The sequence below is a fragment of the Enterococcus sp. 22-H-5-01 genome, from assembly GCF_050310005.1.
Taxonomy (GTDB): Bacteria; Bacillota; Bacilli; order Lactobacillales; family Enterococcaceae; genus Enterococcus_A; species Enterococcus_A hailinensis.
In genome coordinates this window covers 1,705,001-1,762,671 of sequence record NZ_CP189993.1, presented here as the reverse complement: position 1 = coordinate 1,762,671, position 57,671 = coordinate 1,705,001, and the positions used below count along the sequence as shown (strand labels likewise).

At 38.2% G+C, this 57,671-nt stretch carries 53 protein-coding genes and 1 pseudogene (2 of these 54 running past the window's edge); 16 read left to right on the top strand and 38 right to left on the bottom strand.

Annotated elements, in window-relative coordinates; all coding sequences use genetic code 11:
* The 3 genes in view from ACQKTA_RS08910 to ACQKTA_RS08900 are tightly spaced (at most 36 nt apart) and all read right to left on the bottom strand, a layout consistent with a single transcriptional unit that may run on beyond the window.
* A protein-coding gene (locus tag ACQKTA_RS08910; RefSeq protein WP_427813485.1) for a hypothetical protein crosses the window boundary here: on the bottom strand, positions 1–511 show its 5' portion. Its footprint begins 230 nt before the window's first position; the window shows 511 of its 741 coding nt (coding positions 1–511); it begins with the start codon at positions 509–511; the stop codon falls past the left edge of the window.
* 34 nt (positions 512–545) lie between these two features.
* On the bottom strand, positions 546–1,055 hold the full coding sequence (gene lepB / locus ACQKTA_RS08905) for a signal peptidase I (RefSeq protein WP_427813484.1): 510 nt from the start codon (positions 1,053–1,055) through the stop codon (positions 546–548).
* A 36-nt stretch (positions 1,056–1,091) separates the two neighbouring features.
* A complete protein-coding gene (locus ACQKTA_RS08900) occupies positions 1,092–3,203 on the bottom strand; it encodes a glucosaminidase domain-containing protein (protein ID WP_427813483.1) in 2,112 nt (703 codons plus the stop codon).
* A 510-nt stretch (positions 3,204–3,713) separates the two neighbouring features.
* On the opposite strand from ACQKTA_RS08900, the gene ACQKTA_RS08895 reads away from it, so the two are divergent.
* Genes ACQKTA_RS08895 through ACQKTA_RS08885 form a run of 3 tightly spaced genes read left to right on the top strand, consistent with a single transcriptional unit; the run spans position 3,714 to position 7,643 of the window.
* A complete protein-coding gene (locus ACQKTA_RS08895) occupies positions 3,714–4,142 on the top strand; it encodes a MarR family winged helix-turn-helix transcriptional regulator (RefSeq protein WP_427813482.1) in 429 nt (142 codons plus the stop codon).
* 38 nt (positions 4,143–4,180) lie between these two features.
* Positions 4,181–5,905 (top strand): ABC transporter ATP-binding protein, encoded by a 1,725-nt coding sequence (locus ACQKTA_RS08890; RefSeq protein ID WP_427813481.1) that lies wholly within the window; start codon positions 4,181–4,183, stop codon positions 5,903–5,905.
* Positions 5,886–7,643, top strand: coding sequence for an ABC transporter ATP-binding protein (locus ACQKTA_RS08885; RefSeq protein WP_427813480.1), 1,758 nt, complete (start codon positions 5,886–5,888; stop codon positions 7,641–7,643). Before ACQKTA_RS08890 ends, ACQKTA_RS08885 begins: the two co-directional genes overlap by 20 nt.
* A gap of 50 nt (positions 7,644–7,693) precedes the next feature.
* Here the strand turns inward: ACQKTA_RS08885 and alsE are convergent, their stop codons facing one another.
* The 9 genes from alsE to ACQKTA_RS08840 form a co-directional block, all read right to left on the bottom strand.
* Positions 7,694–8,398, bottom strand: coding sequence for a D-allulose 6-phosphate 3-epimerase (alsE, locus tag ACQKTA_RS08880; protein WP_427813479.1), 705 nt, complete (start codon positions 8,396–8,398; stop codon positions 7,694–7,696).
* A gap of 16 nt (positions 8,399–8,414) precedes the next feature.
* Positions 8,415–9,515 (bottom strand): PTS fructose transporter subunit IIC, encoded by a 1,101-nt coding sequence (locus tag ACQKTA_RS08875; RefSeq protein ID WP_407855831.1) that lies wholly within the window; start codon positions 9,513–9,515, stop codon positions 8,415–8,417.
* Positions 9,516–9,533: 18 nt separating this feature from the next.
* Positions 9,534–9,983 (bottom strand): fructose PTS transporter subunit IIA, encoded by a 450-nt coding sequence (locus ACQKTA_RS08870; protein WP_332581262.1) that lies wholly within the window; start codon positions 9,981–9,983, stop codon positions 9,534–9,536.
* A 47-nt stretch (positions 9,984–10,030) separates the two neighbouring features.
* Positions 10,031–10,348 carry a PTS fructose transporter subunit IIB gene (locus tag ACQKTA_RS08865; protein ID WP_071857973.1) on the bottom strand — a complete coding sequence of 106 codons (318 nt, stop codon included), beginning with the start codon at positions 10,346–10,348 and terminating at the stop codon, positions 10,031–10,033.
* Positions 10,349–10,435: 87 nt separating this feature from the next.
* Positions 10,436–10,849: a PTS sugar transporter subunit IIA gene (locus ACQKTA_RS08860; protein ID WP_407855830.1), complete on the bottom strand. Its 414-nt coding sequence runs from the start codon at positions 10,847–10,849 to the stop codon at positions 10,436–10,438.
* Entirely contained in the window at positions 10,839–12,326 is a 1,488-nt protein-coding gene (locus ACQKTA_RS08855) for a BglG family transcription antiterminator (RefSeq protein WP_427813478.1), read from the bottom strand. The genes ACQKTA_RS08860 and ACQKTA_RS08855 overlap by 11 nt, the downstream gene beginning before the upstream one ends.
* 218 nt (positions 12,327–12,544) lie before the next feature.
* A complete protein-coding gene (locus tag ACQKTA_RS08850; protein WP_427813477.1) occupies positions 12,545–13,855 on the bottom strand; it encodes a TPM domain-containing protein in 1,311 nt (436 codons plus the stop codon).
* Between the two features lie 15 nt (positions 13,856–13,870).
* Positions 13,871–14,443 (bottom strand): LemA family protein, encoded by a 573-nt coding sequence (locus ACQKTA_RS08845; RefSeq protein ID WP_427813476.1) that lies wholly within the window; start codon positions 14,441–14,443, stop codon positions 13,871–13,873.
* Between the two features lie 140 nt (positions 14,444–14,583).
* Positions 14,584–15,417: a LysR substrate-binding domain-containing protein gene (locus ACQKTA_RS08840; protein WP_427813475.1), complete on the bottom strand. Its 834-nt coding sequence runs from the start codon at positions 15,415–15,417 to the stop codon at positions 14,584–14,586.
* A gap of 110 nt (positions 15,418–15,527) precedes the next feature.
* Between ACQKTA_RS08840 and ACQKTA_RS08835 the strand changes: the two genes are divergently transcribed.
* Complete coding sequence (locus tag ACQKTA_RS08835; RefSeq protein WP_427813474.1) at positions 15,528–16,535, top strand: YeiH family protein; 1,008 nt, start codon at positions 15,528–15,530, stop codon at positions 16,533–16,535.
* A gap of 37 nt (positions 16,536–16,572) precedes the next feature.
* On the opposite strand, the gene ACQKTA_RS08830 is transcribed toward ACQKTA_RS08835, so the two are convergent.
* Positions 16,573–16,986, bottom strand: coding sequence for a Rid family detoxifying hydrolase (locus ACQKTA_RS08830; RefSeq protein ID WP_427813473.1), 414 nt, complete (start codon positions 16,984–16,986; stop codon positions 16,573–16,575).
* 396 nt (positions 16,987–17,382) lie between these two features.
* Between ACQKTA_RS08830 and ACQKTA_RS08825 the strand changes: the two genes are divergently transcribed.
* Both ACQKTA_RS08825 and ACQKTA_RS08820 read left to right on the top strand, forming a co-directional pair.
* Entirely contained in the window at positions 17,383–18,180 is a 798-nt protein-coding gene (locus tag ACQKTA_RS08825; RefSeq protein WP_427813472.1) for a TraX family protein, read from the top strand.
* Positions 18,181–18,383: 203 nt separating this feature from the next.
* Entirely contained in the window at positions 18,384–19,754 is a 1,371-nt protein-coding gene (locus ACQKTA_RS08820) for an MFS transporter (RefSeq protein WP_427813471.1), read from the top strand.
* 18 nt (positions 19,755–19,772) lie between these two features.
* On the opposite strand, the gene ACQKTA_RS08815 is transcribed toward ACQKTA_RS08820, so the two are convergent.
* Positions 19,773–20,972: an MFS transporter gene (locus tag ACQKTA_RS08815; protein ID WP_427813470.1), complete on the bottom strand. Its 1,200-nt coding sequence runs from the start codon at positions 20,970–20,972 to the stop codon at positions 19,773–19,775.
* A 144-nt stretch (positions 20,973–21,116) separates the two neighbouring features.
* Here ACQKTA_RS08815 and ACQKTA_RS08810 point away from each other — a divergent pair, with 144 nt between their 5' ends.
* Positions 21,117–21,470, top strand: a complete 354-nt coding sequence (locus ACQKTA_RS08810; RefSeq protein WP_071857963.1) for a winged helix-turn-helix transcriptional regulator — start codon at positions 21,117–21,119, stop codon at positions 21,468–21,470.
* A gap of 74 nt (positions 21,471–21,544) precedes the next feature.
* A complete protein-coding gene (gloA2, locus tag ACQKTA_RS08805; protein ID WP_427813469.1) occupies positions 21,545–21,934 on the top strand; it encodes an SMU1112c/YaeR family gloxylase I-like metalloprotein in 390 nt (129 codons plus the stop codon).
* Between the two features lie 32 nt (positions 21,935–21,966).
* Here gloA2 and ACQKTA_RS08800 read toward each other — a convergent pair whose 3' ends face one another.
* From ACQKTA_RS08800 to rplM, 15 genes are all read right to left on the bottom strand, one after another.
* Positions 21,967–22,260: a nucleotide pyrophosphohydrolase gene (locus tag ACQKTA_RS08800; protein WP_427813468.1), complete on the bottom strand. Its 294-nt coding sequence runs from the start codon at positions 22,258–22,260 to the stop codon at positions 21,967–21,969.
* Between the two features lie 42 nt (positions 22,261–22,302).
* A complete protein-coding gene (locus tag ACQKTA_RS08795; protein ID WP_427813467.1) occupies positions 22,303–23,892 on the bottom strand; it encodes a SpaH/EbpB family LPXTG-anchored major pilin in 1,590 nt (529 codons plus the stop codon).
* Positions 23,795–24,544 (bottom strand): LPXTG cell wall anchor domain-containing protein, encoded by a 750-nt coding sequence (locus ACQKTA_RS08790; RefSeq protein ID WP_427813466.1) that lies wholly within the window; start codon positions 24,542–24,544, stop codon positions 23,795–23,797. Before ACQKTA_RS08790 ends, ACQKTA_RS08795 begins: the two co-directional genes overlap by 98 nt.
* A gap of 572 nt (positions 24,545–25,116) precedes the next feature.
* On the bottom strand, positions 25,117–25,605 hold the full coding sequence (locus ACQKTA_RS08785; protein ID WP_427813465.1) for a macro domain-containing protein: 489 nt from the start codon (positions 25,603–25,605) through the stop codon (positions 25,117–25,119).
* Positions 25,606–25,686: 81 nt separating this feature from the next.
* Positions 25,687–26,094 (bottom strand): ASCH domain-containing protein, encoded by a 408-nt coding sequence (locus tag ACQKTA_RS08780; RefSeq protein ID WP_427813464.1) that lies wholly within the window; start codon positions 26,092–26,094, stop codon positions 25,687–25,689.
* A 38-nt stretch (positions 26,095–26,132) separates the two neighbouring features.
* Entirely contained in the window at positions 26,133–27,110 is a 978-nt protein-coding gene (locus ACQKTA_RS08775; RefSeq protein WP_427813463.1) for a tRNA dihydrouridine synthase, read from the bottom strand.
* Between the two features lie 122 nt (positions 27,111–27,232).
* On the bottom strand, positions 27,233–27,442 hold the full coding sequence (locus tag ACQKTA_RS08770; RefSeq protein ID WP_427813462.1) for a hypothetical protein: 210 nt from the start codon (positions 27,440–27,442) through the stop codon (positions 27,233–27,235).
* A gap of 26 nt (positions 27,443–27,468) precedes the next feature.
* Positions 27,469–28,035 (bottom strand): hypothetical protein, encoded by a 567-nt coding sequence (locus tag ACQKTA_RS08765; protein WP_427813461.1) that lies wholly within the window; start codon positions 28,033–28,035, stop codon positions 27,469–27,471.
* Positions 28,036–28,048: 13 nt separating this feature from the next.
* On the bottom strand, positions 28,049–28,465 hold the full coding sequence (locus ACQKTA_RS08760) for a MarR family winged helix-turn-helix transcriptional regulator (RefSeq protein WP_427813460.1): 417 nt from the start codon (positions 28,463–28,465) through the stop codon (positions 28,049–28,051).
* 148 nt (positions 28,466–28,613) lie between these two features.
* A complete protein-coding gene (locus ACQKTA_RS08755) occupies positions 28,614–29,507 on the bottom strand; it encodes a hypothetical protein (protein WP_427813459.1) in 894 nt (297 codons plus the stop codon).
* A gap of 415 nt (positions 29,508–29,922) precedes the next feature.
* Complete coding sequence (locus ACQKTA_RS08750; protein ID WP_427813458.1) at positions 29,923–30,426, bottom strand: DUF4411 family protein; 504 nt, start codon at positions 30,424–30,426, stop codon at positions 29,923–29,925.
* Between the two features lie 3 nt (positions 30,427–30,429).
* Positions 30,430–31,539 (bottom strand): ImmA/IrrE family metallo-endopeptidase, encoded by a 1,110-nt coding sequence (locus ACQKTA_RS08745; protein ID WP_427813457.1) that lies wholly within the window; start codon positions 31,537–31,539, stop codon positions 30,430–30,432.
* 503 nt (positions 31,540–32,042) lie between these two features.
* Positions 32,043–32,375 (bottom strand): hypothetical protein, encoded by a 333-nt coding sequence (locus ACQKTA_RS08740; RefSeq protein WP_427813456.1) that lies wholly within the window; start codon positions 32,373–32,375, stop codon positions 32,043–32,045.
* 120 nt (positions 32,376–32,495) lie between these two features.
* Positions 32,496–32,888, bottom strand: coding sequence for a 30S ribosomal protein S9 (gene rpsI / locus ACQKTA_RS08735; protein ID WP_332581235.1), 393 nt, complete (start codon positions 32,886–32,888; stop codon positions 32,496–32,498).
* Positions 32,889–32,903: 15 nt separating this feature from the next.
* Entirely contained in the window at positions 32,904–33,332 is a 429-nt protein-coding gene (gene rplM, locus ACQKTA_RS08730) for a 50S ribosomal protein L13 (RefSeq protein ID WP_342741676.1), read from the bottom strand.
* Between the two features lie 351 nt (positions 33,333–33,683).
* Here rplM and ACQKTA_RS08725 point away from each other — a divergent pair, with 351 nt between their 5' ends.
* Together ACQKTA_RS08725 and argH are read left to right on the top strand one after the other, a co-directional pair.
* Positions 33,684–34,892 (top strand): argininosuccinate synthase, encoded by a 1,209-nt coding sequence (locus ACQKTA_RS08725; RefSeq protein ID WP_427813455.1) that lies wholly within the window; start codon positions 33,684–33,686, stop codon positions 34,890–34,892.
* A gap of 314 nt (positions 34,893–35,206) precedes the next feature.
* Positions 35,207–36,580: an argininosuccinate lyase gene (argH, locus tag ACQKTA_RS08720; RefSeq protein ID WP_427813454.1), complete on the top strand. Its 1,374-nt coding sequence runs from the start codon at positions 35,207–35,209 to the stop codon at positions 36,578–36,580.
* A 41-nt stretch (positions 36,581–36,621) separates the two neighbouring features.
* Here the strand turns inward: argH and ACQKTA_RS08715 are convergent, their stop codons facing one another.
* On the bottom strand, positions 36,622–37,089 hold the full coding sequence (locus ACQKTA_RS08715; RefSeq protein WP_427813453.1) for a Dps family protein: 468 nt from the start codon (positions 37,087–37,089) through the stop codon (positions 36,622–36,624).
* 116 nt (positions 37,090–37,205) lie between these two features.
* Between ACQKTA_RS08715 and ACQKTA_RS08710 the strand changes: the two are divergent.
* Positions 37,206–37,403 (top strand): annotated as a pseudogene (locus ACQKTA_RS08710) (prepilin peptidase); the annotation flags it as partial.
* A gap of 57 nt (positions 37,404–37,460) precedes the next feature.
* Entirely contained in the window at positions 37,461–37,892 is a 432-nt protein-coding gene (locus ACQKTA_RS08705) for a hypothetical protein (protein ID WP_427813452.1), read from the top strand.
* On the opposite strand, the gene msrA is transcribed toward ACQKTA_RS08705, so the two are convergent.
* The 4 genes from msrA to rpoB form a co-directional block, all read right to left on the bottom strand.
* The gene (msrA, locus tag ACQKTA_RS08700) at positions 37,889–38,413 is read right to left on the bottom strand and encodes a peptide-methionine (S)-S-oxide reductase MsrA (RefSeq protein WP_427813451.1); all 525 of its coding nucleotides are present in this window, start codon (positions 38,411–38,413) and stop codon (positions 37,889–37,891) included. The genes ACQKTA_RS08705 and msrA overlap by 4 nt on opposite strands.
* 109 nt (positions 38,414–38,522) lie before the next feature.
* Complete coding sequence (locus ACQKTA_RS08695) at positions 38,523–39,620, bottom strand: LCP family protein (protein ID WP_427813450.1); 1,098 nt, start codon at positions 39,618–39,620, stop codon at positions 38,523–38,525.
* A 252-nt stretch (positions 39,621–39,872) separates the two neighbouring features.
* Positions 39,873–43,526 carry a DNA-directed RNA polymerase subunit beta' gene (gene rpoC / locus ACQKTA_RS08690; RefSeq protein WP_407855810.1) on the bottom strand — a complete coding sequence of 1,218 codons (3,654 nt, stop codon included), beginning with the start codon at positions 43,524–43,526 and terminating at the stop codon, positions 39,873–39,875.
* A 74-nt stretch (positions 43,527–43,600) separates the two neighbouring features.
* Positions 43,601–47,218: a DNA-directed RNA polymerase subunit beta gene (gene rpoB, locus ACQKTA_RS08685; RefSeq protein WP_427813449.1), complete on the bottom strand. Its 3,618-nt coding sequence runs from the start codon at positions 47,216–47,218 to the stop codon at positions 43,601–43,603.
* A 705-nt stretch (positions 47,219–47,923) separates the two neighbouring features.
* On the opposite strand from rpoB, the gene ACQKTA_RS08680 reads away from it, so the two are divergent.
* The 4 genes from ACQKTA_RS08680 to ACQKTA_RS08665 all read left to right on the top strand — a co-directional run bounded on the left by ACQKTA_RS08680 (position 47,924) and on the right by ACQKTA_RS08665 (position 51,672).
* Positions 47,924–48,889: an ABC transporter substrate binding protein gene (locus ACQKTA_RS08680; protein ID WP_427813448.1), complete on the top strand. Its 966-nt coding sequence runs from the start codon at positions 47,924–47,926 to the stop codon at positions 48,887–48,889.
* A 26-nt stretch (positions 48,890–48,915) separates the two neighbouring features.
* The gene (locus ACQKTA_RS08675) at positions 48,916–49,830 is read left to right on the top strand and encodes an ABC transporter permease (protein ID WP_427813447.1); all 915 of its coding nucleotides are present in this window, start codon (positions 48,916–48,918) and stop codon (positions 49,828–49,830) included.
* Complete coding sequence (locus ACQKTA_RS08670) at positions 49,808–50,611, top strand: ABC transporter ATP-binding protein (RefSeq protein WP_427813446.1); 804 nt, start codon at positions 49,808–49,810, stop codon at positions 50,609–50,611. Before ACQKTA_RS08675 ends, ACQKTA_RS08670 begins: the two co-directional genes overlap by 23 nt.
* Positions 50,612–50,718: 107 nt before the next feature.
* Positions 50,719–51,672 carry a biotin--[acetyl-CoA-carboxylase] ligase gene (locus tag ACQKTA_RS08665; protein ID WP_427813445.1) on the top strand — a complete coding sequence of 318 codons (954 nt, stop codon included), beginning with the start codon at positions 50,719–50,721 and terminating at the stop codon, positions 51,670–51,672.
* A gap of 34 nt (positions 51,673–51,706) precedes the next feature.
* Here ACQKTA_RS08665 and gor read toward each other — a convergent pair whose 3' ends face one another.
* The 4 genes from gor to ACQKTA_RS08645 form a co-directional block, all read right to left on the bottom strand.
* Positions 51,707–53,056, bottom strand: coding sequence for a glutathione-disulfide reductase (gene gor, locus ACQKTA_RS08660; RefSeq protein WP_427813444.1), 1,350 nt, complete (start codon positions 53,054–53,056; stop codon positions 51,707–51,709).
* A 239-nt stretch (positions 53,057–53,295) separates the two neighbouring features.
* On the bottom strand, positions 53,296–54,537 hold the full coding sequence (locus ACQKTA_RS08655; RefSeq protein ID WP_332581568.1) for a peptidase U32 family protein: 1,242 nt from the start codon (positions 54,535–54,537) through the stop codon (positions 53,296–53,298).
* 26 nt (positions 54,538–54,563) lie between these two features.
* On the bottom strand, positions 54,564–55,478 hold the full coding sequence (locus ACQKTA_RS08650; protein WP_427813443.1) for a peptidase U32 family protein: 915 nt from the start codon (positions 55,476–55,478) through the stop codon (positions 54,564–54,566).
* A 247-nt stretch (positions 55,479–55,725) separates the two neighbouring features.
* Positions 55,726–57,671, bottom strand: partial view of an ATP-dependent Clp protease ATP-binding subunit gene (locus tag ACQKTA_RS08645; protein WP_427813442.1) — the 3' portion only. 547 nt of this gene lie beyond the right edge of the window; only the last 1,946 of its 2,493 coding nucleotides appear in the window; the start codon falls outside the window, past its right edge; it ends in the stop codon at positions 55,726–55,728.

Here is a 57,671-nt window from a genome sequence, read left to right as displayed (position 1 = left end):
TTGGAATATCTAGTACGATCAACGTAGTTGGTAAGCCAAAATACGCACTCAATGAATTAGAAATTTCGTGTTCTGTAGTGTACTGCTGCTGCCGATTATCGGCAGAAAATAAGCCGTTCCAATCATATTTAGCCAATCCGACACCTGATTCTGGATAGTTTTTGATTGGAAACTTATAGCTGATTTTTTGTTGCTCTTTTTTTACCAATGATAAATTTTTTTGTGTGCTTTTTATCTGCTTTGTTAGATCATTCAATTGAACTTGCAGCTGAAATAAATTATACGTAGCAACTATCATTCCTAGAGCTAAACAAATACTAATCAGTAATAATGCTGAAACATGTCTTTTTTGTTGTCTGTGTTTGACATAATCTAATTTTCGCTGAAAAGTAGGCGAAGATACTGCAGCTGCTGAAATTTTTTTCAATTTGATCAAGACTAGGATTCGAGAGGCTCCGATAAAAAGAACGAAACAAATCAAGGCTACACTGATAACGTTTGTAAGTGTCAACTATTTTTCGCTCCTTTACTATGAATGGAAGATTTTAAAATTTAGCGAAATGTGCCTGAACTTTCCCTTTGATAGCTTTCTTCTGGACGAACCCAAACGCTCTACTATCTTTAGAGACAGCTAAATGATCTCCGACTACAAAATAAACATCTTCAGGAATTTGATTCAGTGGTTGAAATTCTGCAGCAATCGTTGGCGTTAATTGAAATTCGCTGACCGTTTCAAAATCAGCCGGTTCTCCCAAGTTCAATATCAAACGATTATTTTGGATAATCATCGCATCGCCAGGCAATCCGATCACCCGTTTAACAAAAAGTCCTTTTTCCTTAGCCAACGAAAAAGCGATCATATCGTAACGTTTAACTGACACACATTTTTTAATCAAAACTTTTTCGCCATCCATTAAGGTAGGAATCATCGATTCACCTGAAATCGAATGGATGCTATACTGCTTATTCATTTGCCTACTTATAAACAACGTGATTATGAATACGACTAACATGAATAGGATCACGAGTAAGTAACTAGCTTTTTTTTGATTCATCTTTTTGCTCGTGACAGCCATTTCTAAGAAACTCCTTTATTTCGCTTTGATATACGTAACTAAATGCGAGCGAGCTAAATCAGAAGCGATTACTCGATAAGAAATTATCGTACCGCCATATACATTGCCTTCTGAGATTAAGATTCCTTCTGGCCGAACGGCTTCAACAAAGGCTACATGCCCATAACGCGGGTCAGAACCAGCCGTACCAGGATTAAATGAAATCAACCAACCGGCTTGCGGTTCTTGGCTCGTTTGATAACCTAAAAGTTTTCCTTTAACTCCCCACTCGCCACCATTTCCCATATAGTCATCCACACTTTTGCCTAATTGTTTGACTCGATTGTAGGCATGCCATGTGCATTGTCCGATAGGATACGACCCTGAGGAATTGTAATTGATACCGTTATAATCTGGGTAGCGCATCAATGTCCGATATTCTGATGGAATCTCTGCTTTCCCTTTAATAAAAACACCTGACGATTGTGTTTCTTTTGGTCGATCATATTGAGTCAAATGATACAATGCAATGATTGAACTCAATTTTTTCCCGTAAGAACTGTCAGTTGCATAACTTCCTGTTAATGCTTGCGTAACTTTCAAATAATTTTTAGCTACTGAACGCCAAGTATTTTCATAATAATTAGCGTTGCCGCTGATTCCGCCCCGTAGAAGTTCAACATAGTCCCCTAATGAAGCCGTATAATTAGGATAACGACGGAAAGCTGACTGGATTGAATAAAGTTCGCCATTTCCGCGATCTTCTTGAGTAGACATCGAGACCGATTGCCCTTGATAAGTGCCTTTTATCCCAAACAAATTATAATTTGGTGCTAAAGATAAGCTACTTGTTCCAGAACCACTTTCTAATAAGGCTTGAGCAATCATTACCGAAGCAAACACATCATATTCTTGCCCTAATTTTTGAGCATCCATTGCGATCGTAGCAATAAATTTTTTAGCTGCCTCATTTTCTGTAAAGTTGATCGATGCTGGATATTCCGCTAATAGTTGTTTGCCATAATCTGTCAATTCACTGGTCGGAATAGGCTGAGCTAGATAATCGCTACCTGATTCAAGCGATTCAACTGATAATTGCTGTTGGCTGCTCGAAGCTCCCGTATCATCTTCGACCTCACTTTCTATCAGTGTTAGATAATAATTTTGACCTAGATAAATCCCTTGCAAAAGCACGTCACTTTTTTCTTGTTTGTACAATAAACTACCGCTCGGTATTTCTTCAGCTTTTTCAGCCTGCTCAATGATTTCAATAGCAAACAGATCACGATACAACTGTGTAATTAACTGCTCGATCGTCATGTCTTTTGATTGTTCAACCCCTAATTGCTGGATAGCCGCATAAATAAGTGCCGCTTGATTTTTATTGCTGAAACTTGAAAGTAGTGGTAACTCATATCCCTTTAAATCAGATGGTGCTACTTCGCTGATTTTTAATTCCTCGGATAGTTTCAATGTGCTCGTAGTATCAAAAGCCGCAGGAACTTCTTGTCGTAGGACTTCGGTTGCTTGTACTGTTGGCGCTGGATAAGCTGGAACGTTTGAGTTCGCTCCTGTTGGTGGATTTATACTGGGTGGTTCTGACTCTTTTTCTCGGGATGATTCCTGATTCATACTAGGTGCAGTACTCGGTGTAGTGATCACTGAACTATTTGTTGTACTGGTATTTGGTCTATTTTCACTACTAGAACTGGGGCTACTTTCAGTTACTCCAGGATTCATAGAAGTAGTGGTCGTTTCAGATGAATTGCTGCTTTGGCTACTAGAACTCGTTGGTAACTCATTAGACGAAGATGGAACTGTAGATTCTTGGCTTATATCTGACGTACTGCCTTCTGGTAATAGGTCAGATTCACTCGTCATGCCAGAATCTTCGATTTCAGCAGACTCCGTTGGATTGCTAGGTTCTGCTAAAGATTCATTTGGGTTATCATTTTCTTCCATCCAAACAATCGTTTCGGATGGAACGACTGTGGAGGAATCAGTCAAGCTACTTTCTGATGAAACTGTTACTTCTCCAACTGGATCGTTGGTTTGCTCCCCAGCTTTTAAGACCGCTTCGTTAGACAAACTCGCGATAAGCCAGCAACAACTTGCAAATCCGCATATCCCTATAAAAATTTTTTTCATCGCTACCCCTCTCACTATTCTTATACACTAGATAAAAACGATTGCCTAAAAGATCATCTCTATCATCCAACTATAATTTTTACGTTATTTTATAATTGTGTCTTTTTTCAATAATTATTCATAAAAATAAACCAAGTATAAAAATCACTTTCTCCATCAGATAAACTGCGCCCATTAATATATTTATCATTCTACCTACATTTAAAGCCAAAGTCCCAGCCATTTTTGAAAGATTAAATTTACTTTTTGGATATACATAACTATTAGAAATAAAAAAATTACTCAATTAATTGTTCTGACTACAAATAGCTATCATTCAGTTCAACCGTCATTTGAATTACCAAATTTATTCTTTTTTTGTTTTTTTTATTTGCCTTTTGAAATAAAAAATACATATCTCGTCAGCAGTCTCACGACTAATAGTTGCACCCGCAACTTTTTTCTTCTATACTATACTGTGCTTGTTTTTATAAACCGGACAAAATTGTTTATTTAGAAAGGAATGATCCTATGGATTCTTTAACTAAAATGGTCAATCGGATCGCTAGACTCTCTGCATTGTATCGTGAACAAGAATTTAAAAAGCTCGGCTTAGGTGAAATGCATCACGCCTACATCTTAGGTGTATGTAATCAACCTGGAATTTCACAAGAAGAATTAGCTTGTAAGATTTTCATCAACAAAAGCAATGTTGCTCGTCAACTTGCACAACTTGAGCAAAAAGGCTTTGTTACTCGAAAAAACGATGAGAAAGATGCTCGAAAATTGCAAGTGTTTCCTACAGAAAAATCACGAGCGATCGAAGCTGATATTCGTAAGATATTAACTAATTGGAATGCTCAATTATTAGCTGATATCCCATTGGAAAGACAAGAACAGCTTTCGATTGAGTTGCATCAAATCATGGAACGAGCAGAAGCTATTATGTGTCCTAAATAATCAGTATTTTAAAAAATATATTTCATTAAGGAGCTACTATGAAACTAATCATTCATTATCTGAAGCCTTATCGCTCACGCGTTTCAATTGGCGTTTTGATAAAATTTCTTGGAACAATGATGGAATTGGTCTTGCCTTGGACATTGGCCTTTATCTTGGATCATGTCATTCCTGAAAAAGATCCTCATAAGATTCTTTTGTGGGGAGGCGTCATGTTAGCTGCATCAGCTTTTGCTTTGTGGGCAAATGTGATCGCCAATCGAATGGTCTCGCGAATCGCTAAAGATACCACGAAAAATATTCGCGATGACCTTTTCCATAAAATTTCTTATTTAGATACCACCCAAATCGAAGAAGTCAGCGTATCTTCACTCGTCTCACGAGTAACTACTGATAGCTATAATATCCACCTAACTTTAGGTGTAATGATGCGAATGGGGATTCGTGCACCGATTTTACTTGTCGGTGGTATCTTGATCACTACTACTTTAGATCCTGTTTTGACTTTGGTATTGGTAGCTGTGATGCCAATTATTTTTGTGATGGTCACACACATTTCTAAAAAAGGCGTTCCACTTTTTGGGAAATTACAAAAGCAAGTCGATCAACTCGTCTTGACTGTACGAGAAAATGTGACCGGCGCACGAGTGATCAAAGCCCTCTCAAAAGAATCTTTTGAGCGCAAACGTTTCGAAACCGTCAATCAATCACTCGTGAATGCAGAAACCACTGCGAATGTGACACTCGCGGCTTCACCTGCTTTACTGGATCTATTTTTAAATCTTGGATTGACACTAGTCATCTTAGTCAGTGCCTATCGAGTGAATGCTGGACTGACGCAACCTGGAGTGATCGTTGCATTTTTAACTTATTTCACGATCATCTTGAATGCGATGCTGTCGATCACACGAATCTTTGTTTTGTATTCTCGCGGAATTGCTTCTGCAAATCGGATTGATGAAGTCTTACGAAAAAAACCTGCTGTCGTTCCTGGTACATTGACGCAACGAACAAATAACGCAACAAAACTAGTCTTTGAAGATGTGACTTTTGCCTATCCAGACGGCGGACCGGCGATCGAAAACATTAGTTTTAGTATTGCCAGTGGCGAAACGTTGGGGATCATGGGGGCAACCGGAAGCGGAAAAACAACGATTGCTAGTTTGATTCTGCGTTTATATGATCGAAGTTCTGGTCAAATCTTGTTTGATGGCCAAGAAATCAAACATTACACATTGGATGCCTTGCATCAGAATATCGGTGCTGTCTTACAAAAAGATGTCCTCTTCGCAGATACGATTCGCGAAAATATTTTGTTTGGACGTTCTTTTTCAGAAGAACAACTGCAACAAGCGATCGATAATGCTCAAGCACGTGAATTTATCGATAAATTACCTGATGGGCTAGATCATCATTTAGAAGCTAAAGGACAAAATCTGAGTGGTGGTCAAAAACAACGTGTCCTTTTAGCTCGCGCTTTGATTGGGCAACCGGATGTCTTGATTCTAGATGATTCTTCCAGTGCACTGGATTACCATACAGATGCTAATTTACGCAAAGCACTTCGAACGCACTTCACTTCAACTACTAACATACTGATTGCCCAAAGAATCAGCTCGATTCAACATGCCGATAAAATTTTATTGTTGAAAAAAGGAAAGATGATTGGTTATGGTACTCACGAGGAATTACTCGCGACAAATACCACTTACCAAGAAATCTATCAAGGTCAGACAGGAGGAAATGTACTTGAAGAAGAATAATATAAAAAAAGGAACACTCCTTCGTTTGTGGGGCTATTTATATCAATTCAAGTGGCTATTATTTTTAGCAGTGATTTTAACGATCGCCAGTAATTTATTTGCCTTAGTCGGTCCACTACTTTCTGGTTATGCGATCGATGCGATCCAAATCGGTAAAGGTCATGTCCACTTTCAAAAAGTTTTTTACTATTGTTTACTGATGGTTTTCTTTTATGTCGCTTCAGCGATATTAAGTTATGGAATCAGTCGCTTGATGATCTATCTAAGTCAAAAAACAGCGTATCGGTTAAGAAAGGATTTATTTGATAAAATCGTCTCACTTCCAGTCGGTTATTTTGACCAACATCAAACAGGCGATATCGTTAGTCGAATGAGTTATGATATTGATACGATCAATACTTCTTTAGCTAGTGATTCGGTTCAAGTATTAAGTAGTTTAGTGACCATTATTGGATCATTTGTGATGATGCTGATCATCTCTCCATTGATGGTAACTATTTTCTTAATTACTGTCCCCGCCTCGATCTTACTTACCCGTTTTTTAACAAATAAATTCCAACCTCTGTTTCGCAAACGTTCCGCTGAACTGGGTGAGTTAAACGGGATGGCTGAAGAACTTTTATCTGGTGAACAAACAACTAAAGTGTATCACCAAGAAGAAACGATGATTGCTCGTTTTGGTAAAAAGAATGATGAGGCAATGTCTGCCTATTACAATGCGGAGTATTACGGCAGTATGACCGGTCCTTCTGTCAATTTTATCAACAATGTATCCTTGTCATTGATCAGTATTTTAGGAGCTTTCTTATTTCTATTTGGCCATCTGACTTTAGGAAAACTTTCTTCGTTTGTCCTTTACTCTCGTAAATTTTCTGGACCAATCAATGAATTAGCAAATATTTTCAGTGATCTTCAATCATCAATTGCAGCTGCTGAACGAATTTTTAAATTATTAGACGAAGAACCCGAAGTTCAAGATGTTGAACAAGCTTATGTATTTGAAACAGCTCAAGGAAATGTTCGTTTTGATCATGTCAATTTTGGTTATCAAGCAAATCAACCGGTGATCAAAGACTTATCATTTGAGATTTCTGCTGGCAATGTCGTTGCTATCGTCGGCCCGACTGGTGCTGGAAAAACAACGATCGTAAATTTATTGATGCGCTTTTATGATCCTGATAATGGAGCGATTTATTTAGATGGTCACAATATCAAAGAAGCCACTAGAAATAGTTTGCGTAAGCAATATGCGATGGTTTTACAAGATACTTGGTTGTTTACCGGAACGATTTTTGAAAACTTGACTTACGGCAATGAACAAGCGACTTTAGAAGATGTGATCCGTGCAACCAAAGCAGCTCATATCCATGAATTTATTACGCAGTTGCCAAAAGGGTACGATACCATGATGAGTGAAGATGGTTTGGCGATTTCCCAAGGACAGAAACAATTATTGACGATTGCTCGCGCAATGATCTTGAATGCAGAATTATTGATTCTGGATGAAGCGACATCGAACGTAGATACACAAACTGAATTGCAGATCCAAGAAGCGATGGGACAATTGATGCTCAATAAAACGTCATTCATCATTGCTCACCGCTTATCAACGATTCGTGAAGCAGATTTGATTTTAGTCGTAGATGACGGCAACATCGTCGAACAAGGAACTCACGACGAACTACTAGCTTTAGAAGGTCGTTATTATCAATTGCATGAAGCTCAATTCGAGAATTAAAGAAAAAGAAGCTTGGAGAAAGTAGCGTCTACTTTTTCCAAGCTTCTTTTTTAGTTCACTTTTTCATAAGAAATTTTCTTGCCTGTCATTTCTTCATAATCTGTTTCCATGATATCCCACGCTTTTGCGATATCTTCATCTAATCCGAATAGTCCACTGCGACCAATGATATAAATATCTGGGCCCGCTGCATCGATGCGTTTGAAAGATTTTCGATTAGAAGAACCGTCCATCTCGATTACATAGTCATAGCCCTTTTCATCACGCAGTTCTCTTAAAGCAACGATTTTATCCAATGTGCTTTCAATAAAACGTTGACCAGCAAAACCGGGATCGATCGTCATAATCGTAATTTTATCGACTAACTCGATATATGGGAAAATCACTTCGATCGGTGTTTCAGGGTTGATCACAATACCTGCTTTTAATCCTGCATCGTGGATTTGATCAATCAATCGAAAGGCTAAGCCATCTAGTACTTCCGCATGCATACAGATCCATTCGCAATTTAAATCGATCAATTGTTGAACCCAAAAACTTGGATCTGTCACCATCAAATGAGCAGACATCGGTAGTACTGTCACTTTTCGCAATTCTTCGATAAACCAAGGGGATAATGTAATATTCGGTACATAATGTCCATCCATAATATCAATATGATATGAGTCTACTTTGTCATTCAAGAAAGTGATTTGCTCCTTGAATTTATCTAAATCCATCGTCATCAACGAAGGTGAAAATTCTACTTTTCTCATTTATCGTCACACTTTCCTAAAAAATTTGAATATCTTCTAAATCAATATCTGCTTCTTCTTTTTCTACTTGAGACAACTCATCTTCAGCTGTAACATTTTTCTTGATCACTGCAAGGACAACTGCAGTTACTACAACGTTGACTAAGATGGCGATCACTCCAGCCCAAGGACGCGACATGGTCGGAATCATCAGGACCCCGCCAAATGGAACCGTAGCATCCGCTCCAAGGATCATCGTTGTTGCTCCACCGGCAAAACCACCGATAGCTGTAGCGACTACACCGCGAACGATGTCGTTCATTACTAATGGGATGACACCTTCAACGATATTGATCACACCCATCGGAACAGCTGACTTCAATGTTTCTACTTCTAATTTTGTATAAATATTTTTGCCGAATAATTTTGCGACAAAATACGCTAAACCAAAACCAATTGGAGTTGCCGTGTTAACTAATTGCAATGCAGTGATCGGTCCATTCACGCCTTCAGCTTGCATCGTCAATACAAAAGCGAATACCGTTTTGTTGATTGGACCGCCATAATCGACTCCACTCAATAGACCGATCACACCACCAAAGATCAATAATGATGAGTTACCTAAACCATCTAAAAAGTTAGTCAATAATGATGTTAATGCTGCGATTGGTGCTCCGATGATATAAACCATGATCAGACCACCAGCAAGTGATGCTAGAAACGGAATAACTAAAGTCGGCATCAAACCTTTTGCCCAATTTGGCAATTTGACATATTTTAAAATTGCTAAAACTAAATAACCTGCGATATAACCGCCTAAAATCCCGCCGATAAATCCTGCTCCGATAGCATTTGCTGTCAATCCAATAATAAAGCCAGGTGCGATCCCAGGTTTTCCACCAATTGAGAAAGAAATCCCTGTAGCAATAACGACTGGCAATAAACCTAAACCTTTTCCACCCATCGTGGCTAATGCATCCCAGATAGAAAATTGCCCTTGAATCAAGGCGTCTTGACTTGTTCCGCCAAAGGCCATCCCGATCGCAATCAGGAATCCTGCCCCACAAACAATCGGAATCAAGTATGAGATAGCTGTCAATAAATGTTCTTTAAGCTTTAATTGTTTAATTGTTTTCATTTTTCTTCCTCCATTAACTTAAGCAAATGCTTCGACAACATCTTCTGGCTTTTTCGCCTGCAACAGATTACCAACTACTTCATCATTCCCAAGTTTTCTAGCAAACAGTGATAATAACTTCAAATGCTTTGTAGCACCTTCATTATCATTACCGACTGCAAATAAAATGATCCCCTTTACTCCTTTCCCATCCAGACTTTCCCACGGAATTTCTTCTTGATTGATTCCGATTGCGACACCTACTTTTTTGACATATGCACTCTTGCCATGAGGAATCGCGATATAATTACCGATTCCAGTCTGACCTTCTGCTTCCCGTTCATAGATATCTTTGATAAACCCATCTACTTCTGTGATATAACCACTTTCCAAGAGTTGATTAGCTAAATCATTTAATGCATCCGCTTTCGTTTTAGCATTCATATTCGTTTTGACGATGTCTACATCGACAATATCTTTTACTTCCATTTTAAGATCCTCCTTCTAGCGCAACCAGCTAACTGCTGCTTGACTGTTTATACCTTTTGAGCGACAACCTCTTGCGCTTTTTCGATTAATTTATTTGGTGATTTGACCGCTACTTCCGTTGGAACTTGAATGACTCTCTTACCTTCAAAACGTTCTCGACCAGAAATTTTTACATCGATGGCTAAGATCACGATATCCGCTTGATCGATTTCAGCTTGTGTCAATTCATTTTCGATACCGATCGTTCCTTGTGTTTCAACTTTCATTTCGTGTCCAGCTTTTTTAGCTGCATTTTCTAATTTTTCTTGTGCAATGTATGTATGAGCGATCCCTACTGTACATGCTGCTACTCCAACGATTTTCATAATAAATTCCTCCTAATTAGTTGATTGCTTTTTAGTAAAGCGTTCACATTTTTATTGTTGTTAAAATCAGGAATACTTCCTGATTTCTTATAATAATTGATAAATATTTTTTTCTGATGGATTCGTAAGTAATTCTGCTAAAAAATCATCATCTGCTAAGCGGCGAGTGAATTGAGCAATTTTTTGTTTTGTTGCTTGTTCTTCCTCACTTTTTAATAAGATAGTGATGATCAATTGAATTTCTGGTGTTTCGTCATCAAGATCGATGGGTTCAACTAAACGAATGACTAAAACTTGGCTTTGTTTCACTTTAGTACTTTCTAGATGAGGTAAAATCACATGTTCAGCGATCATCGTATTGCCGACTGTTTCTCGCTGCTGCAATAAACCAACGATTTCTTCTACTGCATCAGAATTGGCGAATTCCGCGATAAAACGATGGATCTGTTCTTTCGTTGTCAGCTTTTGATCTAAGAAAATTGTGAAAAATTCATCGTTCATCATAAATCGCCTCGATTTTCTTTTGTAATCTGTTCTGATCATCTCTGGTGAACATTGCACTGACTAATAATGAGGGTACCGGGATCCTATCACTAACATTGATCGTGGTTAAGATCAAATCGATTCCTGGATATTTCTCTGTAAATCGTTGTGCATCTCTTGTTGCGATCACATCAACGATTTCTAGTTCTGGAAATTTTTTCTCGATTTTGACTCTTAGAAGTTCTGATGTCCCTACACCTGTCGTACACATGATCACCGTGCGAATCGGCAATTGATTGGTTTCAATGATCCGAGCAAAATACAATGTAATAAATCCATTTTCATCTTCATTGATTTCTGGGAGTAAAAATTCTTGGCTGATTTCTGCGGAAACTTCGGTAACGTAAGAAAAAATCATTTCGTACGTCATTTTGATTTGCTCCAACAAACTATTTTTTACATGGATACCATGCTCTAACCGATTGATCATTGGTTTGATATGATTACCTAAATCTAAGAAGATCGAATCCCCTTTGATTGGGATATGTAGCCGCTCACTCATTCCGTCTAAATACTTGTTCGTCAATTCAACTACGCGAGTAGAGAACTTCGTCACTTTACTCAAGGAGCCTTGCATTCTTGAAGAAGTCAGGTATTGGTAAAGATAATATACCTCTGCTTCTGGCAGACTATTGTGTAAATAATTCTCAACATTGGCAATTGCTGCCTTTGCCACTTGATATAATGCTTGATCTTGCTCTAAGCGTTCTTGCTCTTTGTCTGAGAGCGGGCTCAGTTCATTGTTAGATAGATGATGAACTTTACGTAAACGGCTGATCAAAATATATAAGTGAGAAAAAATGTTGATGTTGTAAGGATAGGGTATCGTCATCTCTAATTCTTTTTCGATCAATTTTATTTGATCTAAAATAAACAAAACATCGTAATGATTAAAATTAAGTTCTGCATTATGTTTTAGTTCATCGATTTCAATGATATTGTGCATTTGGATCAAATCAGCAATGGCACGTCGGATATTGGCTTCTTTTCCTAGAACAGCTAATGTCCGTTGTTTGCGCTCTAATTTCAAATCATAATGTTGCAAGTGCTCAACGATCAGTTGTTCATCGCTGAAAATCACTGATTCCCCAACATAATATTCTTCGAATAAACTGTAGACATTTTTAGCGTGCGGTGAAGATAGTAACAGTTCTTCCATCACGCGGTTTCTCCGCTCTTGCGGTGAATATTGACTTCGTTGACTCGGCTGAATAGTGGTCTGGCCGATATATTTTTCGTAGTTTAATTTGTAGCCTCGCCCCTTTTCTGACTGAACCAGTCCTTCACCATAGGTCTCATTGATTTTTTTGATTAAGCGGTAAATCGTTTTTTGTGATGTTTCTAAATGTTCCGCTAATTCTTCGGACGTTATATAGTCATGTCGTTTAGTTAGAAGTAGTAAGAGCCTTTGTTCACGATCTTTCTTTGCTCCCATGGCTATTGACCTCCCCTTCTTGTCTTTATCATAACCGCTAAAAAAGAAAACGCTTCACTCGTTTTTGTCCGTTGCAACGGACATTTTATCAAAGTCAGATATGTTTTCCCTATATTATAGCCAAATTAACTAAAAAAGAAGTCTAATTTAGCTGGACCGATTCATTTTTTTCAAAAAATAAAAAGAGTACATAATTTATGCACTCTTTTTATTCTATCTTACCAACCACCCGAAGCACCGCCGCCGCCCGAAGAGCCACCGCCAAAAGATCCCCATGAAGAGCCACCGCCAGAGCCGCCATTATTGTTAGACCAATTACTGGTATTATAATTTGAAGCTAAATAAGCAGTCGTCAAAATGTCGCCATTCCCTGCATATAAGGTGTCCCCAATCAAGATTCGTCCCAGCATTTGTTTCTTAGCTGCGGGGTTTCGTAATAGATTCCCTTGTGCTACTGCATATTCAACGGAGCGTTTTGATTTTGCCAATAGAATCCCGCTCAATAAAATAAAATACAATTCGGTATTTTTGATTTTTTGACTCCAACGTTCATTGCTTTGACTATAAGCTGTTTCCGTTTGATAAAGTAAATATTTTTCTTTTAATAGGATACGTCCTCTAATTAAATTGATGATCATGGCAATACTAGCTGCGATTATGAAACCAACGATGACGATACCGCCCCAATAAGTAGCCGTGAGCTCTGTTTGTTCACTCTTCACTTTTTTGATTTGAGAATCGACTAACGCTGTTTTGGTATTCATGATATTAAAGACATTGTTTACGACTGTTCCCACTGCTTGATCATAATTTCCATCTTTAAAATCATCGACCACATTATCATCATTGATCAAATCATCAGCTTTACCATCGGGTATCAAGCCTTCCAAGCCATAACCAACTTCTAAGCGAAATTCTTTGTCCGCTAGAGAAATCAAATACAAGACACCATTATTTTCATTCCTATCCCCAATCCCTAATTGATTAAAAATTGTATTCGCATAGGATTCAATATCTTCACCTCGAGGCAATTCAGACACAGTGACCACCTCTAATTGAGCACCATTTGTGCTAGCCGCCAATTGTTTGTTTAACTGGTAAATTTTTTGCTTAGTTTCAGAACTAAGCATTTTGGCATTATCAGAGACAAAGATATTATTTTTGTTCAAGGTTAATTGTCCTTCAGTCCCTTTGATCGCAACCTTATAATTGTCAGCTTGTTGCGGGTATTCTTTTAATTTTGCTAGATTCTCATTCAAAGTAGTCGTGAATGATTGACTGACAGTGGCTTTTTTGCCTGACAAAATCGCTTCTCGTTCTTGATCCAATTTTGCTAATTGTTTAGTATATGCCGCTTTTTGCTGAGGATACTCCTCATCAGCGATCAATTGAACCCACGAATAACTACTGATCAGTAAGACGATCAATAAAACAAAGCTAATCAAGCTGTTTCGCTTTTTGATTTTTTGATAATTACCAACAACCTCTTGCTCCAATGCTTCTCCTGAAGTATTTTGACCCTTCCTCATTTTATTCACCCATTCTTATTCAAAGCTAACGTCTGGTACGACCTTGGCACTATCGTCTGCTTTGAAATTTGCTTTTTTATCAAATCCTAATGCCTTTGCGACTAAATTTTTGGGGAAACGCACTAAACTTTGATTGTACGTATTGACCTCTTCAATGTAATTTTTTCTTTCAACAGAAATACGATTTTCTGTTCCCTCTAACTGTACCATCAATGTTTTTACATTTTCATTTGAAGCTAATGTAGGATAATCTTCTTGAATCACGTTGACCATCGTTCCTAAACTCTGTTCGATTTGATTATTCGCTTCATTCTTTTCTGAAGGAGTTGAAGCACTATTATAGGCTTTACGTGCATCCGTGATTTCTTTGATAATTTTTTCTTCATGATTCATGCTGCCTTGGACGCTGTTGACTAGATTTGGAATCAAATCTGCCCGTCTTTGCATAACATTCTCTACTTGAGACCACTTTGCTTCAACATTGTTTTCTTCAGCAGCCAATGAATTATATGTAGTAACACCATATACCCCAATCGCTAAAAGAACGACAATGATCCCGACAATAACACCCGATCCTGCTTTTTTCATTTTCCCCACTCCTTATTATATGTGTACCTTAAGTATAGCACTTGCTAAAAACCTCACCTCAGACTTTCGGCTGATTTTTAAGAAACTGCATTGACAAAATAAAAAACCTTCATCCGGTTAGATGAAGGGTGCTTCAAGAACTATTCTAGAGGTTCATCCCACTTAGTGACAAATTCAGCACAACGTTCAATTTCTTCGACTGATTTTGTTTTTCGTCTGATTAGATAAAATTTTCGTTTAAAGCTATCGTCTAATTTTTGATACGCGATTCCGGCAGCCGCACGTTCTGAAATCACGGAACAGCCAAATCCTTGTTTCAGCAACCCAACGATGACTTCATTATTCTGGATTTCGATTGTGGGTTGCTTGATATCTTTTTCATCCAAAAAACGTTTCGTATAATAATACACACCGGAGCTATTTTCGCGAACCAACCATGGACCAGCTAGTACATCGCCAGCCAATACGAGTTGATCTTCCATCAACGGGTAGCGGATGATTTGATTACTAGAAAGAGGTTTTTCGATAAATCCTAAATCAATCGTATGTTGTTCTAGAGCTTGCAAGACTTCCATCGAGTTCATCATTTTGATTTTAAAATGCATCCGGGGAAATGCTTGATATAACTCGATCATTAATTTAGGCAGAACATAATTAGCAAATGTATGAGAGGCTCCGATCACACAATGTGTCACTTGATTTTGATCCGTTTGAACCGCTTGCTGTATTTTCTCCCAATCATCTATCAAATCACTGACTTTCTCATACAAGAGTTCAGCTTGCGCAGTAACGATGATTTCCTTACGACCATTACGGATAAACAATTGAGTACGCAACTCATTTTCCAGTTGTTTAATTTGCGCTGAAACGGTTGGTTGTGAGATAAATAAAATCTCCGAAGCTTTAGAAAAGTTCTTGGTTTCGTAAACGACTTTGAATGTTTCTAACCATTTAAATATTGCAATCACTTCCATCGGTTTTTTCTATTTAAACTATTATATCAATAAATTATACCAATGGTAATTCTCAGTTATAATAAATTTATCAAATAAACAATCATAGTTTTTTTAGAGAGGATTTTTTTATGTCAAAAAATGGAACAGCTAAAACAAATCAGATACTTCCTGGTTTAGGATTATCGATCGGGGTTGCAATAATAGCTAAACTACTGGCTCTTTTACTACCAAAACTTGGCGGTGCAACAATTGCTATTTTATTAGGAATTATTCTGGGAAATACTATCTTTAAACAACCTATTTTAGCTCAAGGAACTAAATTTTCAGAGAGTCGCTTACTAGAATATTCCGTTGTCCTGCTAGGATTCACTGTGACTTTCCAAACTATTAGTCAAATGGGGCTCAAAGGATTGTGCTTTATTATTTTGATCATGGTAACTGTGATCCTAGGCACTTATTTTATTGGTCGCAAATTGGGCTTTAACGAAAAAATGGCGCTAATGATGGCCGGTGGAAATGCCGTTTGCGGTTCCTCTGCCATCGGAGCGATCGCCCCGTCCATTGAAGCAAATGATGAAGAAAAAGGTCAGATCATTACGCTAGTAAATCTACTGGGTACTATAATGATGCTTACATTGCCTTTTTTAGGCATTGCTTTGTACGGCAATGACTTATTAGGCAAAAGTGCTTTATTAGGCGGAACACTACAATCGGTAGGTCAAGTGGTCGCAGGTGCTAGTTTGATTAGTCCCGAAACTGTTCAATTCTCCATGCTATTCAAAATCACTCGGATCATTTTTTTAGTCGTTGTCGTTTTTTCATTTGAACAAAAGGTTCGACGCAGCGGCACTGTATCTGCTCAAGTAACGAAAAAGAAATTTCCGATTCCTTGGTATGTGATGGGGTTTCTAGTAATTTGTATCGTAAATAGCTTTTTCCCGCTACCCAACATCCTTAATCAAACTGCCCATATCATCAGTACATGGTTTGAGACGATTGCTTTAGCCGCGATCGGTCTGCGTTTAGATTTTCGGAAATTCCTTAAAGAAGGTCCACGCTTTTTGATTTATGGATTATCCGTAGGTGTGGTTCAAACCCTTGCCGCTATCCTATTTATTTTCTTATTGAAGCTTTAAAATAGATTCGTAAAAGCCAAGGCTTTTACGAATTTTTTTATTCGATCATCGCCACAACTTCGACTTCAACTAGGGCATCTTTAGGTAATGCAGCAACTTCGACACAAGAACGACTAGGTTTTTCATTCATAAAAAATTGCTCATAAACTTGATTGAAAGTCGAAAAATCACTCATATTTTTTAAGAAGCATGTAGTCTTGATTACTTGATCATAATCAGCCCCCACCGCTTTTAACAATCCTCCTACATTTGATAATACTTGTTGGGTCTGCTCTTCAATCGTCTTTCCGATCAATTCACCGCTCATAGGATTTAACGCGATTTGGCCAGAAGCATATAAAAGACCATTGACGACTTTTGCTTGTACATAGGGGCCAATGGCTTGCGGAGCCTCCGTCGTTTTGACATTGTAAACAGCTGATGCGTTAATTTTTACTTTGGTTACATTCACTTTGAACAACTCCTTCGTTAGATTAATAGGTCTTTCAGCTAATAAAAAAACGTCTCACTTCTAAGAAGTGAGACGTTTGGAGCATCCCACTCAACAAATGTCAAACAGGACCTCAAACTGTTTTTTTCAAAACAAGTTTCAAGCCCTCTGTCTAATAATAATAATTTGTTTGGTTTTCATTGAATTCATAAAGATACTCCTTATTTTAAGTTAAATTTAAATGACAAAAAAATTAATTTATGCTTGCAATACTAAATCAATGGCTATCTGTTGTCAATCTCTTTTCGATCATTTAATTTAGTTATCTCACATTTTTGTAAGTTCGATGTTCGACAAAAAGATGGCTAACTACTAAAAAATTTGCTATTTTATTAAAAAGAAGGAGCGAATTTATTTATGAAAAAAGGTATGACGGGTTTCCAGTTGAAAGTTTTAGGGATTATTACGATGGTTTTCGACCATTTATCGGAATTTTTCTCATTCGCGGGAATACCGGGTTGGTTTAATTGGATCGGCCGTATCACGGCACCAATCTTTTTATTTGAAAGTTCAGAAGGGTTTATTCATACACGCAATCGAAAAAGATACATGTTCCGCCTCTTAGCCGGCTATTGGATCATGGGGATCATCACAACGATCTTAAGTAAATATTTTGCAATCGGTAATTCAGTGATCATCAACAATATTTTTGGAACGATTTTCTTAGGGACTGTTTTTATGCAAGCTTGCGAATACTTGAAACAAAGAAAAACGGTACTTAAAGGATTGGCTTGGTTGATTGTTCCTCTTATTTTGAGTATCATCCCGATGCTGCTATTAACAAATCCTGCGGTACTGGGATCTACTTCAGGCATGTGGTTCTTTAGAATATATACTTTCTTAATCCCAACATTGCTACTGACTGAGGGCGGCTTTTTATTTGTTCTGCTTGCTGTTTTATTCTATCTTTTCCATGGAAAAAAATATCTGCAAGTTGCTGCTTTAGTAGTGATCGCTTTGATTTCTCTAGTTGTTGGCAGTGGCGGAGTTGCTAGTGCTTTTACAACAAATTACCAATGGATGATGCTGTTCGCAGCGATTCCGATCATTCTTTACAATGGTGAAAAAGGTCGCGGGATGCGCAATTTCTTCTATATTTTCTACCCTGCTCACATTACCGTATTTGCAATCATCAGTTTCTTAATGCAACGATAGACTTGACCTAGATTGCAAAACACCTTACAATGCTTAATGTGAATAAATCGTACAGATAACACGTTGTTGCGTGTCGAGAGAGAGGCGGTTTCTATTAATTTAGAAACCATCTCTCTTTTTTTGTTAATTTTGAACATTTAACAATTGAACAAAACGATTCCATTCATCGTTAATAGTTATAGAAATAAAGCGAGGGATATAAAATGAAAGAAAAGAACATCCATTTATTATTAGCCGTTTTGGCTACTGGGATCATGTCATTTGCGGGCGTATTGATCGAGACTGCTATGAACGTGACATTCCCTACATTGATTGAGCAATTTGAGATCTCTACTGGAATGGTCCAATGGGTCACGACAATTTACTTATTAGTGATCTCCATCATGGTTCCTTTTTCCAATTATCTACTAAAAAACTACTCGATTCGGAAATTATTTATTATTGCTAATTTATTCTTTATTGCCGGCTTGATCACCGATTTGTGGTCGCCAAGCTATGCTGTTCTATTAGCTGGCCGATTATTACAAGGAGTCAGTACCGGGATCGCTTTGCCATTGATGTTCCACATCATTTTAAACTTTACCCCAATGCACAAACGGGGCACGATGATGGGCGTCGGAACATTGACGACTTCGATCGCACCAGCTATTGGGCCGACTTACGGCGGGATCATGACTGCTAGTCTATCTTGGCATGCAATTTTTCTCTTTTTATTGCCGATCTTGATTATTTCTTTAGTTATCGGACTTTATGCGATCCCAGAAATGCCGATTCAAAAAACAGGTTCACTCGATTGGATCAGTTTGATCGGCGTAGCACTTTTGTTTAGTGGTTTACTAATGTTCTTAAATCAATTAGGCAGCTGGTTCTGTTTGATTTCATTAGCTGTTGGGATTGTCGGGCTCGTCATCTTCTATCGCCAAGCAACTCGCGGAGCCAATCCACTAGTTCGGATCACCGTATTGAAAAATAAAGTTTTTGTTTTATTCTTATGTGGTTTTCTCGTCTGTCAATTTTTACTATTGGGTATTTCTTTTGTCCTCCCTAATTTTATCCAAATCGTCTTAGGTAAAGATGCCTTTATTGCCGGTTTAGTTATGATGCCGGGAGCTGCCGTGGGAGCGATTCTCGCACCAGTATCTGGCCGTGTTTTGGACACATTCGGTTCTAAAAAACCGATTTTATTTGGTTTAAGTTTAGCAACGATTGGTTGGATCGGATTGACTGTTTTATTACAGATGCCAATTTTACTGGGCTTCGTAGCTGGTCATGTCGTTTATATGATCGGTATCGGATTTGCTTATAGCAACTTGATGACAACTGGTATGAACTTATTACCAGAAGAAGATTACGGTGATGGCAATACATTGTTCAACACGCTGCAACAATTTTCTGGCGCAGTTGCTACTGCGATCGTCGCAACGATCATCAATCTGTCGCAACAAGCCAATGATGATTTTATCGCTGGAACAGTTACTGGTTCGCAAGGCTCATTGTTTTTCCTATTGGCTTTGTTAGTGATCGTCTTGATCGCCTGTCTCATCCATTTCAAAAAAGAACCAACCCTGAATTAATTCAGGGTTGGTTCTTTTTTAGTCTTCATATTCAGTTAAAACTGTTTTTGATTCACTTTTTCGGACTTGAAAGGTCAAAAGAATTGCTAATAGAACGATGATTGCTCCAAAAATTGGCGTATAAGCAATTCCCATTTTACCTGTTACTTGTGCTCCAACTGTTGAGCCTAAAGTGATCCCGATATTAAAGGCCGCAATATTTAAAGCAGAGGCTAGCGTAATATCTTGTGGAACATATTTTTCTGCTAATTGAACAACATACAATTGTAATCCTGGTACATTCATAAAGGCAAACAAGCCTAAAAGTAATGCTGCCATCAAGCCTAAAATATTATTTCCAATCATGATCGTCACGAATAAGAAGAGTAACGCAACCATCAACAAACCAAACATTTTGATCAATGAAGCTAAAGGATTTTCATTGGCAAAATGACCGCCAACAGTGTTACCCACCGCAACCATCAAACCATAAACAATCAAGATGATCACGATCGCGCTAGCTGAAAAACCAAAATCTTCCAGAATAGGTGATAGATAAGTGTAAGCTGCAAAAGTTCCACCGTAACCAAACGCTGTGATCAAGAAAGACATCACTAATGGTTTATTGGAAAAAATTCGTTTGAATCCTTTTAAATCAACTTTACCCGGAATCGGCAAGTGACGTGGTACTAAGAAACTACTAGCGACTAAACCGATGAAACCAACAACGGCAATAAATATAAAGGACATATTCCATGTTGTTTGTTGACCGATAAAAGTTCCTAGCGGTACACCTGTAACGGTTGCGACAGTCAAACCAGTAAACATGATCGCAATCGCACTAGCCCGTCTAGAGGGTTCTACGACATCGGCCGCAATAACTGTTGAGACCGACATAAAAATACCATGTGCTAAGGCCGCTAAGATACGACCGACTAATAAGATCGAAAATGTTGGTGCAAAGGCCGCTAATAAATTACCGCTGATAAATAGGATCATAATTCCCAGCATTAAATTACGACGATTCCATTTACCTGTTAAAACTGTCAATAATGGCGCTCCGATCGTGACCCCTAACGCATAAAGTGAGACTGTCAATCCTGCTTGAGCTAATGTGACATTGAAACTTTTGACGATCATTGGTAATAATCCGACACTAATAAATTCAGTTGAACCAATCGCAAATGCATTGATCGCTAATGCCAATAAAGTTAGATTTGGTGATATTTTCTTTTCCATAATTTCCTCCAAAAAAAGTATTTGTATCCTACGAGAAGATACTATATACTGTTGATGAACTTTTGATAAGTACCCACTTTTTTGTATCATAGGTACCTTTTAGTAACTTTTGTTTCTTATCAATGTTTTAGGAGGTAATTTTTTTTGGAAAATCGTGAATATATGATTGGAGTCGAAGCAACGATGGATGTTATCGGCGGAAAATGGAAACCGATCATCTTATGCAACTTGCGTCATGGACCGATGCGCCCAAGTGATTTGAAACGCGGGATCACTGGTATTAGTCAAAAAATGCTGACCCAACAATTACGTGAATTAGAAGATGATAAAATCATTGATCGTAAGGTCTATCAGCAGGTTCCGCCGAAAGTTGAATATTCCTTAAGTGAATATGGACTTAGCCTATCCAATATTTTAGATAGTTTATGTAATTGGGGTGAACAACACGTCAATCATTTGCAACAACAAGGCCAAGCGATTTCGTTAAAAAGTAAATAAAAGCAGACGATCCTTCCTCTGCTTTTATTTTTCTACTATCCGTTATACTAAAGAAAAAGCGAAAGGAATTTTTTATGCCAAAACCAACTTTTTCTGCCATCCACCATGTGGCGATCATCGTCTCTGATTATCAAAAAGCAAAACACTTTTATGTCGATATTTTAGGACTACCGATCATTCGTGAAAGCTATCGACCAGAACGCCAAGATTATAAATTAGATTTACAATTACAAGGTGCCGAGCTAGAAATTTTTGCCGTTCAAGATCCGCCAAAGCGACCAAGTTTTCCAGAAGCGGCGGGCTTACGCCATCTCGCTTTCAAGACAGATAATATTGAAGAAATGGTTACTTATTTAGCCGAACAAGGGGTCGAATGCGAACCTTTACGTACTGACGATTATACTGGTGAAAAAATGACCTTCTTCTTTGATCCAGATGGCTTGCCGTTAGAATTACATGAATAAAAAAGACGTACGACAAAATGTCGTACGTCTTTTTAAGCTTTCTCTACTGGATATTTGATTGCGTTTTTCTTTAATTTCTCACTGATGATCTCATCGATGTCAAAATCCAGATTGTCTGCCATCATATACGAGTAGATCAAAACATCCGCGAGTTCTTCTTTCAAACGTTCCGTCTGTGTCCGTGCCTCGGCCGAATCTTTCCATTGGAAAAGTTCCAGTAATTCCGCTGCCTCTAAACAAATCGACAAAGCTAAATCTTTTTCATTGTGAAATGGTCGCCAGTTTCGTTCATCACGAAATTGGTTGATTTTTTCCATACTTGTCATCGCTCAACCTTCTTTCGCTCCCATTTTACCACAGAAAGGCCTTTAGTTTGCTGCTTGCTGGATGCGACGGTATCTAATAAAAGCGCCCAACATCATTGCCAACCCGATCGCTAAGAAGGCGATGATCCCAGTACCACCAGTTGATGGTAAGAAGCCACCTTTCGAAACGTTGGCGATTGATAACGGATCCGCACCATTGAACGAACCTTCTTTTATCTCAAACTCTTGGTCTTTCTCCAATAATTGGAAGCCATTTGGCGCTTTCGTTTCTTGTAAATAATACGCACCAAAAGATAGACCCGTTACTTGCAATCGACCGGTATTATCTGACGTATAGATCGTTGCTTCTTCTTGATTTTCTGTCCACGAAATCGTATTTGCACCTTGCTTCAAGTAAAGCTTTTTGTCCTCGACTACTTTGTAAACTTGGAACTCCGCGCCTTTTAAGGCTTGTGTCTCTTTACCTGCTTCATGTTTGAAGAATTTTTTCCCTCCGGTAATGATCGCAGGAGCATCGTCCGTCTCTTTTTTGTCTGTTTGATCATCATGCCCTAACTCAACCGTAAATTTATTGTCTACCGATGTATCGACGGGCGTTTTATCTGTAAATGACACTGCGTAATAAATATAGATTGTCTTCCCTGCATATTGCTTCAAATAATCAGCTGTTTCCTTTGCTTCATCAAGATTTTGAGGATCTAGATTCATCTTGATCTCAAATCCAGCATAGCCTGAAAAATCAGCTGCTTCATTCGTATATTTAGGTGTACTATGACTAAGGAAATCCGTTTTGATATCTGTTGTATCATCAGCTCCAACTACGATTTTATCGATTCCTTCAAACTTCAAACCAGTCTGTGTGACAGCATCTTTTAAGTTTAGGGCAGTATAACGTGGTGTTTCTTTCCCATCTTTCGTTACCAGTTCTCCGATTTGATTTGGGATCGTAAATCCAACACGGTACGTAATTTTTTTGCCGATTTCGTAATCAACAGCGGTGTCATTCGCTATAGGGTTACCCGCATCATCTAATAATTCTTTGCTGATCTCTGTTTTGATTTTATTTTTTGGATATAAATGGATATCCGTATTTTCCTTACCTTCACTATTCATTACCGGCAATATCAAAATAAGCGGTGCTGAAATTGTTTCTCTACCTTCTGCAGCTTCTTCTACAAATAGATAGATTTTATAGGTCCCATCGGCGTTGCGTTTTTCGAGTCCTTCGAATTTAGCTTCACCATTTTCATCTGTTTCTACCGTTTCTACAAAGGTACCGGCATCTTCTGATAATTTATACGTACTCATCAAGTCTTTTACTGCCTTTTGATACTCCGCATCGCTAGCGTCTTGTTTGATAATTTTATTCAACTGCTGATAAAAATCAGCACTGACTTCCCAAACATCAAATTTTACTCCCGGCAATCCTTCATAACGATCAAACTCAGACATCAAATCCCCTGTATTTTGGATCGTAGTAGTTGGAAATTGGTCCATTTTTTTCTTGTGTAAAGTCACATCGACTGTTTCACTTTCAGCAGCATACGTAGTATTTCCAAAGCCGAATGCTCCCATAATCAATGGCAATAGACAAGTCAGTGCGACCAACAAACGTGTGGTTCTTTTTTTCATTCTTTTTTCTCCCCTTATTTTTGTTTTTATATACGAGACCAAGACTGCCAATCACAACTAAAAACAATCCGCCTACGATAAAATTAGAATTCACGGTATTTGTCTGTGGTAATTGTTTTCCGATACTGCTCGTCTTATTCGTATCATTTTCAGTGGTGATCGATTCTTTCAGCTGGATTTCCTGATACTTTCCATAAAGAGACATCGATCCGCTAAATAACTCCGGTGGCATAAAAATGACCATCGGCAAAAATTCTTTACTGCCTGTTTCACCTGAAGCAACAAGTAAATAGACAGCCTTTTGTCCTGATTGTCGGTAAAGGACAGTTGTTTCAGCGATGCCATCATAATTGGTGGGTATCGACTGCTCATTCACTTTTACCAAGCCGGTGTGTTGGATCAATTGTTGAAATTGATTTTTGTTTTGATACTGGTTCAACCATATTTGCTTGATATCTTTTTCACTCTGATCTTGGCTGCTACACCAAGCAGTTAAATCAAAAAGATCAAAAGTAATCGCTTCTGTCCCTGCTACTTTTTCTCCAGCTTGTTTAGTATCGATCGTCAATGTAACTTCGGCTTCTGAAGCATAAGAAGAGGGTGCAAACAACCAGCTAACTAACAAAATAAAAAGCAGAATCCTTTTTTTCAAACCCAATACCTCCCTCTTTTAAAAGTTCTCCATTTTAGCATTCACTCATTTTCAGCTTGCGCAGATAAGTGAACTTTTGCAGCGACAGGCCATTCACAACAACTCACCAAATACTTCGTTCTATTTTTCAACATATTTTATTGAAAAAATGTTTTTCCTGAATACTTGTGGACTCCAACAAGTAATAACAGATCCCATTTTTCAATCAACGCCCTCCTTCCTTACTTGCTCATAATCAATTTTAAGCAAAATAAATTCATAGCGCTTTTTGAACTTTAATTAACAACTAGTTATTTTTCTTTAAAATAAACTTTATTTAAAGCGGTTTATTCGCTTTGGAAGCTAATTTTATTGTTATAAACCTTTTTTAATTAGTGATATTTATGTTTATAATTTTTTATTTTTATTATTCTAGACAAAATAAAAACACCTACATTTTTAGTAGGTGTTTTTACGTTCTGCCATTTTCTGATAGCCAACAATCAAAAAGTAAAAGTATGACGTTATTCATGTTAAGGTGAAAATAAGCGTTATTCAATTCTAATTTCTAAATAATTTTACGTTAATTCTGCCTAAACTTTTGCAAAAACAGCAAACCATGCTGCTTCGAAAATAATAACTGTCGTAGTAATTGTTTGATTTTCTGGACGATTTGCAACAGACAGTAAAATTTTTGCTGCTTCTTCTTTAGGATAACCGTAGATACCTGCACTTAATACTGGCATCGCAATTGTACGCACATCATACGCATGAGCCAATTGAAAAATTGCTTCGTATACCTTCGTCAATACTTGTTGTTCTTGGTGTTGACCATCCCGATAACGTGGACCGACTGCGTGAATGACATATTTCGCCGGCAATTTGAATGCTGGCGTGATCACCGCTGTTCCTGGAGGCGTTCCACCAATTTTCGCCATCGCTTGTTTTAATTCCGGACCAGCAACACGATTCAATGCACCATCGACACCACCACCAGGAATCAGTGCTTGATTAGTGGCATTAACAATTGCGTCAACTGAAAAATCTAACTGCGAAAGATCACCTAATTTGATTTCAATCATCTGATCACCTCATCTTTGGTCTTTATTTTCTATCATAAAACGATTACTGACTAAAAACGATTTTTTTGATTCAAAAAGGATTTATTCGAGAAAGCTTTGATAGTAGTTCTGCCAAATCTGCTCAAAATTTTGGAAATGTTTTTCTACATCGAGCTTAGCTAACGCCTCTTGAATCACTACGTCATCAACGTCATATAATCGCTGTTTGCCTTTTATTTTAAAAGGTTCTAAGTAACGAAGATTGGTCAATTTCCAAGCATAGGTCCCATCATTTAAGACATTGATGGCATCTAGGTAAACAACACAAAGAGCGTGGCCTGAAATAGCTCCCGGTGTTTTTTTAGCCGTCGCACAAATTAATAAATCGCCACGATACTTAGTCGACCACGTGCGGTATTCTTCCGTCTTTTGACCTTTTAAAATTTCCAAGGCATATTCTGGATGAATCGATAAAGCTTTCATTTTATTCCCCTCTAACTTTTTATTCATTAAATAAAAAAGACACTTAGTAAAAGTGTCTTTTTTAACTATGAAAGAAGTGCTGCTTGATTTTTATCGAAGTCATCTAAGATAGTACGAACTTCAGCAGTTGATTTCGTATTCATCAAACGAATCCGCAGATCATTGGCTCCAGGAAAGCCTTTGACATAGATTTTAAAGAATCGATGCAATCCTACGATCGAACGTGGGACTTGCTCTGCATATTGATCTTGCAAGTCCAACTGCAAACGCAATAACCCGATCATTTCTGTTGGCGTGTGTTCTTGAGGCTCTTGTTCAAAGGCATACGGATTTTTAAAAATTCCGCGCCCGATCATCAAACCATCTACCCCGTATTTTTCGGCTAATTCTAAACCCATTTTTCGGTCTAAAATATCGCCATTGATTGTTAATAACGTTTGTGGAGCGATCTCATCACGCAATTTTACTACTTCAGGAATCAAATCCCAATGAGCATCGACTTTACTCATTTCTTTTCGTGTCCGCAAATGGACCGATAGATTTGCAATATCTTGCTTCAATAAATGACTGATCCAGTCTTTCATTTCCGCCTGCTCATAAAAACCGATTCGAGTCTTCACGCTAACTGGCAAACCGCCAGCTTTAGCTGCTTCAATCAATTCAGCTGCCACTTCTGGACGCAAGATCAACCCGCTGCCTTTGCCGCGTTCAGCAACATTGGGAACGGGACAACCCATATTCAGATCGATTCCACTAAAACCCATATCGGCTAATGCAAGACTCATTTCTCGGAAAAATTCTGGTTTGTCTCCCCAAATGTGCGCCACCATCGGTTGTTCGTCTTCCGTAAACACCAAGCGTCCACGGACGCTTTCGATACCGTCCGGATGACAGAAACTATCTGAATTCGTAAATTCAGTAAAAAAGACATCGGGCGCACCGGCTGCTTTAACGACATGACGAAAAACGACATCCGTCACATCTTCCATTGGTGCCAAAATAAAAAAGGGCTTTGGCAATTCTGCCCAAAAATTGTTGGTCATTATGTATACTTCCTCCTGACACGTCACTTACAACGCGATCCTTTCAAAACATCGTTATTATACTAAGGATCGAGCAAAGAAGCAAAATTGCCGTTTAGTCCTTTATTTTTTCATCCATGGTTTTACCATTCATACCCTGCTAATCGTTCTTCCAACAATTGAATTTCTTGGGTCAATTCTTCGATTGCATCTTTAATTTCATCGACAGTCATCCCACTAGAACTATAGCCTTTGTAATAAGCAGTCATGTACTCTGTATCCTCTAAACGCTGTAACCGCGCTCTTAATTGACCTAATAAATCAAGCTCTTGTTCATATCGAAGTTCGTCCATCTACTCTTCTCCTCACCTTAACAAAGTTATGCCAGCGCATTGGGGCTTGCTAATTGCGGCCCTTTCCCTTCACGAGCCAGCACCCAATCATCATTGTCCCACATTTCCATTTTTCGCCGGCCGCGGAAATAATCCCAACGTGAATCAATCTCCAATTCGATCACCATTCCTGCTGCACCTAAAGTGACCCAATTATAGCTGCCATTTTGATGCGCAAACTTGATCCACTGAACTGGAAAAGTCTGTAATTCTCCGTGGTCATCCCAAAAAGAACGTTCTTGTTGCTCGATACGAATAAAAGATAGATCTTTCGCATAAACAGGATTCGTTTTAGCAAAAAGCTTCTCTGCTAGCACCCGAGCCTGCTCAGCCTTCAATAATTGACCTTCTGGAACAATCGTTAGATTTTTAAAGCTGATCAATTGTTCAGCACCCACGACTTCAATGACCCGTGGACCGTTATACGTATAGTCGCCAGCTGTTTGATAACGTGTGATCGTTACAAGTTCTTTGTTTCTTTTTTCATTCGTTTCACTAACGATACGATAATTTTGTGGTAATTCTATTAATTCATTTACAAAATGACGGCTCATTCCATTCATCCTCTCACTCTTCAGCTAGCTTACCTAATAACTGTTCAAATATTGTTTGTTCCTCTTCACTCAGGTTAGAGTAGAAAGTTGCTTGCGCATCTTTTACAGCTACTAACACTTGCCCATAAATCGCTTCTCCTACACCTGTTAAAGCTAATAGAAAGCCACGGCGATCCTGTTCATTCTTTTCTTTAACTACAAAACCTTGATCGATCAGCTTCTGAACGGTCCGAGTGACATTGCTGCCATTCAATCCCGTTAGCGACACTAGCTTTTCTTGCGGTAAACGACCAAAATCATGGATCTTCATAATGAAATAATAGTTTGAAGAATTCAAACGCAACGGCACCAACGCTTGATCCAAACTTTTTTGATACTCTCTCGTTAACTTAGCCAACCATTTCAGATTGCTCTCTTGCTGTTCATTCATATAAAGACTCCTCTCACGAAATCTATTTTATTTGCGTGCGCAAGCATATTTTATTCTCCATTATTCCTTTTGTCAAATCAATTACCTCTACTAGCTAAGAAAAGACCCCTCTTCTGATCGAAGAAGGGTCTTTTCTAGCTTTTGTTTACTAGTTATTCACTGTTACCTCGGAAGTATCCATGAATTTTGAAGAAACAACATTATATGTTGCTGGGTAGCCATTGGAAAGATCTTGCTCTTCCAGTTGCCCAGAAGCATTGATTCGGAACATATCGATCGTATCGACTTGCTTTTCACTATCATCCACTCGTACATATGCATAGCCATCATGGTTTTCAACTGATAATTTATAAGAAAATGCTCTTCTCCCCAGACTAAATTGCTTGTCTAAGACTGCTCCGACCCATTGTTTAAATTGATCTGAAGTCAGATTTTTTGTATCGACTGATGAAGAAGTAGAAGTATTTTCTGTTGAACTACTACTATCTGGCGTGAAACTCCAAGTAACTGTGTGACCATCCATGTCCGTTGTCCATGTACCAAAAGCAATCACCCCATTATCAATAGAGTAAGGAATTGTATGTTGGCTGACAATCAATTGCTTATCTGTCAAAGTATACTGCGTATCGAAATCAGGTCTATAAGTCCCTAGCAATTTTATATGTACCGTCGTTTCATTCATGAATCTAACAGTCAATGAGCCATCATGGATCAAATTTTGTGGTGCTTTATTTTCATCCATCGCTTGAGCTGCATCTTCTCCATCATAAAGCGTCGGTCTTATTAGGAAACTTTTCCCGATTAATTGTTTTTGAGCGTCGCTTTTAACATCCGTTGCATTTTCTTCAGATTCTTTTACTGCACTACTTTGACTACTAGAAGTATTTACTTCTGTAGAACTCGTTGTAGCAGACGTATTACTCTCTTTTTTTACGCTACTTGATCGACTCGTTGAAGCCGCTGTTTGTGTTTCATTTTTTTGACAAGCACCTAAAATTAATAAACTAGTCAGTAGTACACCAACAAAAAAAATTCTTTTCATTTTTTCTCCCCCTCAACCATATCTTACCCATTGATATTGTATACCATCTAGCCAACGAATAACATAAATAATCAGTTGTTTGGTATTGATTAGGAAGAATCAAACAAACATAAAAAAGACACCTTCCAAATTGGAAAGTGTCTTGAAATGTTAAATGAATGGTACTCGATTTCGTTGAAATCTCTGTCCCATACTGTATTCGTAAGCGAATAAATTCGCAACGGTTGATCTGATTTTGAATAGATTTCAAAAAGCTTTAATATCAAGAGTTTCAAAATATTCTAATTAAATAAATTTCATTGAATTTCAAAAAATTTTAAATCAATGGTGGCAATTTTAAACTAAAAATGCGAGCTGAAACAACTACTATTTCGTTAATTTCAGAATTTTCAATACAATGGTTTAACAATAGTGGTCAAATCTTTAACCCAATCTCTTTAAAAAAATTGAGCATTGATATGCAGTTAACACCTAAATCTGCTGCAACATCAGGAATTTTACAATTTTTTGATGGATTAACTCTATTTAGATTAGGATTTTTTACCTCGTCGGTCACAATCGTATAATTCTCTTTTTGAGCAATGGCAATTAACCAACCATCAGCGATTCTCTCATTGGCCCACCCTCGTTCACTGATTAATGCATTTTCGTTATAATAAGAACTCTCAGAAACATGTTGCAAAACCGCTCCCCATTCATCCATGTACTCTTTATGATTGACAAAAGCTTGCTTAAAGTTATTTGCCAAATATTCTTCAACAAACCATTTACTTTGATAATTTTCATTCATAATTACTTTAGGAATTACAATATCCGTGTTAAGAATTTTGGTAAACTCATTCCAAAAAGTTGGGAAATTTTCCTTTGGATAATAACGATCATAAAAGGAAATATAAATATTCGTATCCAATAAATACATTATCTATCTACTCTCCTTTAATATGTTATATCCCTTGTAACTTACACCTATTATATTAAAGGCATCAGTGTATGAAATTTTTTGATTATTTACTGCATTTTGAACATAGTTAAAAAAGTTTTGATCAATTCTAAAATTTACATTATTTCTAAAATCTCCGCCACTTTTTTTCTTTTCTTTAAGTAAAATCCGGCTTCTATCATATTGCTCGTAGATTTTTTCAATTAAACTCGTATACTGCTTGGAACTAATTTTATTATTGTCTAACATTCTACGAACAATAACAAATTCGCTCACTTTAAAAAAGTTTGCCAACTCCTCAGTATTTTGAATACTATTGTATTTTTCTAAAAACTTTGTATTTGGTACTAATATTTCAGCAGTAACCTTATTGACAAAAGCTTCTGTCGGATCAAATTCGGTTTCCCCATTCTGATCACCCAGAATTTCTTCATCACCAATAAAAAGATGAACTAACTCGTGAACCAGAGTAAACAATTGTCCATTCTTAGTATCTTTTTGATTAATGAAAATAATTGGAGCTTTTTTGTCTGTTAAAACAAATCCTCTAAATTCATTCAAATTTAAGGCGCGGTGAGTATTATCTTTATATTTGCCGTTAAAAAATATAAATACTCCAATTTCATTAATAGATGTTCTTAAAAACTTCAGGATATTGTCTCGCTTAACTTTGAGATAATAATCTTGTTCTATCCCTAAAGTAGTTCTAATATACCTAGCGACTTTTAAATGATTATCAGAAATCGAAAATTTACCGACATACCCTAATTCAGCATCAATCTCTTCTCTTAAAAAATCTTGCTTATCTCGCATTTCATTAATAGTATCTTGTAGTTCTCTACTTTGACTAGCTAAATACTCTGAATTAATAGTTCTAAAATTAATATTCTCTGATTTTTTTTCAATAGGTTTATCTAACAATAATAAACCCAAAGGAATAGAGAGAACCTGAGATATTTTGGATAGTTGATTAAAAGTGGGATTCTCTTCGCCAGATAAAAACTTTTCAAAATTTTTATGCGTTTTTTCTATCATATACTCAACAGAAAAACCTGACCGTTCAAAATAGGTATTCAAAGTTTGAATATTCATCTTGATTCCCACCTTCCATTGTATGATTTTTCAGTGTAATTATATCATATTTTGTCAATCCTAAAATGAGATAAACACTTTTTTAGTTTATCGTTAATTTTTTTATACGTTGCATATTAAGTTCATCGATTCTAAAAAGCCCGAATATTTCTGACTTCTATAATTGAACCAAGAATTAATTTTTCATTGTCATAATACCTTCAATTTTATTTTTCCAAATTTAATCCATCTTTTACAGTATAATAAGAAGCTTTTGTTGTAACACCTTCTTTCCATACTAAATCCTCTACTTTTAATAGTATTAATTTATATAAGTACTTCGACGTTTTTCCATTCCAAAAAACTAGACAATCATTCATTTTTTTATCTACATACTCTCTTGTTTGTATCTCTTTATCCTAAAGTTTTTTTGATACGGATTCAGCTTCATTTATGTCGCAGTCCAATTCTAAAAGATCATTTTTCATTTTATATAGCGAAGTAAATAAATCTTTGTATAGTTCCTATAAATGATTTTTTTCTAAACTTTCTAACTCAGCAACTAGTTCGTGATAACTACAGCCTTTCTTTATTTTATTTATTCTCTTTAAATTCTCTTCTCTTATCATATTTAGAACTATATCAAAATCCTTTTTGTTGCTGATCTTATCCTTATTATCATCAATGATATTAAATATTTTCTTGAAACCAACCGCATACTCCCAAGAATAATTTCTTCTCATATCTAAGTACTTATTTGCATCGTCAAATGCTAGTTCAAATTTTCCCAGTTTACTTTTATAGTAATTCTCTACTTGATGAATAGTTTCGTAATCATAGACATCTTGACCACCCATAACGCGCTCAATATATTTTTCCTTTAGACCGGAATGGTGTCACTCATGGTGTCAAAACAAAAAAAGACGCTCCGCAAACTGAATTGCGAAACGCCTTGAAACATTGATATATAAATAATATTAACGTTTTGAGAATTGTGATGCTTTACGGGCTTTTTTAAGACCTGGTTTTTTACGTTCAACCATACGTGAATCACGAGTAAGTAATCCAGCGCGTTTTAATGGTGCACGGAAGTCAGGATCTACTTCTAATAAAGCACGTGAGATACCGTGACGGATAGCGCCTGATTGTCCTGCGTAGCCCCCACCGTTTACATTTACGAATACATCATATGAACCAGTTGTTTCAGTAACACCAAATGGTTGGTTGATTACTAAACGTAGGTCAGCATGTGGGATATATTCTTCAACGTCTTTTTTATTTACAGTAATTTTACCAGTTCCTGGTACTAAACGTACACGAGCAACTGCATTTTTACGACGGCCTGTACCGCTATATTGAACTTGTGCCAATGAATTTCCCTCCTATTAAATTAAGTTTGTGATATCTAATACTTCTGGTTGTTGAGCTGCATGTGGATGTTCTGCTCCACCGTATACATGAAGTTTCATGCCTTGAGCACGTCCTAAAGTGTTTTTAGGAAGCATACCTTTAACAGAAGTTTCGATCAAACGGCGAGAATTTTTAGCACGCAATTCGCCTGCTGATACAGATTTCAATCCACCAGGGAAGTTTGAGTGACGGTAGTAAATCTTGTCAGTTGCTTTCTTACCTGTTAATTTGATTTGATCTGCATTGATTACAATTACAAAATCACCAGTATCTACATGTGGTGTGAATGTTGGTTTATTTTTTCCGCGTAGTACAGATGCAACAACTGTTGAAAGACGTCCTAAAGGAACATCAGTTGCGTCTACTACGTACCATTTACGTTCTACTTCGCCTGGCTTAGCCATATATGTTGTACGCACGTTTTTTTCCTCCAATTTCAGTTTCGAATGTTTGACAAACACTTGAGTTTCCGGGGCTCTCATGGGGCAAACAATACCATTTACCATAATACTTGCAATGAGTTGCTATGTCAATGTTTTTATCTTTGAAACCTTGAAATATTTTCTCTTTATTAAGTTCTTCCTACTATACATTCAAAACTTATATATTCACTTTAAAATGAATAAAGAAACGATATATCGAAATATTTTTGCATAAATATTTATAAAATACTTGCTTTTTGTATTTTACGATGCTAATATGACTTCAACACATTAATTAAAGTTTAATGAAAAAGCGATAAGGGAGTAATCAGGATGAAAGAAAAAGTGATTTTAGCATACTCAGGTGGATTAGATACTTCAGTCTCAATTAAATGGCTCGTTGACGAAGGTTATGACGTCATCGCCTGCTGTTTAGATATTGGTGAAGGTCGCGATACCGAGTTTATTAAAAATAAAGCCCTACAAGTCGGGGCATCAGAATCATATGCGATCGATGCACGTGAAGAGTTTTCGCAAGATTTCGTTTTAGTTGCATTACAAGGCAATACGTATTATGAAAATTCATACCCACTTGTTTCTGCCCTGTCTCGTCCGCTGATTTCAAAAAAATTGGTTGAACTGGCACACCAAACAGGCGCTACTACGATTGCCCACGGCTGCACAGGCAAAGGTAATGACCAAGTTCGTTTTGAAGTATCGATCGCAGCACTAGATCCAAATTTGAAAATCCTCGCTCCTGTCCGCGAATGGAAATGGTCGCGGGAAGAAGAGATTCATTATGCAGCTGAAAAAGGCGTGCCGATCCCAGCAGATTTGGATAATCCTTATTCGATCGATCAAAACTTATGGGGTCGTGCTTGTGAGTGTGGTGTTTTAGAAGACCCATGGGCAACTCCACCCGCTGGTGCCTATGCGATTACTTCAGAATTAGAAGAAACACCAGACAAACCAACCATAATTGAAATCACCTTTAAAAAAGGTGTACCCACAGCTTTAGATGGTGAAGAATTGTCTTTAGCTACCTTAATTTTAAAATTGAATACTATCGCAGGTGTCCATGGTATCGGACGAATCGATCATATCGAAAATCGTTTAGTCGGTATCAAATCACGTGAAGTCTATGAATGCCCTGGTGCAGAAGTGTTGATGAAAGCTCACAAAGAGTTAGAAGATTTGACGTTTGTTCGTGAGATGGCACATTTCAAACCCGTGATCGAGCAACAATTGAGCCAAATGATTTATGACGGCCTTTGGTTCAATCCAACAATGGATGCCTTGATCGCCTTCTTGAAACAATCACAAGAGGTGGTCAATGGGGTTTTGCGTGTCAAATTATTTAAAGGCAATGTCATCGTTGAAGGACGCAAATCTGATAATAGCTTATACAACGAAAACTTAGCGACTTATACTTCTGCCGATACCTTCGACCAAGAAGCAGCGGTTGGCTTCATCAAACTATGGGGTCTGCCAACAAAGGTCAATGCTGAAGTCCAAGCAAAAAGCAAACAGCCGACTGTTTAACAGGAACAGTTAGATGCTGCGGCTTTCTTGATCCACTAGATGATTGCAAGAGAAACCAGATGTGAGGCGGCTTTTACTTGCCGGTAAATAAGGCCGTCCGGTTTCACATCTTGCCATTGCTCCTAGGTGAGTTTCTTTTCCGGGTAGGAAATAAGGAAACCAGCAATGATTTCATCCTGAGGTATCTGTATAGATGCCTCCTCCTATGAATAAAAACCAAAAAATATTTTTTGGTTTATCTAATCAAGACAGAATAGACCGTTGCAGCGGTCTTTTTTGTTAAATGAACTCGTTAAAAAAGTGAGGAATGAACGATGGCAAAATTATGGGGCGGCCGTTTTGACGGCAAAAATGAATCCTGGATCGATGCTTTTGGTGCTTCGATCCCATTTGATTATCAATTAGCAAAGCAAGATATCATCGGCAGCTTAGCACATGTCAAAATGCTAGGTGCTACAGGTATCATTACGCAGGAAGAAGCGGATCAAATTTCAACTGGCTTGCAGCAGTTAGCAGAAAAAGCAGCCAAAGAAGAACTAGATTTCACGATTGAAAACGAAGATATTCATTTAAATCTAGAAAAGATGCTGCATGATGAGATCGGATCAGTAGCCGGGAAATTGCATACAGCTCGTAGTCGAAACGATCAAGTAGCAACGGATATGCATTTATATCTAAAAGAACAACTCCAACTGATTATTGAAAAAATTCAAGAATTCCGAAAAGTCTTAGTTGAAAAAGCGGAAAAACATGTCGAAATGATCATGCCCGGCTATACACATTTGCAGCATGCCCAACCCATTTCATTCGGTCAGCATTTGATGGCTTATTATGGTATGTTGACTCGAGACCAAGAACGTTTCACAGAAAGTATCAAACGTGTCGATATCTCGCCCTTAGGTTGTGCGGCGCTAGCTGGGACGACCTTCCCTATCGACCGTCAAATGACCGCAGATGAATTAGGCTTTGCTGCCTTATACACCAATAGTTTAGATGGTGTCAGCGACCGAGATTTTATTTTAGAATTTCTTAGCAACAGCTCGATCTTGATGATGCATCTGTCACGTTTTTGTGAGGAATTGATTTTATGGTGTAGTCATGAATTTAAATTCGTGGAATTGACCGATACATTTTCAACCGGTAGTTCAATCATGCCTCAGAAAAAAAATCCTGATATGGCTGAATTGATCCGTGGAAAATCAGGTCGTGTATTCGGTGATTTGATGGGATTACTGACTGTGATGAAAGGCTTACCGTTAGCTTACAACAAAGATTTGCAAGAAGATAAAGAGGGTATGTTTGATACTGTCCATACCGTATCCACCAGCCTTGATATCATGGCTGGCATGATCGCTACCATGAAGGTCAACGAGCAAGTCATGCACGATGCGACAGAAAAAGATTTTTCAAATGCAACAGAATTGGCCGACTACTTGGCCGCTAAAGGAGTTCCCTTCCGTCAAGCTCATGAAATCGTTGGAAAGCTTGTCCTTTCTTGTACACAAAAAGGAATCTTCTTACAAGATGTGCCCTTAACAGAGTACCAAGCTATCAGCCCTGTGATCGAATCAGATATCTATGAGACCTTGGCTTCAAAGACAGCCGTTATTCGTCGCCACTCATTAGGTGGTACTGGTTTTGATCAGGTCATAGCTCAAATAAACGCCGCTAAACAAGTTTTAGCATAAAAAAAGGACGAGCAAATTTACTCGTCCTTTTGCTTTATTTTTTATTGGTCGATTTCTGGTGCTTTTCCAAGGTGTGCTTGGATCATCCAGATACGTTTTTCAGTGGCTGTTTTAAATTCGATGAAGATATCTTGTGTTGGATCATCGCCTTCTTCACCAGATACTTCGATCCCTTTTTGATAAAGATCAGCTAAATAGCGGTAGCCTTCAACTAACGTAGCTAAGCGTTCTTCCATCGTACGATCCCAACGGCCTACTTCGTCTGGGATTTTTGTGTGGTCAGCCATTTCACGTAAAGTTGAATAAGGAGCACCATCCAATGTAATCAAACGTTCTGAAATTTCATCTAATTGATCGTTCACATCATCCATGAATGTGTCCATCATTGGGTGCAATGTCAAGAAACCAGGTCCGCGCATATACCAATGTGTTTGGTGGATGACCATAGACATTTGGCTTAAGTCTGCTACTAATTGGTTCAATACTTCTTTTGTTTGTTTGAATTTCATTTCACTATACCTCCTAATATTTGCTTCACTAAAAGCATAATACACTTTCGCCAAAAGTACAAAGAAAACGCCAAGTTGCCTCTTTTTTCGTATCTTATTCGAAAAAGGAGGGGAATATTATCCTAGCTTTTATTTTAGGAACTATTATCGGGTCTTTCCTATCACTAGTCAGTGTACGCTTACCAAACAATCAATCCTTAGTCTTTCCTCCATCTCATTGCGATCACTGTAAAACTCGGCTTCATCCTTGGGAGATGATTCCATTGTTATCTGCTATGATTCAACGTTTTCACTGCAGACATTGTCACCAACGATTTTCAGCGCGCAGCTTTGGGCTGGAATTTTTTTGTGGAATGCTTTTCTATTGGTGTATGCCCACGTTTCAATGGTTCAATCTTTGGAAATTGATTTGGTTGATGAGCACTCTCGTCTTAGCGGTGATCGATTGGGAGTTTTTGATCGTAGAGATGCGGATCTTTTTTCTAAGTGGTATTTTTCTATTCATAACTGGGCTTTTCTTGCTTCCTATTATTTATTGGTCGCAGCCGTTAGTCGTTATAGCACTTTTCTATCTAAGCCAAAAAATACTCCCAAACAGTCTAGGTCTGGGAGATCTTTGGATACTTGGACTATGGAGTTTTTTCTTGTCTGGTTATGAGTTGATCCAATTGCTTTTTGTTGCTTCACTGACGGGGATTTTTTATTATCTTTACCACTCCCGACACCAAAAACAACTCGAACAACTTCCCTTTGTCCCTTTTTTATTTATCGGTTTGCTCTATTTGTTGTTACTAAAAAATTAAGCATCCCAATGTTGGCGAATAAAACCTTTTCGACCAGAGCCTTCACTGTAAGCGTTATAGTGGGCAGGATTTTTTTGATAAAAAGCTTGATGATATTCTTCTGCCGGATAAAAAGGTTGGGCCGATTCAATCGCTGTTACGATTGGTGCTTTAAAGTGGCCGCTAGCTTGTAACTGTTCTTTTGATTGTTCTGCGACTGACTTTTGTTCAAGCGAAGCATAAAAAATCACCGGACGATACGAATCACCGCGATCCGCAAATTGACCAAATGCATCTGTCGGGTCTGTTTGTTGCCAATAGATTTCAACCAGTTGTTGATAAGAAACGACTTCTGGATCAAATATAATCTCGACCGCTTCTGTGTGCCCAGTTGTTCCACTACAAACTTCTTCGTAAGTAGGGTTAGCAACATGTCCACCTGTATAGCCTGACACTACTTTCTTGATGCCTGGCATTTGATCAAACGGCTTTACCATACACCAAAAACAACCACCGGCAAATATCGCTGTTTCTTCTTTCATACAATCAGTCTCCTTTTCTCTTATCATAGTCCTTTCTCAAAAAATAGATATCAATCTGCTCATTGATTAAATAAATCCAAAAAAAAGAACTTGAGCAATCGCTCAAGTTCTAATAATTTTCACTATCGATTGGATATAAGATGTTCCCGTAGCCGGTGTAATCATAATGCGTTCCAGCGCTGACTTTGACATCACTGTCATCAAAGAACAACTGATTCGTATCGTCTTCATCATAATTAGGTAACTCTTTTTTCGTCGGTAAGCCCAATTGTTTTTTCAAGGTGTTTTGATCTTCCAACAAGCTATTCAGACCTAGGATTTGGAAATAAATCCCTTGAATCATTTCCCCGTTACCTTCTACCTGAGTTTGCTTGATTGTTTCTGCTGCGGGAGTATAATCTTTAGCTACTGTCAACATTTGATTCCATGTCAGATCAGTCCGGACATAATCTTCAACAGCGCGCAAATATTTTTTATATTGCGTCACAGAATCCACTGAAATCATTTTTTTTACGATCTTCGTTAAAATTTCTCGTTGCCGTGCTTGACGTCCGACATCCCCTTTTGGATCTTCATGTCGCATCCGAACATATTCCAATGCATGTCTGCCATCTAGCGTCTGCTTACCCTTCTTCAGGTGAACACCATCTAATGTAAATTCAATTTTATTATCGACTTCTATTCCGCCAACAGCATCAACTAAAGATTTTAGACCTTTCATGTTGATTTCCACATAATGGTCGATGGGAATATCCATCATTTTTTGGACTGATTCGATCGCCATTTTAGTGCCGCCTAAAGAATACGCTGCATTTAACTTATCATAGTACGTATCGCCGTCTGCTACATAGGTATTTTCATCCCCTTTATAGCCAACCATTTGAGTATAAATATCACGATCCAAACTCGTCATGATCGTCTGTTTCTTTTTAGGATTGATCGTTACGACCATCATTGAATCTGAACGTCCTTGATATGTTCGACCCTTGTCGCCAGTATCTGTTCCCATCAATAAAATAGAGAAAGGCTCCCCATTGTTTAAATCAACTGTATCTGATCGCTTATTTGTATATTTGACTGTCTTCGTCATTTTCGATACGGCCTGATCGACATCACTGTTCACCTTTAATAAATAAACACTTATGCCGCCGACAATTACCACAATGATCCCGATGACGATCAAAATAATTTTCTTCGCTTTGCTCATGTCACACCTCAAACATCATATCCATATATTTTCAAGTTATTTTCTCATAAAGACCGCTATAACAATAGGTTTTATTCATTGCTCTAAACGAAATTTAATATCTCTTTAAAGTTACCGCTCTTATTTATGCAAATACTTTCCTATAATACCGTGAAAATAAAAAGACCACAAGATTCTAAACGAATCTTATGGTCTTTTTTGACATATTTTATTTGATTCCGTTCAATTTCGCTACAAAATCAAATGTAAAAATTAGCTTAATGGATTATTCAAAGCATCTTCAGCAGCCATTTGTGCTTCAATATCAGAGATACTATACACATTTTCGCTTGCTACAACGACTTCTTTTGGTTCCATATTACGGTAAGTTGCCATACCTGTACCAGCAGGAATGATTTTACCGATAATAACATTTTCTTTCAATCCAAGTAATGGATCTTTCTTACCGCGGATCGCAGCATCGGTCAAGACGCGAGTTGTTTCTTGGAATGATGCAGCAGATAAGAAACTGTTTGTTTCCAATGATGCTTTTGTAATACCAAGCAAGACTGGACGAGATGTTGCTGGAGTTCCACCAGAAACCAATGTAGTGTAGTTTTGATCTTTGAAATCAGCAATATCAAGTAATGTACCCGGTAAGATGTCTGTGTCGCCTGGATCCATAACGCGGACTTTACGCAACATTTGACGAACCATTACTTCAATATGTTTGTCGCCGATTTCTACCCCTTGCATACGGTAAACACGTTGAACTTCGCGTAATAAGTATGTTTCAACTGAGATAACATCACGAACTTGCAACAAGTGTTTAGGATCGATTGAACCTTCTGTCAATTGTGCACCACGATGAACCATGTCGCCTTCGACAACTTTCATACGAGATGTATAAGGAACAGTGTACGTACGAGTATCTGTTTCACCTTTGACAGTGACTTCTTTCGAACGAGTTGCTGCATCTTCAACGATTTCTACTACCTCACCAGTAACTTCAGTGATGACAGCTAAACCTTTAGGATTACGTGCTTCGAAGATTTCTTGGACACGAGGAAGACCTTGTGTGATATCGTCTCCGGCAACCCCACCGGTATGGAATGTACGCATGGTTAACTGAGTACCAGGTTCACCGATTGATTGGGCAGCGATCGTACCAACTGCTTCACCGACTTCAACGTCGTCTCCAGTTGCTAAGTTACGGCCGTAACAATGTTTACATACACCATGTTTTGTATTACATGTGAAGACTGAACGGATCGTTAATTTCTCAACGCCTGCATCAAGGATGCGTTTTGCATCTTCTTCGCTGATCAAAGCATCAGCAGGAAGTAATACTTCTCCTGTTTCAGGATGTTTCACTGATTTTTGAGTATAACGTCCAACTAGACGTTCTTCTAATGATTCAATAATTTCGTTACCTTCACGGATCGCAGAGATTTCTAGACCGCGGTCAGTACCACAATCTTCTTCACGTACGATAACATCTTGAGCAACGTCAACTAAACGACGAGTTAAGTAACCTGAATCGGCTGTCTTCAAGGCAGTATCGGTCATCCCTTTACGAGCCCCATGGGTAGAGATAAACATTTCCAAGACAGATAGACCTTCACGGAAGTTAGAGATGATCGGCAATTCCATGATTTGACCATTCGGAGCGGCCATCAATCCACGCATACCAGCAAGCTGAGTAAAGTTGGAGATGTTACCACGGGCTCCAGAATCAGACATCATGAAGATTGGGTTCTTCGCATCTAATGATTCCATTAGTCGTTGTTGGATTTCATCTTTCGCTGCATTCCAAACAGCGATAACACGTTCATAACGTTCATCATCCGTAATCAAACCACGACGGAATTGTTTCGTGATCGTAGCCACTTGTTTATGGGCATTATCGATGATTTCTTGTTTCTCAGCTAAAGCCATGATATCAGCGATACCAACAGTCATACCAGCATGAGTTGAGTGTTTATAACCAAGGTCTTTCATACGGTCAAGCATCATTGATGTATCAGTGACTTTGAAACGCTTGAAGACTTCAGCAATGATATTTCCAAGATTTTTCTTCTTGAATGGCAAGATGATTTCTTGTTTTTTGATTACTGCAGGAATATCTGTACCCTTTTCGACAAAATATTTGTCAGGTGTACGTTTTGTTAAGTTGAAATCAGTTGGTTCGTTCAAGTAAGGGAACTCTTGTGGCATGATCTCATTGAAGATGATTTTACCAACAGTTGTGATCAGCATACGTTCTTTTTGTTCTTCAGTGAATGGTTTGTCGCCTAATGTATTAGGATCAACAGCTACACGTGAGTGTAAATGAACGTATCCATTACGCCATGCTAGGACAGCTTCGTTCATGTCACGGAAGATCATTCCTTCGCCTTCACGACCTTCTTCTTCCATTGTTAGGTAATAGTTACCTAAGACCATATCTTGAGATGGTGTTACTACTGGTTTACCATCTTTAGGGTTCAAGATATGTGTAGCAGCAAGCATCAACATACGAGCTTCTGCTTGAGCTTCTTCACCTAGAGGTAAATGGACGGCCATTTGGTCTCCATCGAAATCGGCATTGTAGGCTTCACATACTAATGGGTGAAGACGGATTGCACGACCTTCAACTAAGATCGGTTCGAATGCTTGGATACCTAATCTGTGAAGTGTAGGTGCCCGGTTAAGTAAAACAGGATGTTCTTTGATAACTTCTTCTAAGATATCCCATACAACGTCTTCTTGACGTTCGATTTTACGTTTCGCATTTTTGATGTTTGAAGCAATTTCACGTTGAACTAATTCTTTCATAACGAAAGGTTTGAACAATTCGATTGCCATTTCTTTTGGCAAACCACATTGATACATTTTCAAGAATGGTCCAACAACGATAACTGAACGGGCAGAGTAATCGACACGTTTACCCAATAAGTTTTGACGGAAACGACCTTGTTTCCCTTTCAACATATGAGATAAAGATTTTAATGGGCGGTTACCTGGTCCAGTAACTGGACGGCCACGACGACCATTATCGATCAATGCATCGACAGCTTCTTGAAGCATCCGTTTTTCATTTTGAACAATGATGTTTGGCGCATTCAAGTCTAACAAACGTTTCAAACGATTGTTACGGTTAATCACACGACGATACAGATCATTCAAGTCACTCGTAGCAAAACGGCCACCTTCTAATTGTACCATTGGACGTAGATCTGGCGGGATGACAGGAATAACATCCATAACCATCCAGCTAGGAAGGTTCCCTGAAGAACGGAATGCTTCTAAAACATCTAAACGACGGATGGCACGTGTACGTTTTTGTCCTTGAGCAGTTTTCAATTCTTCTTTTAATTCAACAGTTTCGCCTTCTAAGTCTACTTTATCAAGTAGTTGTTTGATGGCTTCAGCACCCATTGCCGCTTGGAATTCTTGACCGTATTGTTCACGTTTTTCACGGTATTCACGTTCAGTCAATAATTGTTTCTTCTCTAGGCTAGTATTGCCTGGATCGATTACGACATATGATGCAAAGTAGATGATTTCTTCTAACGCACGTGGGCTCATGTCTAATACAAGACCCATACGAGAAGGAATTCCTTTGAAATACCAGATATGTGTTACAGGAGCTGCTAATTCGATATGACCCATACGTTCACGACGAACTTTTGAACGTGTGACTTCAACGCCACAACGGTCGCAGACGATTCCTTTATAACGGATCCGTTTGTATTTACCACAGGCACATTCCCAGTCTTTGGTAGGCCCAAAAATTCTTTCATCGAATAACCCTTCGCGTTCAGGTTTCAATGTACGATAGTTAATGGTTTCCGGTTTTTTTACTTCACCGTATGACCAGCTTCTGATTTTTTCAGGAGAAGCCAAACCTATTTGCATACTTTCGAATTTATTTACATCGATCAAAAGGGTTTCCCTCCAATTCATATTATCGTAAGTCAGCTAATGATCAGCTGACTTACGTATGGCAAGTGTGACTCTTATAAGTCTTCGGCAGTTTCGATTTCTTGGATCAAATCAGATTTTTGTTCTGCTTTTTCAGCAGCAGCTTGTTCTTTGACTTCTTTAGCAGATTGTTGTTGTTCTGCATATTTTGTCAAAGCGTCTACTGTAATCAAATCATCATCATCGTCATCCATGTCACGTAACTCGATTTCTTTATCGTTGATATCTAAGACTTGCATATCTAAACCAAGTGCTTGTAATTCTTTCACTAATACGCGGAAAGATTCAGGTACTCCTGGTTTTGGAATAGGTTCACCTTTGACGATGGCTTCGTAAGTTTTTACACGACCGACTACATCATCTGATTTGTAAGTCAAGATTTCTTGTAATGTATAAGCAGCACCATATGCTTCTAGTGCCCAAACTTCCATTTCTCCGAAACGTTGTCCACCAAATTGAGCTTTACCACCCAATGGTTGTTGTGTAACAAGAGAGTATGGTCCGATTGAACGAGCATGTAATTTATCATCGACCATGTGGGCCAATTTGATCATGTACATTACACCGACAGAGATACGGTTATCAAAGGGTTCACCAGTACGTCCATCGTAAAGAACAGTTTTAGCATCCGCAGCCATACGCGCTTCGCGGACAGTTTCCCAAACATCGCTATCTTGCGCACCATCGAAGACCGGTGTTGCAACATGGATACCTAGTTGGCGAGCAGCCATCCCTAAGTGTAATTCCAATACTTGTCCGATATTCATACGTGATGGCACCCCTAATGGGTTCAACATGATATCGACTGGTGTACCGTCTGGTAAGAATGGCATATCTTCTTCAGGCATGATGCGAGATACGACCCCTTTGTTTCCGTGACGACCGGCCATTTTATCACCTTCATGGATCTTACGTTTTTGCACGATATAAACGCGCACTAACATATTCACACCTGGAGATAATTCATCGCCTGCTTCGCGTGTAAAGATCTTCACGTCGTGAACGATTCCGCCGCCGCCGTGAGGTACACGTAGAGAAGTATCACGAACTTCGCGGGCTTTTTCGCCAAAGATCGCATGTAATAGACGTTCTTCAGCAGATAATTCAGTAACGCCCTTAGGTGTTACTTTACCAACTAGTAAATCGCCATCTTGTACTTCTGCACCGATGCGGATAATACCCATTTCATCTAAGTTCTTCAATGCGTCTTCCCCAACATTAGGGATTTCGCGTGTGATTTCTTCAGGTCCTAATTTAGTATCACGTGCTTCTGATTCATACTCTTCGATATGGACAGAAGTGTAGACATCGTCTTTTACTAAACGACGGCTCATGATGATCGCATCTTCATAGTTGTAACCTTCCCAAGTCATGAAGGCTACGACAACGTTTTGACCTAAAGCCAATTCGCCGTTTTCCATAGATGGTCCATCAGCTAAGATATCGCCAGCATCGACTTTTTCGCCTAATTCAACTAATGGACGTTGATTGTAGCTAGTCCCTGAGTTTGAACGACGGAATTTGGTGATGTCGTATTTATCTAATGCGCCGTTGTCGCGACGTACACGAACTTCGTGAGCATCAACGAATTCAACAACACCATCGTGTTTACATAGTAAAGCTGCACCTGAGTCATGAGCAGCTTTGTATTCCATACCCGTACCAACCCAAGGAGACTTAGGATTGATCAAAGGTACTGCTTGACGCTGCATGTTGGCACCCATCAAGGCACGGTTAGAGTCATCGTTTTCTAAGAACGGAATACATGCAGTAGCGACTGCAACTACTTGTTTTGGTGATACATCCATGTAATCCACTTTATCGATCGTTACTTCCAAGTTTTCAGAAGTAGCACGAGCCATAACAACTTCCTCTGCGAAAGTGCCATCTTCGTTTAACTTACTGTTTGCTTGGGCAACAACGTAATGGTCTTCGATATCAGCAGTTAAGTAATCAATTTTATCGGTTACTCGACCAGTTGAACGATCCACACGACGATAAGGTGTTTCGATAAACCCAAATTTATTCACTTTCGCGTATGAAGCCAAGCTATTGATCAACCCAATGTTTGGACCTTCGGGCGTTTCAATCGGACACATACGACCATAGTGAGAATAGTGAACATCTCGAACTTCATATCCGGCACGGTCACGAGTCAAACCACCAGGTCCTAAGGCAGATAGACGACGTTTGTGTGTCAATTCCCCTAGAGGATTGGTTTGGTCCATGAACTGTGACAACTGAGAAGAACCGAAGAATTCTTTGATACTAGCAACAACTGGACGAATATTGATCAATTGTTGTGGTGTCAATGTTTCTTGATCTTGAATCGACATACGTTCGCGAACAACACGTTCCATACGAGCTAAACCAATACGGAATTGATTTTGTAATAATTCACCTACTGAACGGATACGACGATTTCCTAAATGGTCGATATCATCGACATTGCCGATACCTTCCATTAAGTTTAAGAAATAGCTCATTGAAGCAATGATATCTGCCGGACGAACCGTGCGAACTGAAGAATCAGGATAGTTATTACCGATCACGGTTACTTCACGTTCAGGATCTTTTGGTGAAAAGACTTTGATGACTTGAACAGTCATTGGATCAGTCACGACTGCATCATCTGTTGGATAATAAGTTACTGAATTCAAGCCGTTTTCTAAACGTTCGCCAAGTGTTTCTTCCATTACTTGGTGTGTAAGAACAGTCCCTTTTTCAACGATGATTTCGCCTGTTTCAGGATCCACTAGCGTTTCTGCTAATGTTAAATTCAATAGACGGGTTTTAAGATCTAATTTTTTGTTTACTTTGTAACGACCAACATTAGCTAAGTCATAACGTTTTGGATCAAAGAAACGAGCAGTTAACAAACTACGAGAGCTGTCTGCCGTTTTAGGTTCACCAGGACGTAAACGTTCATATAAGTCTTTCAAACCTTCTTCTGTACGAGAATCACTTGGATTTTTGTGCAAGTCTTTCTCGATTGTGTTACGTAATGATTCACTTTCGCCGAAAATTTCAAAAATCGTATCATCTGAACCAAAACCTAATGCACGAACTAAAGTCGTCAAAGGAATCTTACGTGTACGGTCGATACGTACATATGAGATGTCTTTAGCATCTGTTTCCATTTCTAACCATGCTCCACGGTTAGGGATAACAGTTGAACCAAAGCCTTCTTTACCATTTTTATCCACTTTTCCATGGAAATAAACGCCAGGAGAACGAACTAATTGGGATACAATAACACGTTCTGCTCCGTTGATGATAAAGGTTCCTTGTTCAGTCATTAATGGGAAATCACCAAAGAATACTTCTTGAGATTTGATTTCACCAGTTTCACGGTTTACTAAACGTAATACAACATGTAATGGCGCAGAATAGTTTGCATCGTGTGAACGAGCCTCCGCTACCGTGTATTTAGGTTCTTTTAATTCATAGTCAACAAATTCAAGTGACAAGTTTCCATTAAAGTCTTCAATTGGCAAAATGTCTTCAAACATTTCTTGCAAGCCCTCATCTAGGAACCATTGATAAGAATCTGTTTGAATTTCGATCAAATTCGGTAATTCCAACACTTCACTGATTCGTGCGAAGCTTCTACGTTCTCGGTGTTTTCCGTATTTTACTACGTGTCCAGCCAAGTTCTTCACCCCTCTTAAAAAGTTTTGAAAACCGATCCGAAGATAAATTACATTTATGTTACAAAAATTAAATTGATGTAACACCCGACATTTTTTGCGGCTTTTAGGCAAAAAAAAACCAAAAATAGAACATTCTCTTGAAGACATATTCGCGAGCTTCTACTTTTGTTTCCTATTAAAAGCCGGAACGGACAATATTTCGTTCCTGCCTTTTATCATTTCAGATAGTTTTAGCAAATTAATATAATACATGAGATTAACATAAAAGTCAATAGTATCAAAGGCTAGTGTCTATCTACGCAATGTTTTCTTAATATTTTCAGTAAACTAATTAATTTATCATTTAATTTACATTTTTGAATATTCAGAATATTTTTCTTTTTATTATTGACAGCTTATTTTTCTTAACGTATACTAATGTAAATCTTAATACGTTGGAGGTTGTTCATATGTTGAACACACAAAACTTACAACTGAATAACCGCTATTACTTTAGCTATTTTAGATAGGTTTGTATTCATTGAATGGATACAAACAACCTCAGTGTTTTTTGTATCTATGATGGCTCGAGAATTTTGACGTACCGCCGGCCGCATAGAGAAATCTAAGTGGCTGAAGCATAATACTTTTTTGCATTCATATCACCCACTTAGAATTTCTATACTTCTAGGTGGGTGATTTTTTTACTATAAAGGAGAGAAAAAAATGAAAAAGACAGTATTAGCAGGAATCGGATTGGTTAGTTTATTAATGTTAGGTGCTTGCGGCAGCAAGGATAGCGCAAGTGATGACAATATGAAGCATGTTGGTGTTTTGCAATTAGTTCAACATGCATCATTAGACAATGCCTATACAGGTTTCAAAGAAGGATTAGCCGAAGGAGGCTATAAAGAGGGCGATAATTTGAAAATTGATTATCAAAATGCCCAAAACAACCAAGATAATTTGAAAAGCATGAGTGAAAAATTGATTAACGATGATCCAGACCTGTTGCTAGGTATTGCTACTCCAGCAGCCCAATCATTATTAAATGCTACAACAGATGTCCCAATCACCGTTACAGCTGTTACTGATTTAAAAGAAGCAAAATTGGTAAAAAGTGTTAAAGAACCTGGCGGTAATGTAACCGGCACAACTGATATGGTGCCGATCAATAAACAAATTGATTTACTCTTATCCATTGTTCCCGATGCTAAAACGATCGGAATCATGTATAACGCCGGCGAAGCTAATTCTAAAATTCAAGCAGATCTAGCTGAGAAAACATTAAAAAAAGCTGGTGTTGATGTCAAAGTAAAAACTGCAAACACAACAAATGACGTGCAGCAAGTCACTGAATCATTAGCTAGTGATGTCGATGGCATCTATGTTCCAACTGATAATACCTTTGCTAGTGCTGCCGCTGTTATTGGCGATGTAGTAAAAGAAAAGAAAATTCCATTAGTTGCCGGAGCAACTGAACAAATTAACGAGGGTGGCTTAGCGACAGTTGGTATCGACTACGAAGCTCTTGGAAAACAAACTGGTAAAATGGCTGCAAAAATCTTGGATGGGGATGCGAAACCAGCAGATACACCTGTAGAATCAGCAGATACTTTAAAATTAGTGGTCAATAAAGATATGGCCAAAGCTTTAGGAATTGATCCAGACAGTATTAAAGAACCAAAATAGATAGGCTTTAGAAAGAAGGAAAAACCATGAATGTTATCTCTTTGTTATTATCCGCGACGTCTCAAGGATTGCTTTGGTCGTTACTAGCGATCGGAGTATACTTAACTTTTCGTATTTTAGATATTGCTGATCTTACCGCTGAAGGGAGCTTTCCTTTAGGCGGCGGGATTGCTGCAAGCGGTATTGTGAATGGATTGAACCCCATCCTCGCTACTCTGTTAGCTTTTTGTGGTGGAATGTTAGCTGGTCTAGTGACCGGAATTTTGAATACTAAATTTAAAATTCCAGCTTTATTAGCTGGAATCATCACTATGACTGGCCTTTACTCCATCACTTCTCGAGTAATGGGAGCGCCAAACATCGCTTTACTTGGCGAGAGTACCGTCTTCACTGCCGCTCAAAATATGGGCTTAACAAAAAACAATGCCGTCATTTTGATTGGACTTTTGATTGTCGTTCTATTTATTTTACTTCTAATCTTATTTTTCCAAACTGAAATCGGTTTGGCAGTACGCGCTACAGGGGATAATCCTGATATGAGTGAAGCAAATGGTATTCGGACAGAAAATATGAAATTAGTCGGTTACATGATCTCAAACGGTAGCATCGCATTATCAGGTGCACTTTTGGCACAAAACAATGGCTTTGCTGATTTAAATTCCGGTGTTGGAACGATTGTTATTGGGTTAGCATCAATCATCATTGCAGAAGTATTATTGCGAAACAAATCGATTGGTATTCGTTTAGCAACAATCGTTGCCGGGGCCATTATCTACCGCTTTATCTTAGCTTTAGTATTCGAAATGAATGTACAACCAACGGATTCTAAATTAGCATCAGCAATCGTCTTGGTCCTTTGCCTTTCCTTGCCGCAGATCCGTTCAAAATTCACACCAAAAAAGAAAGGGGAAAAACAAAATGCAACCAGTCTTAAGAATTAGTAACCTACATCAATATTTTGAGCGTGGGACAAATAATGAAAACCATGCCTTAAAAGGAATCAATCTTAGTTTAGCCCCTGGCGAATTTGTAACGATCATCGGTGGTAATGGTGCCGGAAAATCGACCTTGTTGAACAGTGTAGCTGGAACTTTACCAATTGAAGAAGGCCAAATGTTCTTAAACGAAGAAGAGATCACAAAACATTCCGTTACTCGTCGTTCAAAAAAAATCAGCCGTGTTTTCCAAGATCCTAAAATGGGGACTGCTGTACGTCTATCTGTTCAAGAAAACTTAGCGCTAGCTATGAAACGCGGTCATAAACGTGGTTTCTCAAAAGGCGTCAAAAGTAAAGATCGAAACTTCTTCAAAGAACAACTAGCAATGTTAAATCTAAATTTAGAAAATCGGTTAGATGCAGAAATCGGATTGCTTTCTGGCGGTCAACGCCAAGCGATCACTCTGTTGATGGCTACCTTGCAACGACCAGATTTGATCCTATTAGATGAACACACTTCGGCACTCGATCCAAAAACTTCTTTAACTGTAATGGAATTGACTGAACGTTTGATTCGTGAACAAGAATTAACAGCTTTCATGGTCACCCATAATATGGAAGATGCGATCCGCTACGGAAACCGTTTGATCATGCTCCATCAAGGTCAAATCGCTTTGGATTTAAAACAAGAAGAAAAACAACATTTAACTGTACCGAAATTGATGGAAATGTTCCAACAAAACTCCGGTGTTGAATTAAAAGATGATGCTTTACTACTTAGTTAATTTTAGCAGTAAAATCCTTCTTTCTTTGCAGACTACTTTTATGTAGTCTGCTTTTTTGTTACACTGAGCCCATAGAAAAATACCGTAAAACCAATGGAGGTGTCCCCTTGTCTACTAAAGAAAAAATATTAGCTCGTTTAAAATCTACTGACGAAATCTTATCCGGCGAAGCATTAGCACAAGAACTGGGCGTTTCCCGAACGGCTATTTGGAAAGCCATCAAAGAACTAGAAAAAAAAGGGTATCAGATTCAACATTTAGCTACGGGTTATCGTTATCATTCTTCTGATATCCTAGATGCTGACGAAATCAAAACTCAGATCCAACAACCTCTGGACGTGACCGTTTTAGAAACGTCGGCTTCCACGATGAAAGATGCGCAATTATCCGTAATCGACGAAAAAAAATCTCCTTTATTGATCGTTGCTGATATGCAAGAAGCTCCTCACGGCAGATTCAATCGTCCCTTCTTTGCCGTGAAGCAGCAAGGAATTTATATGAGTTTGTTATTAGAACCAAAAGAACAATTACAAGAATTACCCCAGTATACCGTGTTGATGGCTGTTGCCGTCGCAAAAGCGATTGATGAACATTTGGGTGTAAATAGTCAAATCAAATGGGTCAATGATATTTATATCAATCAAAAAAAAGTTGCCGGTATCCTCTCTGAAGCGATGACAGATATCGAAACGAATTCTTTAAAATATATCATCATTGGTATGGGGATCAATTTCTCTATCCCTCAAGAAGATTTCCCTAATGAGATACAATCAAAAGCCTCTTCTTTATTTCCTGATGGACGACCAAATTGCACACGAAACCAATTGATTATCGATATTTGGAATCAATTCTTTACGCTATTAGCAGAACCTGAAAACTATTTAGCACTGTACCGTGAAAAATCGTTTGTCTTAGGTAAAAAAATTACTTTTAAGCGTAAAGAAAAAAACTATTTTGGTACAGCCGTCGCAATTACCGATACAGGTGAGCTAGTCGTAGATTTAGGTGATGAACAAATGACACTTTCTTCTGGTGAGATCAGCTTGAGTTCGATTCAATAAAAAAAAGCTTTGCCATCATGGCAAAGCTTTTTATTTATCTCATTGTAACGAATTCTTCACTGCCGGTTGGATGGATCGCTACTGTATCATCGAAATCTTTTTTCGTTGCACCCATTTTGATCGCTACTGCGAATCCTTGTAGCATTTCATCAACACCGATACCGATCGCATGAAGCCCGATGATTTTTTCTTTTTCACCAAGACAGACTAATTTCATATCACATTTTTGACGATAGTCACCTAAAGCAAAATACATCGGTGTAAAACGAGAATGATAGATTTTGATTTGCTCTTTACCATAACGCTCTATAGCCGTTTCTTCAGACAAACCGATAGTTGCCATCGTTGGATGCGTAAAGATCACTGTTGGAACATTTTCATAATCTAAAAACTCTTCTGTTTTTCCATTAAAAACTCGTTCAGATAATCGACGGCCGGCAGCAATAGCCACTGGTGTCAAATCAATTTTTCCGATAACATCGCCAACTGCGTAGACCCCTTCACTGGTCGTATTTTGAAATTTATCAACGAGCACAAAACCTTTTTCATTTAATGTGACCGAAGTGTTTTCTAATCCTAATTGATCTGTATTTGGAATGCGTCCGCCAGCAAACAGCACATATTCACCCGAGAGCGTATTGCCATTTTCAAAATGAACCGTATATCGTCCATCTTCTGTTCGTTTAATTTCTTTTGCTACATGATGATCATAAAGTTTCATTCCGTTGTCGCGATAATTTTCTACCAAATTATCAGCTAACATCGTATCAAAGGTTCGCAATGGACGACTATGACGAAAAGCCCAATGGACTTGCGTACCCATTCCTTGCAATACACCGCTTAATTCGGCCGCAATATACCCAGCTCCTAGAACCACAATGTCTTTTGGTTGTTCTGTTAATTCAAAGAAGCCATTAGAATCGATGGCAAATTCTCCACCAGGAATTTTCATTTGACTAGGGCGTCCGCCAGTTGCAATCAGCACATTAGGTGCCGTATATTCTTCTCCATTGACTGTGATCACATGATCAGATGCAAACCTAGCATATCCTTCAATTCGTTCCACATTATTACTGTCTAATCCGCGATAATAAGCCCCATGTAAAAAATCAATGTATTTTTCGCGTCGAGCAACTAATTCTTTGAAATCAAATTTCCCAACTTCTGCTTGGATACCATAGCCTGGTACATCCCGTTCGATCATTTCTAACATGCTGCTGGCTTGCCACATCACTTTTTTAGGAACACAGCCCACATTGACGCATGTGCCGCCGATTTTATTGCCTTCAATCAATAAAACTTTTGCGCCGTGCATGCCAGCTCGATTAGCAGATGCAATTCCGCCACTACCTCCGCCAACGACGATATAATCATACTCTTTCATTCATTTGCCTCCTAGTTACCTTTATTTGATGGTCTTATTTTAATAAGTATCTACAGTTCTCATTTATTATGTAAAAATCACTCAGTCATGCCCGTTGAAAAATAGTACTGGCGTATAAACTCAATATCTCTATTTTAATACATTCTTTGAAAAATTAATTCTTTTTTGCCTAACTATTTTAATCTCAACAACACTTTTCTTTTGATAAAAAATATAAAAAGAAAAAGACTAAGAATCACTTAGTCTTTTTTCTTGCGGATCATATCTCCAGGTTTAACTGGTTGTGCCACTGGTAGCGTTAAAATCATCATTGGATTAGGTGCTCGGTCGATCGATTCCCCCTCATCATTTTTCATTTCTGTAATTGTTTGTTCGAAATGATGGAAGTTTGGTCCATAAAATTCGATTTCATCCCCTACAGAAAAATGATTCCGCTGACGAACAGTAGCAATCCCCGTTGTTTCATCGTAGCTTAATACTTCACCAATAAATTTATAAACCGGAATTTTACGACGCGGTCCAAATAACTGTTCATTTTCAGTTGGCACATTGTAATAAAAACCCGTTGCCAATTCTCGTTGTGCGACTTTCCATAATTCGTCGATCCATTCTTGCTTACAGACATAATTATCCGGGTCAGCAATATAACTATCAACCGCTGCTTTATAAACGTTTGCGACAGTTGAAACATAATGGATCGATTTCATGCGACCTTCGATTTTTAGACTATCAACGCCATTTTCAATTAAGTCGGGGATATGTTCGATCATTGTCATATCAACCGCACTCATTGAAAATTCTTCCGTCACATCACCATTTTCGGTTAAAGAACGATGTTCTTGAGCAAAAGGCATATCAAATAAATCATATTTCCAGCGACATGATTGTGAACATCCACCACGATTAGCATCACGCATCGACATATGGTTCGATAACGTACAACGGCCAGAATAAGAAATACACATCGCTCCATGAATGAAGGCTTCGATTTGGATATCTGTATTGCGACGAATTTCAGCTAACTCCTCCATCGATACCTCACGAGCCAATACAACCCGTTCCAATCCTTCATTTTGCCAAAATTTCAAGGTTTCCGCATTCGTGGCAGAAGCTTGAGTAGATAAATGAATTTCCAATCCCGGTGCTTCTGTAGCACAAATTTCAATCAGCGCAGGATCAGAAACGATTACAGCTGAGATACCAATATCACGTAATTTTTTAAAAAAGTCTCCTGCACCCTTTTCATTTCCTTCATGGGTTACCATATTTGCGGCTACATAAACTTTTGCACCATATTGTTTGGCAAAAGCCACCCCTTCTTCCATCTCTTCAAATGAAAAATTTCCCGCACGTGAACGCAACCCGTAAGCATCGCCGCCAATATAGACCGCATCTGCCCCATAATGGATTGCTGTTTTTAATTTTTCTAATGTACCGGCTGGAGCTAAAACTTCCGGCCGTTTTAAATTTCTCTTTGTCATATTGTTGCTCCTAGTTCTAAATTTCTTTATTTAATTGCATTGGGATCTAAGTGATAAAAACCAGTATCCATTCCACGTTCGACTGGATGATTTTTTTGGATTGATTGCTGAGCAGCAAGTTGAGCTTTTTCATCCCAAGTTCCTGTTTCAAGCGCTAGTTTTGCAGAAATAAATGCCTTAGCTACTTCTACAAATTGATTTCCAGGAGTAAATAATCCATCTAATTTCCATGTTTGATAGCCTGTTTGAGCTAACTCGTCAACTTCATTGATCAAGTTGACATCATTATCGGCAAAAATATGTGTCCCATGTTGATCTTCATAGATAGAGTAATGTGTTTCTGCCTTTTTCGGTTCTGAAATAAATAATCCGCGGTCTTTCGATGATTCTTCCGTTTGTTTTGTATAATTGAAATAATTATTTAGTAAAGGACGTTTTGACTGGTGGATACACGTAGCGCCGTAGACCAAAACTTCCGTTGGCACTTCAACATGCTGTTTTAAAGTTTTCATTTCTTCGAAAGGAACTTCACGTGCTAATACAGCTCCGACCGCACCTTTTTTATGCCAAAAATTGATTTGGCGCGCATTCGTCACTAGTGTTTCCGCATCATAGATATAGGATAAATCATAGTTTTGTAATAAAAAGATTACCCCAGTATCCCCAACAACGATATTGTCCGGTTTTACTTCGGCTAAAAAATCTAGATATTCTGGAATTTTTTTCATCTTATCAGGATGCATGATTCCATTGACAGCAATATTCACTTTTTTACCTTTAGCGTGTGCTGATTCAATCAATTGCTTTTGTTCTGTTCTCGTAAAAGAATGTGGCAGTCGTAAACCATACTCTTCTTCGCCAATGTATAAGGTATCTACTCCGGCAGCTAATAATTCTTCGGCTTGCGCCATTGATTCAGCTGTCGCAATTACTTCGATCATTTGTTGTCCTCCCAATTTCACTCGGTGATTACACTCAAAAAGATGAGTTGCCCTTCACCTATCTGCCAATGACCTGATGTTGCTAATTATTTTTAATAAAATGATTAGTCTTAACTCAGCTGATTGGTCTTCTTTTAGACTTTCCCATACTATCACAGCTTTTAAAAGTTTCCAACTAACGCTAATAGAAAGATTTAAGAATATACATACAAAAAGAGGCCGGAACGCTGTCCTGCCTCTTTCCAATTTATACATTTGCTGGAATTTTTTCTTCTTTCGGATTTTTAACTGTTAACGTGATTTTACCTTTACTTGCACCGATCGTCACAGCATCTCCTAATTGAATTTGCCCCGATAACAAAGCCTCAGCTAAACGGTCTTCAATTTCTTTTTGCAGTGCACGACGTATTGGGCGAGCTCCATATTCAGGATCAAAACCAACTTTACCAATAACATCATATGCAGCTGGCGTGATTTTCACTTTTATTTCATGCTCATTCATTCGCTCTAAAACTGAGCGACTCATGATTTTTACAATTTCATGGATTTGTTCTTGATCTAACGATTTAAAGACAACAGTTTCATCGATTCGATTGATAAACTCTGGTCGGAAAATTTTCTTCAATTCTTCTAGAATTCGTTTCTCCATAGCTGAATGATCTTTCGTGATATCTTTTGCATTGAAACCAACATTTTTTTCTTCACGAAGCTCTGTTGCACCGATGTTAGAAGTCATGATTAGAATCGTATTGCGGAAATCAACTTTTCGACCTTTCGAATCAGTCAAATGACCATCATCTAATACTTGCAATAAGATATTGAAAACATCCGGATGCGCCTTTTCGACTTCATCCAATAGAATAACTGAATAAGGTTTTTGACGAATTTTTTCGGTCAATTGTCCACCTTCTTCATAGCCCACATAACCTGGGGGCGAACCAATCAAACGACTAGTACTATATTTTTCCATGTACTCAGACATATCAACTCTTACTAAAGCTTCTTCACTACCAAACATAGCTTCAGCTAATGCCTTGGCTAATTCTGTTTTCCCTACACCCGTTGGTCCTAAAAACATAAATGAACCAATTGGACGATTTGGATCTTTCAATCCACTTCGAGCACGTCGGATAGCTCTTGAAATAGCTTTAACAGCTTCTTCTTGGCCAACTACACGTTTATGCAAAACAGTTTCTAAATCTAATAATCGTTGACTTTCTTTTTTCTCTAATTGTTGCAACGGAACACCAGTCCATTGAGAAACAACAGCTGCCACATCTTCATCTGTTACTTGATCAAGATAACCAGTCTCTTGTTTAGCAGCTTTGATTTTAGCTTGCTCTAACATTTCTGAAAGCTGTTTTTCGCGTAAGCGTAAACGAGCTGCCGATTCAAAATCTTGATTTTGAATCGCTTTTTCTTTTTCAGTTACCAAATCTTGAACTCCTTCTTCTAGTTCTGAAAGCTCAGATACTTCGTCCGTTGAATCTAAACGAACTTTAGCAGAAGATTCATCCATTAAGTCAATGGCCTTATCTGGTAATTGACGAGAGTTGATATAACGAACCGATAACGAAACGGCTGCATGAAGAGCTTCATCAGTGATTTCGACTCCATGATGTTCTTCATAACGAGCTCTTAATCCTTTTAATATCTCTTCCGCCTCTTCAGGAGTTGGTTCTTCAACCTGTACTCGAGCAAAGCGACGTTCTAATGCAGAATCTTTTTCAATATATTTTTGATATTCATCTAACGTGGTAGCACCGATCGTTTGTAATTCACCACGAGCTAATGCCGGTTTTAAAATATTGGAAGCATCAATTGCACCTTCTGCTCCGCCAGCACCAATCAATGTATGCAATTCATCAATAAACAAAATAATTTGTCCATCATGATAGATTTCATCGATAACTTTTTTCAAACGATCTTCAAATTCACCACGATATTTTGTTCCAGCAACCAACGCTCCCATATCAAGCATCATCAATCGCTTTCCACGCATATCTTCTGGAACGTCACCAGCAATAATTCGTTGCGCCAAACCTTCTACAATCGCAGTTTTACCTACACCAGGCTCACCGACAAGGACAGGATTGTTTTTAGTACGACGACTTAAAATCTGAACAACCCGGCGAACCTCATTATCACGTCCAACTACTGGATCCAAACGTTTTTCCTTAGCTAATTTTGTTA

Bases quoted from the DNA above. Each gene is read 5' to 3' on its own strand.
- ACQKTA_RS08800 (WP_427813468.1), bottom strand. From the start codon at position 22,260: ATGACAAGTATGGAAAAAATCAACCAATTTCGTGATGAACGAAACTGG.
- ACQKTA_RS08770 (WP_427813462.1), bottom strand. From the start codon at position 27,442: ATGGACGAACTTCGATATGAACAAGAGCTTGATTTATTAGGTCAATTA.
- ACQKTA_RS08900 (WP_427813483.1), bottom strand. From the start codon at position 3,203: ATGAAAAAAATTTTTATAGGGATATGCGGATTTGCAAGTTGTTGCTGG.
- ACQKTA_RS08885 (WP_427813480.1), top strand. From the start codon at position 5,886: ATGTACTTGAAGAAGAATAATATAAAAAAAGGAACACTCCTTCGTTTG.
- ACQKTA_RS08755 (WP_427813459.1), bottom strand. From the start codon at position 29,507: ATGAAAAGAATTTTTTTTGTTGGTGTACTACTGACTAGTTTATTAATT.
- msrA (WP_427813451.1), bottom strand. From the start codon at position 38,413: ATGAAAGAAGAAACAGCGATATTTGCCGGTGGTTGTTTTTGGTGTATG.
- ACQKTA_RS08785 (WP_427813465.1), bottom strand. From the start codon at position 25,605: ATGATTGAAATCAAATTAGGTGATCTTTCGCAGTTAGATTTTTCAGTT.
- lepB (WP_427813484.1), bottom strand. From the start codon at position 1,055: ATGAATCAAAAAAAAGCTAGTTACTTACTCGTGATCCTATTCATGTTA.
- ACQKTA_RS08670 (WP_427813446.1), top strand. From the start codon at position 49,808: ATGCAACCAGTCTTAAGAATTAGTAACCTACATCAATATTTTGAGCGT.
- ACQKTA_RS08725 (WP_427813455.1), top strand. From the start codon at position 33,684: ATGAAAGAAAAAGTGATTTTAGCATACTCAGGTGGATTAGATACTTCA.
- gloA2 (WP_427813469.1), top strand. From the start codon at position 21,545: ATGCCAAAACCAACTTTTTCTGCCATCCACCATGTGGCGATCATCGTC.
- ACQKTA_RS08855 (WP_427813478.1), bottom strand. From the start codon at position 12,326: ATGGGAGCAAAGAAAGATCGTGAACAAAGGCTCTTACTACTTCTAACT.
- ACQKTA_RS08795 (WP_427813467.1), bottom strand. From the start codon at position 23,892: ATGAAAAAAAGAACCACACGTTTGTTGGTCGCACTGACTTGTCTATTG.
- ACQKTA_RS08895 (WP_427813482.1), top strand. From the start codon at position 3,714: ATGGATTCTTTAACTAAAATGGTCAATCGGATCGCTAGACTCTCTGCA.
- ACQKTA_RS08695 (WP_427813450.1), bottom strand. From the start codon at position 39,620: ATGAGCAAAGCGAAGAAAATTATTTTGATCGTCATCGGGATCATTGTG.
- ACQKTA_RS08825 (WP_427813472.1), top strand. From the start codon at position 17,383: ATGAAAAAAGGTATGACGGGTTTCCAGTTGAAAGTTTTAGGGATTATT.
- ACQKTA_RS08675 (WP_427813447.1), top strand. From the start codon at position 48,916: ATGAATGTTATCTCTTTGTTATTATCCGCGACGTCTCAAGGATTGCTT.
- ACQKTA_RS08740 (WP_427813456.1), bottom strand. From the start codon at position 32,375: ATGGGTGGTCAAGATGTCTATGATTACGAAACTATTCATCAAGTAGAG.
- ACQKTA_RS08845 (WP_427813476.1), bottom strand. From the start codon at position 14,443: ATGAAAAAAGCAGGATCGGGTGTTATTGTCGGGATCATTGTCGTTCTT.
- alsE (WP_427813479.1), bottom strand. From the start codon at position 8,398: ATGAGAAAAGTAGAATTTTCACCTTCGTTGATGACGATGGATTTAGAT.
- gor (WP_427813444.1), bottom strand. From the start codon at position 53,056: ATGAAAGAGTATGATTATATCGTCGTTGGCGGAGGTAGTGGCGGAATT.
- ACQKTA_RS08760 (WP_427813460.1), bottom strand. From the start codon at position 28,465: ATGAATGAACAGCAAGAGAGCAATCTGAAATGGTTGGCTAAGTTAACG.
- ACQKTA_RS08705 (WP_427813452.1), top strand. From the start codon at position 37,461: ATGCCCACGTTTCAATGGTTCAATCTTTGGAAATTGATTTGGTTGATG.
- ACQKTA_RS08655 (WP_332581568.1), bottom strand. From the start codon at position 54,537: ATGACAAAGAGAAATTTAAAACGGCCGGAAGTTTTAGCTCCAGCCGGT.
- ACQKTA_RS08890 (WP_427813481.1), top strand. From the start codon at position 4,181: ATGAAACTAATCATTCATTATCTGAAGCCTTATCGCTCACGCGTTTCA.
- ACQKTA_RS08860 (WP_407855830.1), bottom strand. From the start codon at position 10,849: ATGAACGATGAATTTTTCACAATTTTCTTAGATCAAAAGCTGACAACG.
- ACQKTA_RS08650 (WP_427813443.1), bottom strand. From the start codon at position 55,478: ATGATCGAAGTAATTGCGACAGCTGAATCAATGGCGCAAGCCGAAGAA.
- ACQKTA_RS08840 (WP_427813475.1), bottom strand. From the start codon at position 15,417: ATGGAAGTGATTGCAATATTTAAATGGTTAGAAACATTCAAAGTCGTT.
- ACQKTA_RS08875 (WP_407855831.1), bottom strand. From the start codon at position 9,515: ATGAAAACAATTAAACAATTAAAGCTTAAAGAACATTTATTGACAGCT.
- ACQKTA_RS08780 (WP_427813464.1), bottom strand. From the start codon at position 26,094: ATGAATAAAAAGTTAGAGGGGAATAAAATGAAAGCTTTATCGATTCAT.
- ACQKTA_RS08815 (WP_427813470.1), bottom strand. From the start codon at position 20,972: ATGGAAAAGAAAATATCACCAAATCTAACTTTATTGGCATTAGCGATC.
- ACQKTA_RS08820 (WP_427813471.1), top strand. From the start codon at position 18,384: ATGAAAGAAAAGAACATCCATTTATTATTAGCCGTTTTGGCTACTGGG.
- ACQKTA_RS08870 (WP_332581262.1), bottom strand. From the start codon at position 9,983: ATGGAAGTAAAAGATATTGTCGATGTAGACATCGTCAAAACGAATATG.
- ACQKTA_RS08865 (WP_071857973.1), bottom strand. From the start codon at position 10,348: ATGAAAATCGTTGGAGTAGCAGCATGTACAGTAGGGATCGCTCATACA.
- ACQKTA_RS08775 (WP_427813463.1), bottom strand. From the start codon at position 27,110: ATGACCAACAATTTTTGGGCAGAATTGCCAAAGCCCTTTTTTATTTTG.
- ACQKTA_RS08715 (WP_427813453.1), bottom strand. From the start codon at position 37,089: ATGAAATTCAAACAAACAAAAGAAGTATTGAACCAATTAGTAGCAGAC.
- ACQKTA_RS08850 (WP_427813477.1), bottom strand. From the start codon at position 13,855: ATGAGGAAGGGTCAAAATACTTCAGGAGAAGCATTGGAGCAAGAGGTT.
- argH (WP_427813454.1), top strand. From the start codon at position 35,207: ATGGCAAAATTATGGGGCGGCCGTTTTGACGGCAAAAATGAATCCTGG.
- ACQKTA_RS08745 (WP_427813457.1), bottom strand. From the start codon at position 31,539: ATGAATATTCAAACTTTGAATACCTATTTTGAACGGTCAGGTTTTTCT.
- ACQKTA_RS08835 (WP_427813474.1), top strand. From the start codon at position 15,528: ATGTCAAAAAATGGAACAGCTAAAACAAATCAGATACTTCCTGGTTTA.
- ACQKTA_RS08765 (WP_427813461.1), bottom strand. From the start codon at position 28,035: ATGAGCCGTCATTTTGTAAATGAATTAATAGAATTACCACAAAATTAT.
- ACQKTA_RS08750 (WP_427813458.1), bottom strand. From the start codon at position 30,426: ATGTATTTATTGGATACGAATATTTATATTTCCTTTTATGATCGTTAT.
- ACQKTA_RS08680 (WP_427813448.1), top strand. From the start codon at position 47,924: ATGAAAAAGACAGTATTAGCAGGAATCGGATTGGTTAGTTTATTAATG.
- rplM (WP_342741676.1), bottom strand. From the start codon at position 33,332: ATGGCTAAGCCAGGCGAAGTAGAACGTAAATGGTACGTAGTAGACGCA.